Below are 57671 nucleotides of genomic sequence, written 5' to 3'. Positions count from 1 at the left end.
GACCGCTTGCACCAGTAGTGACCATCCTTTTTCGCCTAATTCGCTGAAATCTTCAAACGGGCCGTGACTCGCTTCCCATTTGTTATCAATAAAGCTGACTAGGCGACTGTCAACTTCCGGCTCCATGGCTAAGCCCGCCAGTTCATCCGGTGTGATAGGGTCGACAAAATCAGGAAATGCATTTTTCAATACAACGGGTTTTTTCTGCCAGTATTTTTCTAAAAATTCAGGCCAGTTAAGATTCAGTTTGTAAGCCATGTGACCACATCTATATGAGTAAATTAGCGGGTAATTATAGAAGTAATACACCGTCATATTCTTGTTTGGCGTCAAACGTCGGTCAATAACTTTTGTGGGAATATCCGTAACATATTGCCAGAATTCATTTCTCACAATAATCATAATATGAATTAGGTTAGTTAGCATGGGAACTAACAGATATCAGAGTAATTGAAGAACCCATAGAAGTTATTCCAAAACGGAAGATTTATGAAGTCAAATTGGGTTTAAAACCAAAAAAGAACCAACACGATTAACCAGCCAAAACACTAGATTTCTTCATTTCACACTTAGATTCGCATAATGCATATTATGTTAAATGGAATTTCAGGGCAAAAATAGGCCTTGCTCGTTCAGTCATTGTTAACACCCTATTGACTTAGATTGGTATTCAGCTTATTTATATGCGCTTAATAATAACCTGCCTATGCTTCGGATATGCCGTAATGAGTGAATATAAATCGAAAGACCCTTTACATGGAGTTACACTAGAAATGCAAGTTAATGCATTGGTTGATAGATACGGTTGGAGCCAACTTGGACGCATTATAAAAATAAACTGCTTTAACAAAGATCCAAGTATTAAATCTAGCTTAAAGTTTCTTCGTCGCACGCCATGGGCAAGAACTGAAGTTGAGTTACTCTATTTGGATATGATAGAAAACAATTCGATTGATAATACGGGAGCATATCCTAATGACCCATGGTGTAATTCACGACGTTAAAAGCCAAGATAATATTAACGCCTCACTAATGACCACAATCATGCATAACAAATATCTACTTAAGCCTTAAATCTACCTTAATGATGTTTAAGGTTTAGGCATTACGGCCGCCCCGCTGGTTAATACCCTTTCACAAAATCGGGTTGAAATTTCATGGTTAAAAACTTACGTAACCCAATTTTGGCGATCGGTTACATAAGCAATTAACCTTTTCATGAATAATGAAAAATACTGACATCTATACCAATGAGCCTCACTCCAAACGGGATATGCGTGACCTCGCCTCATCAAGATGATTACGCAACGCAGTAAGACATTGGCCAAAATTATTTGATAACCGATCACAATTATTTACCAAGGTGAAAAACTCTTCCGCTAGTGCTAACGCCTCTCGCCAAATATCCCCACTGATCCCATCAAGTAGAGTTGCCACTCGAAGTGAGTTTACGATTTCACCGCCCGATTTAGGAGCAAACCCCATAGGCAAAATATCGTAGGCTGGCGCAAGCTGATATGGACGACCATGGCTACTAATAAATGATAAATTACCATGGTGCATATCCGTATTTCCTATCAACATGCCAAATGCCCAAAGTCGCGCAGTACTAATGGCGGCATCGGCATCTACATACCCTTGTTTGACAAGGTCATTCACCAATACAGGCCAAGGTTTCATCGCTTTGCCAACAAACTCAGCTTCTAGAGCTTGTAAAGAGAAAAGGCCTATGCGACCCAGTGAACCTACTCGGTCAAATCGAGGAACTTCAAGAAAGCGCTGTCCACCAAAATCAAAAACTTCTGTTTCTACACCAAGCACTTTTAACGCAAGATGTTCAGCTTGCAATAAATCGCGCCACCGTTCGCTGATTACGTTATCGTCCAGCGCCGTAAATTTTACGAGTACATGACCACGATCGGTATAAGTACAAAATTTTGGTTGCTCTCCACCGGCTGATGAGCCTGGAGCTTCTCCAGAACTGACAGCCAATGCTAGTGAGGGATAGGTTATAGCTCGATCAACAGGTGTCGGTGAAGGCATATTCAAAAATTGCTTTTTTGCCTGCTCCCCAATTAATAAGTTTCCTACTGCATCATGACCATGGGTAATTAAAGCCCTTATTATATCGCTATCTGACCAGTGTTCTGGGTTAGCCGGTAGACCAAGTTCTGCTGAATAAGTTGATGCATACGCCCGACCAAGATACCCCTGTGGACGCATATCAAACAACCACCATGGCAGGCCATCACTATAAAGGCAGACATTATCTTCCTGCTCCATGACAAATCCCCCGGGGTAAACTGGGATCAGTTTCCCTAGTGGCCTTAAGGTTCCCTCTTCACTGATGCGATAAATAGGTGCCGTGTCAAACCCGCGAAAAGTATCACGCAAAGCATATTGAATAGATGGACCCGAACCAATTCGAACAATGTCTTCACCAAGTGATGTTAACGCTCGAGAAATGGTTGGCTGACTAATGTTCATTATATCAGCGAGTTGCCTTGCCGTTGCTGGCTCTCGACGTAATAATTGACGAATCATTTCAAGTCTATTTGTCATGATTTAATCACTCGGTGAATAGGTTTATGAATAGGTAAATGAATAACTGTATGAATAGATAATCTATCAGCCACCGCTACTTTTGTCACGTGGAAGTTAAACAACCACCGCTGGATACTGAAAGCCGTTGTATTAACTCATAGCATTCATGGATTACCAGTTACTTTTAGTGAAGTTGCCAAAGCGCTAGAAAAAGGAAATTTATTGAATAGAAAAATACAAGGTAGTTGGCAATTTTGCCCAAGAAGGCCGGGAGTCGGCTTCTGCTTTAACTTGGGGATACTATATCGCCAAAAAATGCAAAGAGAGCAAACAGCGAATAATCCGATTATATTGTGTTCCCCACTAGACCCAACCAATTTTACTGGTACTGCACTTAGCATCTTGAGCTTTACAAAAAATACTGCCTTGCCCTTGCCCTAATTCACAACGCCGAGAGGTTTTGTTTCGTGCTATTTGCTCGGACATTGCAGCTTCTGCATAAAAATTAGAAAAAGGAGATAAAGCGCAAACATGCACAACAACAGAATCATTACGGGATGGTTTCCCATGATAATGGGATTTTGCGACAGCAAAACGACTAAATAACAAGAATAATAACGTAATCTTTTTCATCTTAGAGATCTTTTAATGATTTGAATTGCATAAAATTACAATCACTTAACGCAAATCACTAGCGGAACACTCTGATTAAAAATTAACGATACCCTCTTTTGTGATTTTGTGAAGACCAACTGTATGTTGTATCACTGGGTACTAATTTATCTTTTTTCTTTTCTGCTCGTCGTTTTTTAGCTTGTTTTTCGACTTCTTGAGATATTTCTGTAATAATTTGTTTTCTTACCTTGCTCTGCTCAGAATTGGTTAATTCACGGCCTAGTTTCTTCCTTTCTTGCGCGAGTCTCGTGCGCACTTGGATTTTTTGAGTTTCGGTCATTTCTTGAATCGTTAGCACCTTCATAGTATTACCCCTTACTCATATTAAAAATACCTAACGACAATATATCATTATTACGCAGTAAAATACTAACCCTCGTTTTAAACCTAACATTAATGCCAAGCAATAGGATTAAGAGTATAGTAAACCCATTGCAACTTTAAAGAATCTCTCTGTTATTATGGAATTAACCACTTCTTCGCAAAATATTCGTCAAATCTTAACCACTGGCACACCACTTATCGATGTCAGAGCGCCTATCGAATTTCAACAAGGGTCAATGCCGAATACCATAAACCTGCCTTTGATGAATGATGATGAACGCGCAGCTGTTGGTACATGCTATAAACAACAAGGTTCGGCTAAAGCTGTTGAATTAGGCCACCAGCTTGTCAGTGGTGACCTTAAAATGGCTCGGATCACTGCATGGATAGCAGCTTGTAAACAAAATATGAATGGCTATATTTGCTGTGCACGCGGTGGTATGCGGTCACATATCGTGCAATCTTGGTTAAAAGAGGCCGGTATTGAATACCCTCTCATCAATGGTGGTTACAAAGCATTACGACAAACAGCAATTGATGCCGTTAATGAATTGGTTCAACGTCCTATTATTTTAGTGGGAGGCTGTACGGGTAATGGTAAAACCACTCTCGTACATCATTTAGCGAACGGAATTGATTTAGAAGGTCTCGCACATCATCGTGGCTCTTCGTTTGGTCGTACATTACAGCAACAGCACACTCAAGCCACTTTTGAAAATTATTTAGCAGTTACGCTATTGAAAAAAGCCCAACAATGTCAGCGTTGGGTACTGGAAGATGAAGGACGTGCCATTGGTGCAAATAGCCTGCCACTTGAACTACGCGCACAAATGGAAAAAGCGCCAATCGCTATTATTGATGACCCTTTTGAACTGCGTCTTGAGCGTTTAAAATATGAATATTTTGACCGTATGACGCAAGATTTTATAGCGACTTTTGGTTTCGAGCGTGGCTGGCAGGAATATAGCGACTATTTACATCATGGCCTGTTTGCCATCCGTAAACGGTTAGGATCACAGCGGACAATCGAATTGACGCATTTACTTGAGCGTGCTTTAGCAGACCAAAAAACAACCGGAGATACCCAGACACATTTTTCGTGGTTAATCCCATTGTTGAATGAGTATTATGACCCAATGTATCGCTATCAATTAAGTAAAAAACAACACCGCATCATTTTTCGCGGTAATTATCAAGAAGTTGAACATTGGTTAACGCATCAATGAATTCATTTTATTCCACTATAAATAGCCTCATCGCAAAGTCTGAGGCTATTTTATATAGCAATGACTTCTTCATCAGTAAATCTAGAACGGTGATTTCTTCATAGCCAATTCGCTGAACCCTTGGTAAATCAACCTTGTTGCCAACGCCCCTAGAATTAACCCAACACCTTTACCGACCACTTTATGAACTCGTGAATAGGTTCTACGAACTGAGGTTAAAGAGAATGTTTGGCATAAAATAATCCGCCAAATTAATGATGCAATAACTATTCCCAGCCAAATGACTAATTTAGCCCATAATGGTGTTGATGGCGAAATGGTCGTTGAAAAAATACTCATAAAAAATAAAACGGTTTGGGGGTTTGATAAATCAGAAATTAGCCCCCGCCTAAAATAGATACCAGATGGGAAATGTTCCGTAGTATTTTCGGTGGACAGATTAAGTTGCGTTTTGTTATTAAATACACTTAGCGCGTAATAAAGCAAATATAAGCCACCAAGAATTTTAATCAGTGAAAATAATGAGCCAAATTCAGCCATTAATGTGACAAGACCGAATAAACCGAGCCCCGAATAAATGGCATTGCCTAGCACCACACCATAACCACAAGTTAATCCTGCTTTTTTACCTGAGCTCAATGTGGTTTGCACCACAATAAACAAATTTGCTCCAGGATTAAAAAAGGTCAGTATAAATAAGAATAGCGTGATGATAATACTGTGTAATGGGTCCATTATTTTTCTTCAAAAATTTAAGGTTAACCATTATAGACACGGTATAGATTGTAATTCTGTTTTACTATGCACATTTTCTGAGCTTAAATCAAAAAATGTGCTGGCTTATGATGACGCTAGTGATTTCTTACGTTGCAACAGCCATTTATCTAACTCATTAGCAAATTGTTGCCTGTCTTTCTGGTTTAGACTTGCAGGCCCTCCCGTTTGGATGCCACTGGCTCTCATGGTATCCATAAAGTCACGAATATTAAGACGTTCACGAATAGTCGCTTCGCTATAGCGTTCACCACGAGGATTCAATGCATTGGCGCCCTTTTCCATAACTTCTGCGGCTAATGGGATATCTGCAGTGATCACTAAATCATCTTTTTGAGCTCGTAATACAATTTCATTATCCGCTACATCAAATCCTGCGGGCACCTGCAAGGTTTTTAAAAAAGGAGATGGAGGTACTGTTAAGCGTTGGTTCGCAACAAATGTTATTTGCACTTTTTCCCTATCTGCTGCTCGGTATAAAACTTCTTTAATTACTTTTGGACAGGCATCCGCATCAACCCAAATTATCATTATTACTTCCCAAATGGTGATTATCTATGATGAGATATCATATCAGACAACAAAATTACACGTTAGATACTTCGTATGGAAAAACTCCCAAGCTCACTCAGACGGCCTCAAAATAGTGGGCTTGAGAAAATAGGTTTACAGTTTCATTACCATTTCATGCCACGTCATTCCACCATGGTCAGATTCTGATGGTTTAATATATTGGTAGCCAAAATGCTTATACAGGTCAATATGGCGTTCTTTGCACATAAGATGAATCGTTTTTTTATTCATCTCCTTCATGTCATTGATAAACCTTTTCATCAGTAAAGATGAATAGCCTTTACCTTGATATTTGGGATGTACTACTACTGACATAATAACGACATTTGGTGCTTGTGGGTCATGCCCAATGAGTTCTTTAAACTCTTCATCCGACATCACAACATCCCATGCACAACCCGAATTAATAAAACCAACGACTTCCCCGGCTAATTCCATACATAAAAAACCGTCTGGATATTGCTGAACTCGTGTTGCTATTTTTTCTTTTGTTGCCGCTTCATCCCCTTCATAGGATTCGATTTCAATCGCATAACAGGCGTCAACATCATCAAGTGTGGCAGTGCGAAAGACTGGAGAATGCATGAAATTACCTCATTAAATTATTTTTTATGATTTTATCACTACATGGTTTATTTTCTCGTTGTTTTTAATGGTATTCCTCACATTCAACTGCCATTTTTTGTTGTGTTTTATCCCGTAAGTAGCTCAGCCATGTTGAAATGAAAACTAAAACTCCACCAGAGATTGCAACGGCATAACCTGCATAAGGACCATAGGTATCCACCATTTTGCCCGTTAGCATCGCACCAATCGCAACGCCAATATTTAACCCTGCGAGTAACCATGTCATTCCTTCTGTTAATTTATTCCGTGGAACAATTCTCTCAACTAATGTCATTGCAATAATCATCGTCGGTGCAAAGAACAATCCTGAAATAAACACCACCACAGACAAAGAATAAACACCTACCACCCACCACATTGGCACAATAGAAAGAAACGTCATTAAGCCACTGAGGAATAATAAACGTGATAACGGTGTGTTAAAGGTTAATCCGCCAAATACAAGCCCCATCGCACATGAACCGATCGCATAGGCCGATAACACTAAACTGGCCATCGCTGGTTGCTGTTGTAATTGAGCCAACGTGACACTTAAAATATCCACACTGCCAACAATCACACCTAAAGCAATCATTAATACAATCAACAACTGCAAGCCAATCATTGAAATAATTGATTTATTAACCAATACAAGAGAGTCATGCGCCACAACTTTGGGTTCTGTGCTTCGCTGTGAAATAAATAAAGCCATTCCCACGGCTAATAAAATTGCCGCAACCAGTAAACCTGCTTGAGGAAATAAAGCGACAGTGATCCCGACAGATAACGGAGGGCCAACAATAAAAGTGGCATCATCAAATACGGTTTCTAATGAATAGGCTGTTTGTAGTATGGGTTGATCTTTATACAGCGCAGTCCACCTAGCCCTTACCATGGCAGACATACTGGGCATCGCCCCCGTTAATAAAGCTCCGATAAATAAGCCGATATCGGGTAATGATAACCACGTAGTTAAGATAATAATAAACACACCAAGCACACTGATTACGGTCACCACTGGCAAGACGCGAAATTGACCATATTTATCCACTAAGCGAGAAACTTGTGGAGATAGTAACGCATAAGTTAAGACAAAAGTTGCAGAAACAAGCCCTGCTAAGGTATAGCTTCCTTTTAGTTGCGCTAACAAGGTAATGATCCCGATCCCCATCATCGGTAACGATAAACGTGCCAGTAACCCTGCTATCACAAAACGTTGGTTTTCTTTTGCCTGAAATAACTGCTGATAGCGACCTATCATATGAGCTCCAAAATGAAATTTAATTATACATACCTTGCGTATGTATAATCATGATATAATCATACACATTGAATGTAAATAATTATACGCTATGTATGTAAGAGGCTTTTAATGGCAAGAAGAACGCAAGCTCAAATGGCAGAAACACGTGCAAATTTATTAACTACAGCACGAGAGCACTTTAGCCGGCTTGGTTATGCAGAAACCTCAATGGATGAAATAGCAGCAAGCGTTAATCTCACACGCGGAGCCCTTTACCACCACTTTGGTGATAAACAAGGTTTATTTACTGCCGTTGTTGAACAAATTGACTCACAAATGAATGCCCGTTTACAAGCAATTACTCTCCATACTGAAGACCTATGGAATAGTTTTTGTCAGCGTTGTCACGCCTACTTAGAAATGGCATTAGAACCGGAGTATCAACAAATTATTTTGCGTGACGCAAAAGCCGTTTTAGGCGATTTTTTGGCTAAATCAAACTTACAGTGTACTGAACAAATTGAACTCCTGCTTCATCAGCTAGTCCAAAATGACGTTATTAAAAGTATTGATACCCATGCATTGGCTTTTTTAATTAATGGTGGGCTCGCTGAGGCAGCTTATTGGATCTCGCAAGGTGATAGTCAACAGCGACTAAAGAAAAGTGTCGATGCCATAGATATGTTGTTATCAGGGCTATTACTCACGAAAGATTAGCTCTGTGTTACCTTTCGCTGGCACGGATATTGTATCAGTACCAACAATATAATTGCTCAGTAAAATCCTCAATATACCGCCACCATGATAAATAAAACCCAATAAATATAGGCGAAAAATAGGAAATATTTATTGGGTTAATGAATTATCTAAAGTAGAGCTTGGAAAGTCTGTTTTAATTTATCGACATCTTGCTGAGTTGTTGACCACGAGGTACAAAAACGAATACAGGTGGTCTCTGGTGTCGGTTTACATATTTGACTTAATTGATAATGCCCTAATAATTTATTCGCCAGTGCATCTGGGAAAATAACAAAAACTTGGTTTGATTCAACGGGCGCAAGAAACTGAAATCCCTTTTCGGCAAAAAATGAAGCTAATTGTGAAGCCATCTCATTAAGATGACGCCCCAATTTAAAATACAAATCATTATTAAACAGCGGCTCAAACTGGGCAGCAAGCAGCCAACCTTTGGCTTGTAACCCACCTTTTTGTTTAATACTAAAACGAAAATCAGATTGCAGTGCTGGGTTTACAATCACCAATATCTCCCCGGTTAATGCACCAATTTTCGTTCCACCGATATAAAAAATATCAGTTAACTGCGCAACATCTTCAATCGTTAAATCACTATATTTCGACATTAAACCTGAAGATAAGCGAGCGCCATCCATAAATAACAGTAAGTTATGAGCATCACAAACCTCGCGTAATGCAACTAACTCTTCTTTACGGTAAACGGTGCCAATTTCAGTTGAATTACTAATATAAACAAGCTTAGGTTGGACAGTATGTTCATCATTATGCTCAGACAGTACTTTGATGATATGTTCTGGCGCTAATTTGCCTGATAGTGAATCAACAGTAATAACTTTATGGCCGGTTGCTTCAATCGCCCCTGTTTCATGAACTGCGATATGCCCGCTGTCTACAGTGATAACCGCTTGGTGTGGTCGTAAAACATGGGAAATCGTGGTTAAATTAGTGATTGTACCGCCATTAAAAAAATGAATTTCCGCATTAGGCTGGCCAATTCTTAATCTAATTTTATCTGCTACACGACGACAAATCTCATCAGTGCCATAACCTTTGAAACGTTTCCCTGATAAATCATTTAGGACTTGCATAACTGCCGGATGAGCTATTTCGTTATAATCATTTAAAAAGCTATACATTCACTTACCTATCAATAACTAGTTATATTAATTTATAGCCATTATTTATAGGGGGTTCCAATTCATTATTCAATGATATTTTTGCTATATAAATACCAAAGTTAACGGTTAATATTATTTAAGTTGCTGAAATTAAATATTAAGTCATTCATAGTCTATTTCATTGATAAATTGGCATACTGTAAAAGGTGAATTCAGGGTTGAGAATGCCTAAACGTCAAGTTATATCGATACGGGCCTAACAGCGGGTGCACACCTGATTTAACTCGACGCACCCCATGGTAATTTAATCGTGACTGGCCTCCCCATACCAAAACATCGCCATGCTCTATATAAATAGCAACTTTGGGCGCATCTCGAGTTACTCCACCAAAATCAAATGTTGTGGGTAACCCTAAAGAAAAAGAGACAATCGGCTGAGTAAAATCAGTTTCGTCTTTGTCTTGGTGCAATGCCATCGCAGCACCAACGGCATAGCGGTTAATCAAGCAAGCATCAGGGATAAAATGATCAAAGCCAGCAGTGCTCGCTGCAGAAGTGGCCAATTGAACAAAGGAAATTGGTATGGGTTGCCAAGGCTCATTAGTGACAGGGTCACGCTGACTATAGCGATATCCCTTTTCATCAGTTACCCAACCCCAGTCACCGCAGTTAGTCATTGCGGCAGACATTGAGTAGCCATTTGGTGTCGTCATATGTCTTAAGGGGTTAGCTGCAATAATGTTGTTTAATGACTGCAATAATGCATCAGTTTGCCCCAGTAGAAACCCTTTGAGTAAAAAAGCCTCTGGTGCAATTTGTACGGTATTATCTTCATCAGGAAATAACATATTAGCCACTGTTTAATAGTCTGAGTGAATGCTCTAATGAATGTTAACACAGGAAAAAAAGTTGCTCATCACATTCAATGAGCAACCTACAGGGTTAACTTTAACGTTGATAAGCTAGAGTGACTTTTCTTGTTTCCGCTCGCTGACTCGCCCACACACTGAGTAAAATGACAACCATGCCGATAAATTGCAAGGTACTAAGCTGTTGATTGAGATAAAACCATCCCAAAACCACCGCACTCACGGGGCTTAAAAAACCCAGTGACGCCACTGAACTTGGACCTAATATTGCCAGTCCGCGGAACCATAAGGCGTAAGTTAATGCACCGCCAATAAGCGTGAGATACCCTAAACCAATTAAATTTAGTGAACTTAACGTTGGTAAAGCCGGCTCAAATATAATGGCAAACGGTAATAATACTAATCCTCCCGCGGTTAATTGCCATGAAGTAAAGGTTAAAGCACTGACTGGTGGCTGCCACCGGCGACTCAAAACCGTCCCCGCAGCCATTGAAAATGCCCCTGCTAACCCAGCAATAATACCTAAAGGGTCTAAGGCGGCATTCGGTGTTAAGAGCAATATAGCTACCCCGAATACCCCTGCTATTGATGCCATAATGGATACCGCAGATAAACGGTTATTTAACAGCCAGCGGCTTAAAAATAGCACAATTAATGGCTGTACAGCGCCAACCGTTGCGGCGACACCACCAGGTAAGCGATACGCAGCAATAAACAATAGCCACCAAAATAAAGAAAAGTTTAAAACACCTAATACCACTACCCGCAACCACCAAATGCCTTCGGGGAGTTTTCGTAACACAAGTATCAATAGTAATCCTGCAGGTAACGCGCGTAATACCGCCAATGTTAATGGTATCCCTGCGGGTAACATCTCTGTTGTCACTAGATATGTGCTTCCCCACACTATTGGTGCTAATGCTGTCAACCCTAAAACCGTTATACGATTCATATTTCTATTCTCTTAATTTATCTTGACGTCAAGATATGTGTATTTTACCTTGACGTCAAGATAAATAACCGCCATTATTTGCCTATGGATAGAATAGATAAAATCACTCAACAGTGGGAAAGAGAGCGCCCTGACCTCGATATTAGCCCAATGGGGTTAATTGGCCGGCTAGGTAATGTCGCGTTCCACTTAACTCGGGAAATGGAAAAGGTCTTCGCTCAGTTTGGCCTTAACCGTTCAAGCTTTGATGTACTTGCGACTTTGCGGCGTGCGGGTGCTCCCTATACACTGAGCCCGGGAGAAATGTTATCAACGTTGATGGTCACATCGGGGACGATGACCAACCGAATAGACCAATTGGAAAAAGCGGGGTTAGTCAGCCGCCATACTAATCCTGATGACGGCCGCGGCTTTTTGGTTTCATTAACTCCCGAAGGGTTAACGTTAATCAACCAACTTATTGAAGCACACACACAAAACCAGGCTCGCCTCGTCGCTAACTTGTCTCAACAAGAGCAACATGCGTTGAACCAGTTATTACGGACATTCTTAGCGTCATTTGAATCTAATGAATAATAATACGTTGTGTTGAACATAACATGGGGGAATACCTCCCCTCATGTTATTGGCTAAATTGAAAAGGTAATGGCATTTGTAACCGTTCAAAATGGTCACATAAATAAACTAATTGTAAAAGTAATTGGGGTTGTATAGCGCCGGAAGCCACCAAAGGTTTGAACTGATTAGCCAACCAAAGCGCCCCCAAATCTTCAAGTGTTCTAACGACATACGCTATTTCATCTTGTTGAGTCTGAGATAAACGCTGCCTTCCTGTACATGCTTGAGTTTCTAATACCGAAAGTAGCGGCCGAACAAGCTGACTAGCCAACGTTAATTCAGGTACAAAAACTTGGTTTTTTTGCTGTTTTTTCACCATATATTCGATAATTTTATTAAAAAAACCAGAACGTTGTTTCTTACGCGGTGTACTTTCAAAATCTAAATAGAACAGCTCAATACCATGTTCTTTTTTTAACCATAATGTTTTGGGGATTAATTGAAGCACTTCTTGTGAATGGCTCACCTGCACCGTCACAGCACAAATTGGCCATTGCTGCTTTGTAATAAAACGCAATTCCTCAATTTTATGGTCATCACTTCCTTGCCAATTTAGCCGTAAAAACGCCCTGTTTTTTTGTGAATCAATCACCGTCCACAATACACATTGTTCGGTTTCATCCCAATAGAGCGGCTCATAATCAGTAATATGCAATAAAATGGGCGAAAACCTATTCTCTTGTATAAATGTCGGTAATTCGTTAGCCGCTGATTGCCAGTCGGTATAACCGAATTCAGCTTTGATATTAAGGTAATCATCAGTTGTTAATCCTTTTTCTTTGCAGCTAACTGCATAGCTTTCACCGCTAGCTGATAATTTCCCTTCCTCTGATAACCTTGGTAAATGCAATTTAAAGGGGCTTTTCATCAAACTTACTGCGGTATGTTTCCATAACGCCAAGGTTTGCCAAACATTTTGTCGGTTAAACGTCGGGTCAAGGCTATTTCCACGCCCCTGTGTGCATTGAATAATTTTTTTATTTTGTTGATCCCAAAAACTCAATGTAGCACCGATCGCACCGCTATCTGTTTTCCACCAATTCGCATCGATAGGCAGCAAATCAAACTCTATGGGTTGGTCGGTATACTGCCGTCTTTGTAACCCTTTGAGTGCCATAAGCTGATGTTCATTGGCTGTTGATAATTGATACACATAAGCAGATATTTCAGCAATTAACCGTAAAACTTGCCCTTCATCCATCGTAAAATGTTTATCGGCTAAGCGTTTAACTTGCTGGCTAAGGCGTTTCATATAATTGGCTAAGCGAGGCAACCCTTCCGCACGTGCTGACATATTTAGTAATTGCAACTGGCTAGCACTGCTTTGGCTAATATGTGATAGTCCTTGTCGTAACATATCCTGAATGAATTGCTCAACTGAACCCATCACCATTTTATCGTCTTGGGTCAGCTCTTGTTGATGAGTTTGACCTACGGTTATCTCCTCTGGCCATTGCCATGGTTGGCCATGCTGATGCATTAATTTTGCAATAATAGCGAGATGAACTGCATTTTTTTGTTTTTCAGGTATTGATGAAATCATGCCCTGCAAACCACTACCTCGCATATAAATAATTGGCTCATCATATTCTGGTAGGATAATTTTTAACTGGCTAGAATGTGCTTCATAAACCAGCTCTTTATCTTGCCATACCTGCATAAATCTCAACGCTAAACGAATATCAGGTTTCGGTGTTTGTTTAATTAAGCTTTCTGGTAATAATGCTAATAATTCACTTAGCACCGTTTCACTAGCTACCGGCTCTGCTGAAGTCATTTCTGCGGCTGTATTCGATTGAATCCATAAAACTGCTGCCAAAATGTGTTTACAGCATCCCGTTGCTGGGCAATCGCAAGTGGCTTTTTGGATCCCTTGCGCATCTAAAGAGACACATTGCCCATCACTCGTGAATGTCCCAAGGTTTAAGTCCGTTGGATTAACCTTTTGGTTTTCAACATCTTTGCGTGCACGCCTGAGTAACCCCACATTCGCTAATACGACTAATGCGTCGTCGTCATACTGTAGGTAACTGTTTTTCCAACTCATTGCATGACCTCTGCTAACCATTGCGCAAAATGCTCCGGTGTTAATGCTGCAACATGCATCCCTCTATCTGCGAGTTTTTGGGCAATTTCAGGGTCATAAACAGGGAGTGCCTCGTCATCCAACGCAGCTAAACCTAATAATTTCACTTGTTGGCTATGTAAACGCTGTGTGCAATTGAGTAAATGATTCAGCGCGCCACCCTCTTCAAAATCACTAATTAAGCTAATCACGGTACGTTTTGGGTTACGTATTAAGCTTTCGCAATATTGCATGGCTTTAGCGATATCTGTTCCGCCGCCCAGTTGCACTGTCATTAACACTTCAACGGGATCATGCGCAAGATGGCTTAAATCTACCACTTGAGTATCAAAAATCACTAAAGAGACACGCACTGTCGGCAATGCCGCTAATATACTCGCACACACCGCGGCATACATAATAGAGCTCGCCATCGAGCCGCTTTGGTCCACACACAAGATCACATCCCATGGTAAATGCTGTTGCTGACGAGAATTAAAATGGGGTGTTTTGATAACTAACCGTTGATTTTGCTTATCGTAATTCTTCAAATTGGCAGCGATAGTCCCTCGCCAATCAAAATTACGGCTGTTTGGGATCAGTGAACGTTGAAAACGGTTACGCCGCCCTGTTAATGCGTGACGAAATTGGTTACGCATTTGACTTAAAATATCATCAACTACTTTACGTATAATATTTTTAACGGCATCACGGGTTTCTTCATTCATTTTCCCGCGTAAGCTTAACAAGGCTTTAGCGAGGGATTTTGTCGGTTCCATGGCATTGAGCGCCTGTGGATCCTTTAGTAAGCTACTGGTCTCATAACGTTCTAACGCTTGGGATTGCATCCGCTCAAAAGTACTATTAGGAAATAATTTACGTGCTTGATTTAACCAGTTAACCGCCGTTAATTGAGAAGCATCTAAGGAGCCGTGGCGTCCAGCTTCTTGTTTTAAGCCTCGACGTTGGTATTCTCGGCGATATAAAAAATCCAAAGAACGTTCTATTTTCAACTCTTCAGCACTAAAGGTGGCTTGGCCCAGCGCGTTATCGGCATATTGCCCGAGGACTAAGCGCCAGCGCTTAGCCAATTGAAGTTGTTCAGGGGTTAATGTCGTATTTTTCTGACTCATTATTTGTCATCCTGAGCACGAGCAAACCAATCCTGTAACCCTAGTTCAATCAGCTGGCTCTGTAATTGTTGTTCGAGTTGAATCACTTCCATCATCTGTTGTTCATTAAATTCTGTCTGGTGCAATGTGAGTTCTTTTGCCTCAATCGCCAAGTCTTGTGCCACATATTGTGCCATTTGTGCATTTTGTTTAGGCGTTAACTGGCTAAACGCAAACCGTAAATCAGGTAACACCTGAATAAAACGCCCTTCATCCCATTCACTAAGCAACTGATTTAACATATCAATTAATAATGGTATGCGTAAGACTAACTCTGGTGCTGTTCGCATCACACCGATAAAATAGCCAATTGCCATTTCAGGATCACTGCCTGTGCTGAACGCGCGCCTAATTTCATCTGTCAGGACGGTTTCATCAATTTTCGCCCCAAGGTAACGCAAAGCATCCACTGCGCCTTTTAAAAGCGGTGTCTGATTTAACTGACCTTCACAACGGCCTAATGCCTGATAAAAATCATTGGTGTAGTCATGGCTGTTATTAATTTCAGGCATAAAAGTGATTAATTCACGGCAAGAAAGTAATGCTGAAAAATGAGGCTCTTGCTGCTGTTCATCCCCTTGTGTAATTTGAGCAAAACAATAAAATGATTGTTGTAATAAGGCATCTAAACGCGCTTCGATAGCAAAATTATCTTCAATATCAAAGAATTGACGCCCCCTCCAAAGATTAACCAGTTTATGACCACAAGCAATCAATGATTCAAACTTTGTATCCTGCTGAATATAACCATCCAACAAAGAAAATAATGCGGGCATCCGTTGATGTAACCCAATTAACGCGGCTTGCATAAGGAGTGCAACCGCACTTTGGCTTGAGCGACTAACCCCTTGTTGTTCTAGGTTTTTTTCCATTTCAAACAAACGGGCTAGCGCGATAGCTTTTAATTGCGTTCCTTTTTCCGATAATGCAATCAATTCCCCCTCAACATTAGGCGTCCATGCGTATTGCCATTCTTCAAATAATAAATCCATTTGGTTACCCGACAAAAAGTTTGGCCCAGAGAGCAGCTTAGCAAAATGGATATCAAGAAATGCTAGTAAATGCAGAAATCGGCTGCGCGCACGATGTTGTTGGTTACGATAAACATCTAAGCGGCTCACCTTACTTAAGGTATCATCAAGTTTGAAACGAAAGCTTTTTGCTAATTCATAAGTTTCAGTGACTAACGGAGGTGTTGCTGTCCCTTTGGGAATTTTTCCGAGTAAAAAGCCGGAAAAACAGGTTGTTATTTCCTGCCAAAGTTCAACTTGGCTTTCATCTAAGCTACCTTTGATAAAAACGCTTTGTAACCCATCCAACAGGTCATAACGCCCTGGGCCTGCATGCCCACGAAAGACGGCAAGGCGAATGCTTTGCTCTGCAGCCAGTTTAACCGATAAAAACCCGGGAGCCGCTTCAAATTGCCTTTCACGTAAGATATTCGCAACTTTAGAAAGATAGGCAACACCTAAACGGTTTCGATAAGCCTGCGTAGGCTGGTTATCGCCTGTCAACTGTGCTTGGCGTTGCTGCAATAATGACAACCATGATTGTTGGTAAAATGCAGGAGAAGGCATGCCGGATGCATAGCCATTTAATGCATCAAGTTTGTCATAGCTATAGCGAATAAACCAAGCCTTGTCTTGTTCACCCAATTTTTGTTGTTGAATAAACGCTTTTTGTTGTGCTACAGAAAGCTTAAATTGTTGATTGCGAGTCTCTTCTAACCCTTCAAGAAGCGCAAGGGTATGGAATCCTCCCGTCACCACCACAATTTTAGCTTGTGGGTGCTGGGCTTTAATGGTCTGGATATGCGCTTGCATATAGCGCTCACGCTGTATAGAGCCTTCTGCTTCAAGGACTTGGGGCTCATAATCAAGCCGTGCCAATGCACACCAAATAAAGCTATCCATGAAAAATGTCTGCCAATCCGCGAGTTGTTCAATCGCCCGTAATTCAAAAATTTGCTCCCATAATTCATCATGGTCACGGCAACCACTTTTTTTCGCAAGCTGGCTAATAAATAGGCTATGGGCTAAGTAGCGTTCTTTCTGCAAACTTTGAGATTGCAACTCATTGGCTTCGTCTTCATTAACTTGCGCTGTCCATGGTAAGTCAATGAAACGCAACTGGGCTTGGTGTTGTTGGCCGATTTGTAAAGCCTGCCATTCAGGGGAATATTCACAGAAAGGAAAATAAGCAGATCGAGTGACAACGTCACTTTTATCTCCTACTTGTGCGGGTTTTACTTCTGTTTGTGCCATAATAGCGACAGGTGGCTGGGTATCATGATGTAATAAGCTCGCCAGTAGCCCATTAAAACTATCGGGTCCCTCGATTAAAACATAGTCAGGTTCGATTTGTTCAATCAACGACAACGTGCTGTATGCACATGCGGGGCTATGATGCCGAATAGGTGCAAAGTAGATACCGGCTGATTCAAGTTGTTGCCTGTTGTGTAATGCATTTTCAATGCGTTTTGGTAAAGGTATAGATAGCAAGCTCACCGCTGATTTCCCTAAGGGTTATTCGTCTTAAATGGCCTAGTACTAATTCAATCATCATGACGAGGGGTTAGTAGAACCATAGTGGCTCTACCTTGTTATGAAACTTTATTGCCAATATGCCCTCGAAGCATCAAAAAAAGCTTTCCACTCTTGGCTATGTTTCGCCCTTTCTCTCGCGACATTGTCAATGTAATAACGCATCCGTTTGATATCATCTGCGTTATCTTTTAAAACCACACCAATAAGCTGGCGTGCAACTGCTCCTGCATTGAGTGTGCCATCACCTAAGTAATGGGCTTCAAGCGCACATGCATAAGCAATATTAACGGCTTCAGCTGTCGACATCACCGCGTCTGGCGTTTTAATGCTGCCCCCATCTTTGGTATTTCCTGAACGCAATTCTTGGAACGTGGTGACCAACAGCTCGATCACGTTGCTTGGGATGGTTACTTGGCCATTGAGGTCAGCTAACTCTGCGGTTAGTTGCTTATTGATCAGCTCAATTTCAAATGCGGGATCTTGGATAGGCCGTACCGTTTCAAAATTAAATCGACGTTTTAACGCTGATGACATTTCATGAACGCCACGATCACGCAAGTTTGCTGTACCAATTAAATTAAACCCTTGTTTCGCGCTGATCCGTGCATTGTCTTTCATTTCAGGGATCATCATTTGCTTTTCTGACATCAAGCTAACCAGCACATCTTGAATTTCAGGAGGACAGCGCGTGATCTCTTCAAAACGAACAATTTTTCCCTCTTGCATACCTTGGTATAACGGCGAGCTAACCAATGCTTTCTCTGTTGGGCCTTCAGCTAATAGCAATGCATAATTCCATGAATATTTAATATGATCTTCAGTTGTGCCCGCGGTTCCTTGAATGGTTAAACCTGAATCACCACTAATTGCAGCGGCTAATAACTCCGATAACATGGATTTTGCCGTCCCAGGCTCCCCGACTAACATTAACCCTTGTTTACCTAATAACGTCACAATTGCACGGTCAACTAAAGCATCATCACCAAAAAATTTTGCAGAAATATTGAGTGATTCATCACCTAAGATAAATTGCCTAACAGCACGAGGTGAGCGCAACCACCCTTGTGGTTTCGGGTTCTGTTTATCTGCTTCGGTTAAACGCGCCAATTCATCGGCAAAACGAATTTCTGCGCTTTCACGCAGAATATTCCCTTCTATTGTTTTACTTTTAGTCATTCTAAAATCCTACGTTAAACCCACTTACCAAGGTGTTTTCTTTTCCCACTCAGGATCAAAACCTGCACACGCATCCGCAACTTTTAAATAATCCGCATAGCTTTCAGCTAATAAAATAGGTGGGATATCTTTTAACTCGATATAGCTGCGGTTCCATGAGCTTTGTTGTGATTTTTCGAAGCTTAATGAAAACAAGACCGCTGGAATATTTTCCTCTGGCACATAGCTGCCACTAAATTCGATATAGACATAAAAACCTAAACTGGCGAAGTGTTTTGCATAATGGGTAAAACTCCCACCGTCTTCTGCTTGCCCACGTTGGTAACCCATTTTTGTCAAGACGCCACGCAAGGTATAGGTGTCGGTTAACCACCCTTTACGATCTTCAATTTCAGTTAATTTCAGATCCAGAGCAGGGATTTTATGTTCCATTTGTGAAAATAAAAATTTCACTTTGTAATCTTTAAAGTGCGTTATCCACGCTTTTCGCTCATCTTCACTGACCAATGCAGCATGGGCTAATTTGATGTAAGAGTCAGCAGATAACGTCACTTCGTCATCATCTAAATTTAATAAACTGCCATCATCCGATGGACGAAACACATTCAGGATATTGTTCTCTTTCGTTTCTATCCAAACTAATTTTTCGATAAGGCCACGCATCACCGGGTGCGCTTGGATATATTCCTGCCAATCTGCGGTTGTCCAAAGGCGCTCTGCGCACATCGCTTCATATAAACGAGCCGTTTGCAGTTCAATGACTTGCTTGAGTTCTTTTTTACTCGCAGTGAATAGCTTTTTAGATTCTTTAGCCAATTCTTCGTTATCGGTTTTACGTGCAGCGGGTAATGCTTTGATTTCTTTGCCTTCTGGATTAAATAAGACTAATTTTTGCTGTGCGTCCAGCTTCGCAGTAAACGTACGGTCACCATATTCAAGTGCCAAAATACCTGTTTCATCCATTCCGGCAGTCGGTATTGTTCTATCTGCAAGTTCATCCGCGCTCCAACCATTACGTTCAGCAATTTGAGCAACAAGTCCGCGCGCTTTTTCTTGAACTGACGCGGTACGATAACGGCGAGAAAGTGACAATAATAATTGAATAATCAGAGGGTCATTGCTTGTCGCCACCGCATCAATCATGGCTTCAATTTGTGCGCGACGTTGGTAATGATCACGCATATAGTTGCGCAATGTGGTTACGGCAAGGTGCCCTTCAATACCACAAATCAGCGCTAACATTCCTTTATCACTAATAGCGGAGCCTAAATAGCGGCGCAGAACTTCATTTTTTATCTCATTAAACGTCTGCTCTAAAGTATAGTTTTCATACTGACTATAATATTCAGGCCAGCGTTTCACCCAATCTTGATAATTAGCTAAGCGTTTTGGGGCATCACGTTCTGCTTCTGTCATTGCCATTTCTAATGACGGCCCAGCAATATCTTGCCCGATAAAACTATTTAAAATAAAACTACCTAATTTCTTTTGGCTATCTATCGAAAGTAAACCAATATAACGTTGAAGTAATCCATTACCCGCTGGCATTTTTAATTTAACGGCCAGAACCACCCACCAGCGAATAATATCGGCTTCTACGGGTTTATTATTTTGCCAAGTTAATGCCGGCAAAGAATCGAGATTAAACCATGCCATACTGGCAGGCGCTTTCGCTTTTAGTCCTTTTTGCGCTTCAGCTAATAACACTTTAGGCGCAAGATAACCTGAAATATCCTCGCCAAATTGTTCCAGCGTAGTTAATAAGGCAGCCCGTACAACTTCCCGTTTTTCTTTCTTTAATAAGGCATAGAGTGGTTTTAATGACTCTGGATTTTTCAAACGTGCCAACCATTCAATTGCGGTGACACGAATTTCTTGTTTGCCTGAATCTAACCCTTCTGCCGCGTTGAGGTGAATATTCGGTAATGTCTCTAGTAATTTTTGTGCACTCAGGCGGTGGGTTTTATTTTCCCCAAGAGCCAACTCCATAATACGTGGAATAAAACGTGCTGGAATGGTCGGTAACATTGCAAGGACATCAATTCCACTCGCCGCATCATATTCTTGATAATAACGCTGCGTTTCTTGTTGAGGAATTAAACCTAATGCTTCTGCAATAAAATCTGGGTATTGAATGAAAAACGGCCAAACTTGTACTGGCTGGTTAAAAATTGCTAACCCATTAGCATATGAGCGTAAACAAAGGTCTGCAATCAACCGTGTTGCGTTTTTAAAATGACATTGTGTTAACGTTTTTTCTAGCTGACGCAATTCAACTTGCCCAAGAATTCGCGGTGGAACTTCCCGTGTAAGATGGTAATGGGATAAATGTTCCTCATTTGTTCGGTTATGGCTGATCAGACGTAATGCATGGAATAAGGTATATTCGGGCAAGTTAGTAATACGTTCTTTAAATTTCACCACGCTATATTCATGGTCAGTAATAATTTCCTTACCTGAATTCAGCTTATCAATCACCTTACAGCAGGCTTGCGCATTGAGTTTTTGGAATTCTTTATAATGTCGCAGTGCCCAATTGTAGCTGTGCTTCTGTTTTTTGTTTTCTTCAATTTCACTTTCTGCATTTTCCTTGGCTTTTTGCAGCATTTCATTGAAATTATTAACTAAGATATCTTTTGCACTTTCAGGCAGCGGTGTATCTTCTAATTCAATAAACTCAGGTAACTCAGTCTCTTCAACTTGGCTGGCGGTATCCATGACTGAAAATCTCGAAATTGCACTTTCAATACTTTTCAGTACGGTTTTATTGGTTTCCGTTGTCAATGCCGCTGCTAATATCTCTCTGTGTTCGCCTATACGGGCAAACAAATCTGCTGCTTGGGTACGCTGTTTTGGCGTACCTCCAGTTAAAATTTGAGTTAAGTGTTGCGTAACCGATTGTACAGGTAAAATTGCCATTGTGGGTTCCGCGGCTGCACGCACTGTTTTTAACGAACTAGTAGCAAAAGAAACTAATACATCAGCAAAAAGCGTATAAAGCTCAACGTCTTTCTTCAGTGTGTTGATTAACTGAATTTGCCCTGCAGCAGATAAATTATTCACTAACGTCTGCTTAATAAATGCTTGTTCTGCGATTAAATACGCTTTGAATCCTGGAATGGCAAATAACCGATTTAAGTTATCATAATGGTAATCAGATAAATGATGACGATCGAAAATGATATATAAAATAGTGTTAGCCGGTTTATCTGTCTCTTGTTCGATGATTTCAGTTAGTAGGTCAAAATGCCAATGTTTACGGTGTTCTAACTTAGTATCCCGCGAATTATCATAGGTTTTTGCAAAGGCATCGCCCATTAAATAACTTACCCACGATGGTAATTCAGGTGTTAATACTTTGATGTTAATATCTTGGCACGCCGCCGCTAATACTTTTGCAAAACGGGCAATTTGCGATGAAGTAATCCCATCGCCCACTTTCGAATATAGTTTATGTCTTGCATTTGCCCCTTGGCGAATTAATTTATTATATTGGCTCGAATTAAAGCTATTTCCTCCCCACCACCAATCTACGGTACCGGGTTTATCGAGCAAAATAACCGCTTTTTCGTTATCCAATTGGCTTAATTGAACCAATACTTCTGGCGATTTTCCATCTAATACATACTCTAAAACGGTTTTAGGTAGTTCTTCATCTAAGACAGACAAAGGTAAAAGCGCTTCTTGTAAATATTGTTCTGCAACGGGTGATTCTTTTTTCCCAAAAATTGAAAGAAGATTAAATGTGAACTTTGCCATCTGATTTCCCTAAAAGTATTTATATAACAACTTCTTATCATTTTAATCATATCGTCACAATTTGATTATTCTTAATCATTTTTAATTAAGATATATCATTTAACCCGTCTTGCGATTTTAAATTCTGCCTATAGGGATATAGCTATAGGTTTACTCTTTATAATTAAACTTTACCCAATAAATTATTTAATTAACTGCCTTATACCTATATTTTTCTTTTTATTATGTTGACGATAATTCTGATAACAGTTTATTGCTATTTACATCAAATTTATTCGCGAAGAAAACGTTGACTAAACACTAAATCTAATATTAGACTAAAAATCTAGTCAACGTATTTTGTGCATGGTGAGGCAGATATGAGTCAACTTATTGAATGTGTGAATGCACCGATACTCATTGCTCCAAAAGGGCATTATTCACACTGTGTTACTGCTAATGGATTGGTTTTTATCTCAGGGCAATTACCCGTTGATAAGTTAGGCAATGCGATGACTGACGTAGCATTCCAAGAGCAAGCCACGCTTGTGCTTGCTAATTTACAAGCATGCTTAGATGCTGTTAATTGTAGCAAAGCGCATTTGGTTCAAGTTCGAGTTTATATAACAGATATGGAAAATTGGCCGTTATTCAACCAGATTTATGCTAGTTGGATAGGCGATCACCGCCCAGCTCGTGCTGTCGCAGGCGTTGCTGAACTTCATTTTGGTGCAGCATTAGAAATTGAAGCGATTGCGATGTCTGCTTAATTACTTATTATTCATTGGGGTTATATCATGTCAGGATTAATATTACCGACTTATCAAGATGTAGACGCAGCAGCACAACGTATTGCGGGTTTTGCACATAAAACCCCTGTTCTCACCTCAACCACCGCAAATAAAGAATTTGGGGGAGAACTGTTTTTTAAATGTGAAAACTTTCAGCGTATGGGGGCGTTTAAATTTCGAGGAGCCTTTAATGCGTTGAGTTTGTTAAGCCCCGAGCAGAAAAAAGCGGGCGTTATTGCATTTTCTTCCGGTAACCATGCACAAGGTATCGCTTTAGCAGCGCAACTTTTGCATATTCCTGCCACTATTCTTATGCCCAATGACGCACCTGCGGTGAAAGTGGCTGCTACACAAGGTTACGGTGCCACCGTTATCCGTTTTGATCGCTATAAAGAAGACAGAGAAGTGCTTTGCCAACAACTCGCTACTCAACAAGAGTTAACGATTATTCCTCCTTATGACCACCCTGATATCATCGCTGGCCAAGGTACCGCAGCCAAAGAACTGATTGAAGAAGTGGGTGAATTGGATGCCCTATTTGTTTGCTTAGGTGGCGGAGGCCTACTTTCAGGGTGTGCCATTGCTACCAGAAAATTATCACCTAACTGCCAAATTTATGGGGTTGAGCCTTTAGCCGGCAATGATGCGCAACAATCATTTCATCGAGGGGAAATTGTGCACATTGATACGCCAAAAACCATCGCAGACGGTGCGCAAACCCAACATCTAGGTAACTACACCTTTGCTGTTATCAAAAACAAGGTTGATGATATTTTCACTGTAACCGACGAGCAACTTATTGATCGCATGAAATTTTATGCTGAACGCATGAAAATTATCGTTGAACCGACAGGTTGCTTGTCCTATGCTGCTGCCCTTGCCCACAAAGAACAATTCCAAGGTAAGCGCGTGGGGGTCATTGTCAGCGGTGGTAATGTTGATATTCAGCACTTTGCACAATTAGTTTTATAAGTAATTAGTTTCATAATGAACACCGCCCTTCATCTATTAGCAATACTAAAAATAGGTTAAAATTAGGGATTAGCAATTGATGGATGAAGGGAAACAGCATGTCAGATCAAAAAGATAATTCAATACTGGCTCAAGTTGAAATTATTGCGAAAGGTCTTAGTGAAACATTTGCCCCTTTTTGTGAAGTGGTGGTACACGACCTTAAAAATCCGGAACACTCCATCCTTTCTATTCATAATAACTTATCTGGTCGCGAAGTTGGTGAACCTACTACCGAACTCGGCCATGCAAGAATTGAATCTGCAGATTTTCCGAACATTATTGCCAATTACGCCAACCAGTTTTCTGATGGACGCCCAGTAAAAAGCACTTCGATTGGTATTAAAGATGAGTCAGGACAATACATTGCCGCATTGTGCTTAAATCTGGATATGACATTATTTAGAAGTATGCAAAGTATGTTATCGCAATTTATTGACGTGGGTAATAGCCCAATAAAAGAGCATATTGAGCCTAATGGTGCAGAAGCCATTCGCATGCGTATTGACCAATATGCAGCCACCTTAGCTGCGACACCACGCACATTGAAAGTAGACGAAAGAAAAAACTTAATTGAAGTGCTACGCAATGAAGGCCTGCTAGATATCAAAAAATCTATGGAAACAGTGGCTCAGCACTTAGGGATATCAAGAGCCTCAGTTTATTTGTATGCGAAAAAAGACAGTTAACGATTGGCTTTTTTTAATATCTGTTTAATGCTGATGGGGAAAAAATCATTTACATCCACGCCGACATTAATAGCACGGGGCCCTAACACCGCTAAGCGCTTAAACTGCTCTGGGTCTTTCCCTGAATTATGAACATGACCATATAAATGAATCGCATCACGAAAGAAGCCTTGCCATTCTAATATTGGGTAATGGAATAACACTAATTTTTGTTTTTGATATTCCAACTCATAATAGCTTTTAACCCATTCAAACAACGATTGGTCAAATTCAGGGTCGTCCAAAAATTTATCATGATTGCCGCGGATCAAATATTTTTTCCCTGCTAAGCGACGTAATATTTTATTCGCATCCGCGCCATTCCCCTTGTATAAAAAATCACCGAGTATGTAGATCTCATCATGCTCAGTAACATACGCATTCCAGTTATGAATCAACGTATCATTCATGTGACTGATACTCTTGAACGGTCGGTCACATAGGTTAATAATATTTGAATGGCAAAAATGGGTATCTGAAATAAAGTAAATCATATAAAACCTAAAAATATATTAATAATAATTCTACTCAAGCAAACCATTTGCTTACTATTTATCATATCTCAATGATTTTTAATTGCTTTACGGAATTAGCTGAAAACAGACTTATTTAGCGTAATAATCACTCCCAAATTGCCCTTCCTTCCCAACACTCATCAATTAGCGCTAAAAACTCACGAACTTTAGGGGGTAAATAACGTTTTGTCGGGTATAGCGCACAAATAGGTGACTCAGGCAGGGAAAACTCGGTTAGCACTGGCACTAATCGGCCTTTTTTGATTTCCTCACTCACTAAAAATGCACCTAACTGGCACACTCCCTGTCCTTCTATAGCTGCGGCGAGAATAGCCTCGGTGTCATTTAATACTAAACGCCCTTGAGCTGGATAATTTTGCAAATGCCCATTAATTTTATACTTCCACGACACATTATATCCTCGGTGCCTAAACACCAGCATACTGTGATACTGTAAAGCTTGCGGGTTTACTGGTTCACCGCGCTGCTGGAGATATTCAGGGGATGCGCACGTGATTAACCGATGTGGGGCTAAGACTTTACGGACTAAACGGTTATCATCCATTCCGCCAATACGGATCGCAATATCAAAACCATCGCGCACAATATCACAATAGTCATCATTAAAATCTACATCCACCTCAACCTGTTCCCATTGTGCTAGATAACGTTGAACGAGAGGTAAAATGAAACGTTTTCCAAATACCACAGGTACCGTTATCCTTAATAATCCTTTTGGTTGTTGCTGGCCTTGGCTTAATATATTTTCAACTCTTTCAATCTCTTGTAATATGTTAATGGCAGATTCATACACCAATTGACCTTCATCACTTAAATGAATACTTCGTGTCGTTCGATGTAACAAGCGAGTTTGTAGACGATGTTCTAGTCGCCCAATACATTTCCCAATCGCTGAACGCGATAGTGCTAGCCGTTCGGCCGATTTCGTGAAACTCAGTGTTTCAACAACATCCACAAAGACTTTTAAATCAAGTAGGTTATCCATCACTAGAGAAGCTGAATTAGACACGATTTATCCCCAATATTTCTACATTTGATATATTTATCTCCTATCATGTCCCCTATATGCTATTTCAACAAGTTTATTTTTAGTTAGGTAGAATATGTTTTCACAATGCATTAAACATTCAAATAGCATCAGCACACTTCGTTCATGGGGGGCAATACTGACCTTAACCCTTGCCACTTTTATTGTTGTGACCACTGAAATGTTACCCGTCGGCCTATTAACCCCTATTGCCAATCAGTTTTCTATTTCTATCGGTTTGAGCGGGTTGCTTATGACTTTACCTGCTGTCGTGGCTGCAATTTGCTCACCATTGGTCATTTTATTTACCGAACAAATTGATCGTAAAAAATTGCTGATTTTGGGTGCGCTACTGCTCGTTGTATGTAACTTGCTTGCGGCAATCACGTCTCATTTTACATTGCTATTAATTAGCCGCTTATTTATTGGTTTGTGTATTGGCATTATATGGGCGATCGCAGGTGGAATAGCACCGCGTTTAGTGGCATCAGCACATGTTAATTTAGCAACATCAATGATTTTTGGTGGAGTGGCTGCTGCCTCGGTAGTGGGGATTCCATTAGGCGTTTTTATGGGTGAATGGTGGGATTGGCGCAGCGCATTTTTCTTAATGAGTGCCTTATCATGTATTTTATTATTGTTAATGGTAGTTCTTTTACCCTCTTTACCGACGGTCACACCACCTTCAGCTAACGCTTTTATTGCACAATTAAAACGCCCAACAATATTGCTTGGGTTAGCCATTACCTTACTCTTGGTATCAGGGCATTTTATGGTGTTTACCTATATTAGACCGCTATTAGTCACTAATATTCATGCAACAGGTGAACAACTTAGCATTATGCTATTCTTTTATGGTATTGCGGGCATTTTTGGTAATTTTATCTTTGGCTTAACTGCGGGGAAAAAGCTTAATTTATCCTTGTTTATTATTATAACAATCATTATTGCTTGCTTATTTTTGCTTGCTATTTTACCCCTGACAACATTAATTGGCGGCCTAACTATTATAGCTTGGGGAATGGCTTATGGTGGTGTCTCCGTCACATTGATGACATGGATGATTACGCACAGTCTTCAACATATTGAAATTACGGGCTCACTGTATATTGCTTTTTTTAATGCAGGCATTGCTTTGGGTTCTGCTTTAGGCAGCATGGTTGTCTTCTTATATGGGTTATCTGCTAACCTCATCATCGCAGTTCTATTACTCACAACGGCGCTACTGGCACTCGCTATTTATCACCTTAAAACACATTAATCTGACATTCTTCATCAATAAAATGATTACCATGATAAACTTCGATTATATCATAGGTAATCATTGCCATTTTTTATGGCTCGTAATTGCAACGAAACTACGGCATATAAATAGCACTATTAATGAAGATACCGGAAGAAAAATGACCAAAACCAATTCAGTTCCACTTTTTTATGATTCATTTGGTACACCAGATAACCCGACTATAGTCCTCATTCCTGGCTTAGGTGGCCATAACATTAGTTGGACGTCAGACTTTTGTCAGGAAATTGCAGATGCTGGTTTTTACCTGTTACGTATAGATAACCGAGATGCGGGTTTATCTCATCATATCAATGAGTTCCCACCTATTGATTTAGGGGTATTGATTGAAAAAATGCAACAAGGTGAGCCTTTCGCTGTTCCTTATACCTTATTCGATATGGCTGAAGATATTATCCATCTCTTAAATACGTTATCTATTGATAAAGCCCACTTTATTGGTCGTTCCATGGGCGGAATGATTGCCCAAATAGCGGCAGCGAAATTTCCTGAACGTACATTATCTCTTTGTGCAATCATGTCATCGACTGGGAACCCGACTTTGCCACAAAGTGCTCCCGATGTTATGCAAATGCTGATGAGCCCAAGTGCTAACCCAAAAGAAGATTTAGAAGGATATTTGTCAGGACAGCTTGCGTTTTATCGCCGGATCAGCTCAACGTTTGGCCCATTTGATGAAAATTATTATCGTGAATATATACTGCAATCACTCGCACGCAATCATTCACCAGAAGGCACTAAACGCCAAATTGTGGCTGTTGCCGTCACCGGAGATTTGCGTTCTTATATACAGCACATTAATGTACCCACATTAGTTATTCATGGTTCAATCGACCCGCTCTTCCCATTAGCCGCAGGGCAAGATATTGCTAACAATATTCCGAATGCAAAATTGGAAGTTATTGAAGGTATGGGCCATGAAACGCCACCAATGATTAATCCACAAATCGCTAAACTGATAATTAATCATTTAAATTAATAAATTCGCGTACTAAGGCTCTGAAAATGAGCCTTAGTTACTATTATAACCACCCTTGTTTCTTATGCTGCGCACAAATTGGGCAAATATGGGTATTTTCTTCCCAAGAAGAAAAAGGTAAATGGCAGGTATTACACTGCGCATCATAATAATGGAAAATTTTTGGTACGCTATTTTTGGCTGTATATGCTTGTACATGGATAGATTTAGGAAAACAAACGACTTGGCAACTCATACAACCAGTACAACGTTTTTCATCTATCAAAAATTGGTTATTTTCAATTTCTATCGCATGCTCATCACACATCTTGGCACAAGCACCACAAAGAATGCATTTTTCTGTGTCTAATTCGACCTTAAACCAGCTATCTTCAGGGTAAAATTGTTTTCTTGCATTTAATCCTGTTTTCACCTGGCCCTTATCTAACGGCTTTGAATCCAATTTTTGACGAAATAGCATCATCCGACGACCGCTATCGACTTGTTCAGGCTGAACAATACGTAATTGCCAAATAGGTTCTTGTAATATTTTGAGTTTTAAATTTAATGCCGCAATCGTTGGCAACCATTTATCAACCCAGGGTTCAGCAATTTGCATACCACGAATGCCATATTGCCGGTGCCAAACAATCAGTTCGTCCGCATTCGCAATGGGTTCGTCATGTTTTACTATCAGAAACTCCCCTTGATAGCTGCGTTCGTGAGGCTTGATATTTTCAATAGCATCGACAGGGCAAGCAAATAAACAATTACCACATTGAAAACACAATTCATTATTAATTTCTGCATCCATATGGCTAAATGACACAGCGCCAACAGGGCAGCTGATGGCACAATTATCACAGATGCTATTTTTCAGGCGTTTTCTTACGCACTGACCGTTAATTATGGGTTCAGGAGGCAGCTCTAAACTAATAAAACGTCTCATTGCTCTACACTCTCCCGTTACAACAAAAATAACTTATTTAAAAATTGTTATATTTAATAGTTAAATTCTAGCATTAATTTTCACACTATTTTAGTACAACACTCTGTAGATAAAGATGATTTGGGCTAAATAATTACTTAAAAACCACAAAAATCTCTGTATTTTGGAGCCTTGTGGTTTACGTCTCCTTTCTAACTTGCTTTTTTCATATAATTATCAACAAGGTTGGTGGGCTCCCAATTCTTCTGTAAATATTCAATATCCTGAATACCAATACAGTTTTCTTCGTCTTGTAGGCGTAGTGTCGCTAACGTCTCCACTAAATGATTTAATTTTTGTTGGGTGGAATGCTCATTTTGCCCCTCTAAAGACTGCACATGAACTACAGTGGGAGCTATCGTATTCGGATACTGAAATATTTTCACACTACGTCCCTGATCTGAAGTATAAGTATATCGAGTTGCATTACTTCGGTGGTCAGGTTCCTCTCGAATAACGTCCTTATTAAAATTAATTAGGTAAATCGTGTTTTCACCGCCAAGGCTATACAACGAATTCCAGCCTACAATTTCGCCATTGATAATAAAACTATTTTTTCCGCTAGCATCTGTTAACAACCCATTTGAACCATTAGAAATGAAGACATCATTCCCTTCACCACCATATAAATTGGTATCACTTATTGATGCATAAAGAACATTATTTCCGTAAATACCATCTGGAATTGAAATGGCTCCAGTTACCGCTTGCGCTTTAAATACCCGCCCGACCCCACTTCTATCCCAAACTTTTTGTTCTGGTCCTTTTGTTCGAATAAACAAGCGCCTAAATGGCGTATTTTCACTAATATGTATATTTTTTGTCTTTGTATCAATAATTGATGAAAAGCTTAACTCGTTAGAAAAATTTTTAAACTCATCCATAGGGTGCCAAATCTGTTCTGGCGTTAATTCTTTTTTATATTGACGCTGTTCAGCAAGGTAGCGAACTAAATGTGCCATTCCATCATTATGAATATGGGCGGGCATATGGGAGGGTAACCGCTGATGATGACAGACTTGATTATTGCTATTTTCATTATTTTTGGGCATTTTTACTTTGACTGTACGCAAATTAGATTGCGATGTATAAATATGATAAGTCTCTTCCCATTCGTCTATGACCTCATACTGTGTTTTAAAATTAAATAAATGAATATTATTAAATCCCACTTGATCTAATATTTCTGTATTACCGCCCCCTTTACTTCCATCAATTAAATAGTGGTCATCTCCTCCTTGTCCATCAAGTTTGTCATTACCCAAGTCAGATAGAATTAAATCACTATTTTCACCACCATATACATAATCATCACCGTTACCTCCATACAAAACATTCCCTCCTCCATTTGAAATAATAATATCATTACCTTCCCCTGAATTTATGATATTCCCTATCATGCTGTTGTCATCAATTAGGTCATCACCATTGTTTGTATCTAAAATAGGATAACGAAAATTATATCCTTTAGGGATTTTTATGTAATCATTATTTACTGTTGGTAATTCCAAACATTCAATTGGTTCAATATTATAAGAATCCTGCCCCATTTTTATCCTAAATAAATTTCCATGACCGTCTTTAATATGAATTTCTTTACTTATTTGGTATGATAAATTAACGAAGCTAATTTCAATTTTTTCATTACTGAATTTATCATATAAAAATATTGATTTCCCCAATGCCTTGATATCAAACCCATTCTCATAAGGTAATAAAATGGTCATATCAAACTCATTTTCCATTTCTGGTTTAATATTTGAAAAGTCAAAAATGATTTTACCTTGAAAAATCTGATCTGGGTTAACTTGATAAACATCTCTTCCTTTGGTAACTATAATATAACTGTTTCTACTGACCATTAAAAGGTGGCCATCGTTATTCTCTCCTTTATACTCTAACTTACTCGCTAACCCATGAAATTTAAAATCCCCCCATAAAGGTTGATCATATATTTCATTATCAACTGAAATTGTTTTTTCACTCTCATCAATACTCATTGTAGAGCTAGCGCCACCCTGATAAGTAATATTGAAAATATTTTCACTTATAATGTGTGAAGCACTTAAATCCAAATTATTTAGCTTAGTATTTAATACAAATCCGTCCCTTGTATATAATTGATACCTGTGAAATATTCCCCTACCATTACTATCGATTCTATACGTGTTTTTTAAAGTAACATTCAGTGTTAAAATTTTCGTTTCTGGCTCTTCCAATTTCATTTCAATAGTTAATATGAGATCATTACCCGAAATACTGGCCCCCTTTATTTCGCTTAACATATACCCTAAATTCACTCGACTTTGACCTTGTATTTTTTCAATAATTACAGCTGATAATTCTAATAAATCATCATTTAATTCATCTTGATTATTGCGCCAGTCAACACGACGTAGAAAATAGTTATCATCGCCTTCTCCACCATTGACTATCCCTGATTCAAATATTAAATGGTCATCCCCCTCCATACCTTGAATAAATGCAATCATTGCCCCTGCATCTAATGTGTTGGATTCTTTATTACCTAATAATTCTGTTGTCATAGAGCTATCTCCAATTAGCATCACATCATTAACATTGTGCAAATGAATCTTCTTAACTTTATGATTAATGAAGGCCACCTCTGACGTTCCCTTGTTCAAATCGATATCTATTTTACTGTTGGATGGAAAGTCTTTAATGATTATACTATTATTCCCTCCATTACCATCAAAATAAATTTCGTTAATTTCTTCAATGTTATTATCAAATAATAATGATAAATTTGTAATATCATCTTTTTCGCCGCCTACTAGAAATTTACTCCCTGCATTGATGTTAAATAAATTTTTTGAATTTTTTTTCCCAACGATAACATCTATTCCATTCCCTGGGTTAAAACTAATGTTTTTTTGTTTGGCTTCATTTTCATATCGGTAACCAATATTTTGCATACCTTCATAAATAACCCTAGCATTTTCACTTAATAATTCCCTTGCAATATCAATAGGCTGGTTTAAAAACTCTTCTCCTAGTCTATTCACTCTAATATCATTATTTATATCAGGATGGATCGTATTGGTATAATTATTTCTAGCCTGAAATAGCCGTAGCTCTGATGCTGATAAGGAACTTAGTTGTGTAGCAACTGACTGTTTTTTCTTTATGTTATAAGAAGTAGTTAGCTCGTTTTTATGTAAAAATTGTTTTAGTAATAAACTATCATATTCAGGATTAAGCACAAGAATATCATTGGCAACCTCCTCGCCAATATTCTTATACGCGATAGGAGGCGTTTTATTCACCAGTCTAAAACGATAATTAAAATTCAGTTCATTGACTCTCTGTGTTTGAAAGCTTTTTATCCAACGATTATCTTGAGAATCATAATGATAATTTTCCCGAATAAAATTAATTTGTTCGATGGTATAGTAAGGCCCTATTTCATCACTATCAATATGACTAAGAGGTCCACGGCTATCCACATCCACAAACTCTACACTACTAATTATTTTTGAGTTATTTCTATAATAAATATAATGTTTGATATGTTCAACAAGGATCGGTTTACCAACCAATTGCAAGTGTTCATCGAAACCCTGATATAAAAATGACGACTTGAACATATCTAAATCTTGTTGCCAATTTATATTTTTGAAGTGTGCTAAATGCTGTTTATAACTAAATCGATTTAATATGTTGTCTGAAGGAGGGAAACCAAGTGCAGCACGAATACCTTCTCTGGCTTTTTCATCCCAGCATAGAGATTCACCGAGCTCATCTTCAATTTGTTCTACTGCGCGAATACCTGTATATACCATCCCTCCAATTAATAAGGAACCCGCAACAATTAAACCAACGACAGGTATTACCGATGAGCCAATGATTATACCAATTATAGTTACACCACCCACAATAATGTTAGCAATTGACAAAGAACCATTCACAATTAAGTCTTGGCGCTCTTTATCATTTGTAACCCTGTCTAGTTGTTCAAATGCTTCACAAGCTTGATAAATATCTAATCCCATTCCAATTAAATTAAATATAATTGTAATACGAGCTGTAATTTTTGATGATACATTAAATGACCCGTATTGCTTGTAAGCCAGCTTAAGTAAAATGGGCTGCAAGACCATATCCCCATAATTAAAAAATGCATTTGCACAGGCCAAATCAAGGTTTTTCTGCATCTCCCTTTTTTCTTGCTCTGATAGAGCAGGATTATCTAATTCATCAATCAACTGGTAAACAGAGTTGATCGTTAAAAATATCCCTGTCGAACCGATTCCTTGTCCGGAATAATTAGCTATTTTGGCATAGGCTGGTAATTTCATGCCGATGCGCCGTAAATCCCCCACTGCTTTATCTACACCTGCTTGATTATCAAGTTGTGATCCCTGAATAATTTGCAATTGTTCATGTAGTACTGCCCGTGGTTGGATCTCTGAGTTAACATCAATGCGTCGTGTTATTTGGTCATTTTGCAAACTCTTATTAAGCATTTTAATGAGATTAGTATCTTTTAGATCCTCAGTTAAAAAGGTTAGTTGGAAGGCTAATTTATCAGGGTTAAATTTAACATCCCCCTCCCAGTTAAGTACCTGAATATGCTTAAAATCTAGTGGCTCACCATTTATTGTTGCCCCAATATCTCTAAGTTTATTTAATGATGTTACCTGCTCGCCAAAAGTAACTTCCGTATCATCAATCACTGATATTGCTGATGACTTAAAAAAAATATCTAGCTCACTCATTATGCTTTGCCGCATCCTGAGGTATGCTTCACTCTCTGTATTTATGATTTGCACTTCACCAAACAAGGCTTCGCCTACTTTGTGCTTAAATCCCGCAATATTTCCTCTGGTTGATACTGAGCCATCCTCTTGCGTTATTTCTTGGTTAATATAATCATTAAAAACATTAGATAAGTGTTTCTTTGCCTGATTAAATTCTGAATGGCCAATAACAAGTTCGACACCTGTCGTATCAGATAAAGTCAAAAAATACTTATCATTACGTGAATAGCTTGTAATTGTATATATTTCCTTATCACTTTGAAAAGTGATAATCTGATTATTTTCCATATTATCAAATAATAATATGTGAGATTGCTCGTTAATTTCATTAGAAACAGCTCCTAATAAATCAAGATTCGATTGATATATTTCATCAAATCTATTGAGCACTTCTTGCTCTTTATTGGTAATATTACTTAATTCTTTTTTCCGTGTTAGCTTGGTTAAAACCTCAAACTTTTCATTAAGTTGCAAAATTTGTTCGTCAGTTAAATTGCTATACTGTAAAAAACGTAAAAAGCAGATATTCTCAAATGAATGTATTTCAACTGGCAATTTATTTATTGTAACATTGAACCCCATTTTATATGATAACTGAGATAATGCTGCATAATTCGATTTTCGTTTTTCATGTAAATCTAAAGTTAATCTAAATTCTTTTTTTAATGACTTTTCGTTTCCAAATGGAGTTTTAATATCTATATAGAGGATTAAAAAATCATCAATATATTGATTATATTTTCTTAATTTCATTGGATCTTGGACTAGTTTTAAAACTTCTGCATGATTAAAGCCTTGCCCACTAGGGAATAGCTCACTCAAACGTTTTATAGACTGCTTACCTAAGTAGTTTATTTTTTCAGGTTGGAGGCTCAAAAACTCCAAAATATTTTTTACTTCAATAGCTTGCTGTTTAATGCTAGTGGTGTCATCATCAATAAATATTGAATTCCACATATGAGAGAAATCATTTTCATTCTCAGCGTCATAAATTTTATTAATTTTTTTACTGATAATGGGGTCATATGCTGCAATATTTATTTTGTTCTTATCGACACTTCCATCTTGGAATGTAAAATACCCTTTTAAATAAAGATGTTTATTAATATCAATATGCTCTGCTAGTAAATTACCTATACTAATATCTTCAAGTAATGCTTTTATTTTATGTCTTGGTTCAAAATTATTTTCAAAAAAAACTTTAGTATATATCCCATTTGTTTTTAGCTTACTCGTTAACTCCTCGCCAAAAATCACCTTTTCTTCTTTTGTCAAAAGTGCCTTTTTATCGGTTAAATATAGAATAATATTTTCTGGCATTTTAAAACCATATCTTGTTTTTAACACATTTAATGAGTTTGCATAGTTTTGAATAAAACCAGGTTCAGAATGAATATTGTCTATTAATATCCACTGTTGTTTAGTTACTTTTAGTAAATGCTCTATGTCGCCATACTCTGAGAAAAATTCCATTGTATTCGGGTTTAATTGAAACAATAATGTGCTATTAGGGAGCTCATTAACGAGATCTTCAGCATATTTTTTGCCTACAACGCCTCTTCCTGAGCGAATAATAATTTTGACAGTATCGTTGATTTTTTGCGGATTAGCATTCACATTGATTTTATTAATCATTAACCATAATGGTGTTTCTAATATTCCAACATTTTCATATTCACGAATTAGTTCACTTCTAAAATCACTATTAAATTGAGTATCTTTCGCATTTAACTTCTGTTTAAAAATAGCGTATGCATCATGATTAAAAGCCACTTTTTTAATCAAATCAATATCGATTTTATACTCATTATTTGGATCCCTAAAAATATCCATAGCAGTAGAATGCTCATCTTTGATTAATTGCCAAACTTCTAACTCACCACTTCTTAGCTCATCGATAAAATATAAACTGGCATGCTTTCCATTAATATAGCTCTGTTGGTTAATTTGGTTAATATTAATTTCCAACCGCCAATTTTTAGTAGACTGTTTTTCCCCTGCTAAATTATATGGCCAAGTTATTTTTTTACTGTCACTCGTGATACCGATAGGTCGATTATAACCTACTACTGGAAGGTATATTCCATACTTAGCTAATTCGACACTTGCCCTAAAAACAAAGTTTTCATTTACCCCCCCGCGTCCTAATTGGCAGCCTGCCAAAACAATCTTATTAGGTGGATATGCCTTCAGTACATCATTTTTAAGATACTTCAAACCTGTAATAAGTTGGTAAGCTTGGTACCCTTCAAGGTGGCTTTGCTGGTTACGTCCAGTATATTGACCATGGCCAATAACCGCCCAACGTATTTTCCCGTTAACTTGAGTTTGTAAATCACCATGTAGTACTTTCCACTGTTCATTTTTAATATCAAACTGTATAACAAGTGAATTACTAGGAAATTTTGCTAATAATCTCCCCGTTGATTTAGCTGCTGAGTCATCACCTCCTATTTGGATTAAAACATGATAATTATATGTCGAGTCACTTGTAGGCCGACTCATTAAATGATGAAAAATTGTAAGCCTTGTGAATTCATCTATAGGATTAAACCAGTTAGATATATTTTTAAGTTCGGAGGACTGCTCCCCTACTAATGGCCTGCCATCTATGTGTTCTGTTAAAAATATAAAATCATCATCTTTATTAATTATTTCATCATTAGTTTTCTTATCATTTATATTTATCATCTAAATTTTCATTCCTTGTCAAATTAAAACCCATCTTCAACTTAACAAGATTGCCACATCAGTAAAATATATAAAAAAACAATTAAGATTAACTACAACTAACAACACTCAAGATAATTTCTCTATTAAAATATAAGCCATCAAATCGATATGATACACAATCATTTTAATGATTATATTATGTTTACTTGTAATTATATTATATGCATGTAATTATTTGGATTCATTTCTACTTTCTGCGAAGGCCATATATGAACAATTTCGAATTTTATAACCCCACTCGTATCATGTTTGGTGAAGGTAAAATCAGTGAACTTGACCGAGTTATCCCTAAAAATGCTAAGGTTCTTATTTTATTTGGCGGTGAAAGTGCAAGAAAAACAGGAACCTTAAATGAAGTTGAGCAAGCTTTAGGATCTCGAACATTCGATCATTTTGGTGGAATTGAGGCTAATCCTCGTTATGAAACCTTGATAAAAGCGGTCGATAAAATTGAAAAGGAAGGCTTTGACTACTTGCTGGCTGTTGGTGGCGGTTCGGTCATTGATGGCGTTAAATTTGTTGCGGCAGCGGTAAATTATCCAGGTGATAAGTGGGAAGTGGTCACCAATAGAGGCACTACCATAAATACTGCGCTACCGTTTGGAACTGTATTAACATTACCTGCTACAGGTTCTGAAATGAACAAAGGTTCGGTGATTACTCGTGAAGAACTACACTCTAAACTTGCATTTATGAGTGACCACGTATTTCCTCAGTTCTCTATTCTTGACCCAGTCAAAACCTATACCTTACCGGCTCGTCAAATCAGTAATGGTGTCGTTGACGCTTTTGTTCATGTGATTGAACAATATTTGACTTATCCAGTAAATGCCTATGTACAAGATGCATTTGCAGAAGGTTTATTGAAGACATTAATCGAAATTGGACCTAAAGCGCTAGAGACTCCGAAAGATTATGATATTCGGGCTAATTTAATGTGGACAGCCACATTGGCTTTAAACGGTTTAATCGGTGTTGGTGTTCCACAAGACTGGTCTACCCATATGTTAGGTCACGAAATTACTGTGTTGTATGGTTTGGATCATGCACAAACACTCGCGATTGTTCTACCGTCCATGCTGACAGAAAAATTAGCCCAAAAACAGGCCAAATTAGTGCAATATGCCGAACGAGTTTGGGGAATTACGTCAGGCACAGAACAAGAGAAAGCACTCAAATCCATTGAGTTAACTCGAGAGTTCTTTGAAAAAATGCGAGTGGGTACTCGTTTCAGTGACTACCAGCTGAATCAAGATGTTATTGAGCCCTTAGTCAATAGCTTGGCTGCACATGGTATGGTGAAATTAGGTGAGCACCAAGATATTAATTTAGATATTAGCCGCCGAGTATATACTGCCGCTTTATAATGTTTACTTCTTTCGAAAAGGTGCAAAATTGCACCTTTGAGGTTATTGACAAAGCGGGATAAAAGCGTGGTTTTTCCCGCTTTGTGTTATCAGCCGAAAATCAATAATTTGATTTTCCTCGTTTATTTTCAAAACCTATTAGACTTGCCGCCAAGCATAATATGTTTGGCGGCAAGTCTGAAAGGTGCAAATTTGCACCTTTTTCTATTTTAACGTCAAGATTCCTTCACCTTATAACTCACTTTAAATTCTTGGTGATTACAACAGCATATAACATTTAATTATCAAGATTGTATTTCATATTACCAGATTTTTAATTGAGAATGGTACATTAGCATCAGCAAAATATTGTTTTCAATTTTGAGCATTAATCACCATATCTCACCGCAGTAAATTTAGGTATTTTATAGCTTACAGAACGTCTGAAACAAATCTATAACAACAATTAATAAGTTAGGTTGTGTGCCATGTTATCTAAATTTAATATATCAAACAGTGCATTACTTGCATCGTCACTGCTCTTAACTATTGGGCGTGGTGCGACATTGCCCTTCATGGCTATTTACCTGACCCGTGAATATAAAATGGCTATTGATATTGTTGGTGTTGCAATGTCAATGGCTATGGTAGTCGGTGTTTTATTTAGCATGGGTTTTGGCATGCTAGCTGACCGCGTAGACAAAAAACGCTGTATGTTATTTGCTGTTATCGCCTTTATTTGTGGGTTTATTGCAATACCTATCGTTAATAATGCAATTTTAGTTATTATTTTCTTTTCACTAATAAATTGCTCTTATTCCGTATTCTCTACGGTACTAAAAGCGTATTTCGCAGATACCCTCACCGTTGCATTAAAAGCAAAAATATTTTCCTTAAACTATACCTTTATTAATATAGGCTGGACCGTTGGACCACCAATTGGTACTTGGTTATTAATGTATAGTATTAACTTGCCATTCTATTTAGCCGCAATTTCTGCCGCTTTTCCGATATTTTTTATACAAAGGTTTGTACAGAGCATAAAGCCGACACCATTAGGAGAAGGCCAAATCCGTAAATGGAACCCTGTCGCTATGCTACGAGACCAAGTGCTAGCTTGGTTTATTTTATCAACGTTTTTAGGCTCATTAGTTTTCGGTACTTTTACGACTTGGATATCCCAGTACGCCATTACTGTAGCGGACAGTGATTTCGCTCAAGTGGTTATTGGTGTTATTTTGCCTGTGAATGCGATTGTCGTGGTGACGTTGCAATATACCGTCGGAAAACGCATCACCCCAGATAATTTAAGAAAATTAATGACATTAGGCAGTCTATTTTTTATTTTAGGGTTGGCAACCTTTATGTATGCCCATGAAAATTTATACCTTTGGGCTCTTGGTGCCTTTATTTTCACTCTGGGTGAATTAATTTATGCCCCTGGTGAATATATGCTGATTGATAGTATTGCACCAGACGGAATGAAGGCTAGTTACTTTTCGGCCCAATCTCTAGGGCTGCTTGGTGGTGCATTTAATCCGATGTTAACAGGGGTTGTATTAACAGAACTTCCACCCTATTTTATTTTTATTATTCTTATGTTTATTACATTTTTAGCTTGGCTATCCATGTTAAATGGAATGCGTCTAAGAAAGAAACAACTATTAGTTGCCCAATAGCACTCTTTTCTCCACTGAAAAACCATTTTCGGTGGAGAAAAATAAGCAATCTACTATCTTTTTATTCTCTGTCTTTTCTCTGTCTTGTCGGGAAAACTAAAAAAATAGCGGAGCTCAAGAATATAACAATCATGATCATAGAAATCACAAGGTGACCTTTCGAAAAAAATAAAGAAAATACGGGTAGTGCAGATAATAAAACCAAGTTGTTCACACTCTCGGATATCGACAAGACAAAACCTTTATTCTCTGCACTTTGCCTTGCTAACATTGAGGTACTTATGGGAGATGCTAATCCCAACATCCCCCCAAGAATAGTTAAGCATAAGCCATGACCAATTAACGAAAGCCACCCACTAAGAAATAACATAATCGCAGCCATGATTATTAAAATAATAACAATGAGTTTTGTATTATTTGACGTCTTAATCCTCTCTATTCTTGCAACCAAACCATTGCCACATAATAATCCGACCCCGAATAATCCCATTAGACTGCCAACTTCAACGCTTTCTAAGTGTGATCTTTGCCTTAATATTTCACCCGCAAGCAGAAACATACAGACTGACACCCCATTCCATAGACCTTTCGCTAATATAAGTCGAACAATACCTTTTTGTTTAATCGCTATGAAAGATAATTTTTTACTGGTTACTTTTTGTGAATGAGGTAGCGTAAATATCCCTATGATGAATACCACTAAGCACCCTACCGCGGTATAAATAAATGGCGCGTACCACGCAAAATACTGAACTAATGCCCCAGCGATGATAGGCCCGGTAATAATACCGACAGTCATTCCCATCATAATGTTTCCCATTGCTGCAGCTTGCTTACTTTCGCTCATCACATCAGCAATAAGGGCAAAGATAACCGGAACAAGTGCGGCAGATGCTAATCCACCCAATCCTCTTAAAACTAGTGCAATCAATAAATTAGGCGCAAAAATAATAAGCAAGCTATCAAGTGATAATAACAAAAGAGCCATGAGTACAATTTTTCGTTTATCAATTCGATCTGATAAGAAACCTATAATAGGCGCTGCCAAGGTATAGGCCAATGCATAAGCTGATATCAACCAAGCAATTTGGTCGGGCTGAACATGAAAAACATTTGCTAACGGCGATAAAATCGCCGATAACATGAATTCTGCGGTACCCACAAGGTATACCGCTACTGCGGATAAAAGCAGCAGGTAATGAGTAGATATCATAATATTCTCGTTTTGATATACATCGAATTTCCAATCATTGTTTATGATTGGTACTTTTAAAATTTGAATTTTAAAAAAGTAGTTGAGGTAAGTTTTTTGGTAGCGAGCCACTAGGGCGCAGTCAAGCTGACTACTGGAAATGTTGAGATATTAATTGGGATAGCATACTGAAAGTATGAGGCTGAAGAGATGCCTATTAAATCTTAAATATTAATTAAATTCAAGTAATACCGACTAAGTTAAATATATATTAACTATCATTTAATCATCTTAAATTCAGAAGAGTTAATTCTCACACTTATTTTATTATATCTTTATTTTGATACGTGAAATCTCCTATAAAAAGGGACTAATTCCTACAACTAATCGATGATTTGCCTCTTCCATATCAAAAAAAACTCACATTAACTATTTTATAATGCTCAAACAATAACAAGATGGGTGCTTCCATGTTTGGTTATTAAATTAATTGAAAAGAACAGTTTATTTAATAATTACATTAAAGCATGTTTAGGCTAACGGAAGGTGTATAAACATGAATATCACTGCTCGGCTGAAATTCGTTTCATTTCTTCAATTTTTTATCTGGGGCTCATGGCTGGTTACTTTTGCGTCTTACCTCTTCAATACCTTACATTTCAAAGGTGGTGAAATTGGCCTGATTTTTAGTACATTAGGCATCTCAGCTTTATGTTCACCGATTATTATCGGATTTATTGCAGATAAAATTAATAACCGAAAACTGGTGTATATTGCTTCACATATTATTTCTGCTGTATTTTTGATCGCAATGGCGCATAGTGACTCAATAACCTTGCTATTTATTATGACATTAGTTCACCTAATGTTTTATATGCCAACTATTTCCGTTTGTAATAGCATTGTTTTTGAGATGTTGAGCGCAAAAAAACTCGATTCGGATGTTTATTTTCCCAAAATACGCGTTTACGGCACCGTAGGTTTTATTGTTGCTATGTGGACAATTAGCTTATTAAAATTGGAAATGAGTTTTTATCAATTATATGTAGGTGCGATCGCATCCGTGGTCCTCAGTATCTTTTCTATTTTCTTTATTTCAACACAGGCCTGTAAAATTGAGAAAAAAGAACAGAAATCTAGCTTTAGTTGCCAAAATATTATTTTACTCTTTAAAAAGGGGCGAGTTGCAGTATTCTTGTTTTTTGCCATGCTATTAGGTTCTGTCTTACAAATTACCAATACCTTTGGCGTTCCCTTTTTACAAGATATGGCATTAATGCCTGAAGCTAGAGGCTCGGTTTTTTCTGAATACCCCACTATCTTTTTATCGATATCGCAATTTTCAGAAATTGTCTTTATTTTACTCTTGCCGCTGTTACTCAAAAAATTCAAAATTGAAACCATCTTATTTATGAGTATGATTGCATGGATTTTACGACTAGGCTTATTTGCTTATGGTGATTTCACTGCGATTGGTACACTGGCATTATTTTTATCCATGGTTGTATACGGCTGTGCATTTGATTTCTTTAATATCGCAGGAGCACTATTTTTGGAAAAAGAAATTGCGCCCGAATTTCGTTCAACAGCACAAGGCGTATTCACCACATTAGTCAATGGATTTGGTACGTTTTTAGGGGCGGTATTATGTGGTTGGGTTATCGAGCTTAATACCGTCAATGGTATAGTAGATTGGAAAACCTTCTGGATGATTTTTACAGGTTACACGGCCAGTTTTACACTTCTCTATGTGATTTACTTATTCTATTCTAAAAATAGTCAACCGAAACCCACCATTCAATGACTATTATTCCCCTTATTCATGACTCATATCTACTGAATAAGGGGTTTTATATTATTTTAAGCTTGTGACTTTTAATGCTTCCCCTAATATTTTAATTGCATTGCGTCGCCTTGCGATTAATGGAAGCGCATAGTTTATTCGCAAATGATTAAGGAAACATCCGCCGGTCGAGAAATGTTCCCCTGTTAAAACGGTGACTTTATTACGATGTAGAATATCGAGTAATTTACGACTATCAACCGGTAGATGTTCAACCCACAATGAAAATCCTCCTTGTGGCCGCGAAATACGAGTATTAGCAGGAAAATGGGTTTCAACTAACTCTTTATATTGGCATGTTACTTCTAAAAGTAAAACTTTAGTTCTAGATACTATATTGTGTTTACTAAACAGCACCTATTATATATTAATATAGGTGCTGTTTATTTTAAATATTCTAATTAAGGTAGTTCACTAGAAATAATTATATGAATACTATGGTTACCCGTGATCCCCTTAGCTATCATTAACTATTATCTGCCTTATACTGGGCTTCTTTTAACAATAGCGCTTGTTTTCGGTCAATGCCCCAACGATAGCCTGAAAGGTCACCATTACTCTTAACCACTCGGTGACAAGGAATAGCGACAGCTAACATATTTGCACCACAGGCATTAGCTACCGCTCTGACGGCACTAGGCTTGCCAATTTTTTCTGCTATATCACTGTAACTTACTGTTTCCCCTACTGGAATATTACGTAAAGCTTGCCAAACGCGTTGTTGAAATGCAGTGCCTTGAATGTCTAATGGTAAATTTAATCCAATTTCAGGTGCTTCAATAAAACCTACCACCTGAGCAACCAGTTGCTCAAAGCCGTCATCTCCTCCAATCAGCTCTGCTTTTGGGAATTTATCCTGTAAATTATTCAATAACTGCTCAGGGTCATCCCCTAACAAAATGGCGCAAACACCTATCGGACTTTGTGCAACCAATAGTGTCCCTAATGAGCAAACCGCAAGAGCAAAGTAAATTTTACTGCCCCCCCCTCCTGATTTCCATTCACTCGGCGTCATTCCTAGTCGTTGAGATGAGGCTTCATAAAAGCGACTATTTGATTGATAACCCGCATCATAAATAGCGTCAGTAATTCGTTTTTTTTCTTGAAGCCGTTGTTGCAAGGTTTTATGGCGAAATGCATCCGCATAGGCTTTTGGTGTTAACCCTATTTGCGCTTTAAACAAACGGTGGAAATGATAGCGACTCATACCAATGTAACTAGCTAATGCAGCCAAACTCACCGTTTGCTCTTGCTGTTCAATATAACGACAAGCTTTCTCAATTTGCTCTTGATAAAATTGGGTTAATTGTGATGTTTCTGTCCGAAAGCGTTTTCCTGCACGATAGCCTTGTTCAATCGCTTGTTGCTCATTATCAAAAAACTCAACATTATTTATATTTGGTAAACGGCCAGCAGCAGACGGATGGCAATAAATAGCAGAAGTTCTTACACCGTAAACAAAGTGACCATCCGCGGCTTTATTCCTTTCAACCACCGCTTGCCATCTCTGTTCTGGCGTATTCCACAAATTTTTAGTTGTCATCATGTCGCCCTTCTTTAGTTAATTGCATTAATTATGACAAACTACAATTGCAAAAAACTCCGAACATTGCTTTTTAATTCAAGTTTTATTTATTCCGTGCGAGGGATCCTTTTAATCCACTTAACGGTGATTTTACATTAATTATCAAATGAAGAATAAGTACAATAAAATTAGCTGCATGCAATTTCAGTTTCCATTTTAGAATCGGATTTTTTGCGAAAAACAACCAGAATAACCATAATTCCCAAAACAGCGACTAGTGCCCCCATAAAACTAATCATTGAATAGCTATACCCATAGGATAAAACTATCCCACCAATTGCTGCGCCAATGGCATTTCCTAAATTAAAGGCACCTATATTAACGGAGGACGCTAAGGCTTGCGCACCTTTTGCTGCATTCATGACTAACATTTGAATAGGAGGAACAATACCAAAGCTAAAAATACTCCATACCATTAGGCCGACACCCGCACCAAATGCATTTACCGCAATAAATGGGAATATAGCCATGCTTAATGCCAACATAATGAAAAATATTATTAAAGTGCTAAAAAGTGACTTATCTGCAAATAACCCACCAATATAATTACCAACAGTAAAGCCTATACCGATAATCACTAACATTATTGTGACCATTTGGTCTGAAGCCTGAATAAAATTCATTAACATTGGTGTAATATAGGTATACAACGTAAACATTGCGCTCGCACCTAACACAGTAGATAACATGCCTAACAGGACTTGAGGGCGCCGTAAAATACGCAATTCATTTTTTACATCCACTTTTGTCCCCATTAGGTTATTTGGTAAAGCCCAAATTAAACTTATAATCGTCAAAATGCCTAAAATTGAAATTAAATAAAATGCCTGCCTCCATCCTACGACTTGTGTTAATTTCGTCATCAAAGGTACGCCACCAATATTGGCTATTGTTAACCCCATGAACATAGCCGCTATTGCACTTGCTTGTTTTCCTGGAGGAACCACGCTTGCCGCAACAATTGCGCCTAATCCAAAAAATGCACCATGATTTAAACTGGTAATAAAACGAGAAAGTGACAGGGTCACCAAATCAGGTGACATTGCCGATAATACATTCCCAATAGTGAAGATCGACATCAAAAATACTAATGCTATTTTAGGGCGCCTTTTGACTAACAATAGCGTCATAATAGGTGCACCAACCATAACTCCAAGGGCATAAATAACCACTATCACACCCACAGAAGGAATGTCTTCTTTAAGATTGTCAGCAATATAAGGAAGCATTCCCATTGGTGAAAATTCTGTTGCTCCAATAGCAAAAGCCCCTATTGCTAATGCTAGTAATGCCGTGTTAATTCTCATTTAAAAACCTTATTGAAATAAATTATTAACATTTTTATTAATGAGCAGAATTTTTTCACATTGATACTCAATGAAAAAGGCGTTAAGGTGAAAATAACTTTTGCCGGATATGCAATAATGAAAATAACTTTTGAAGAGCTTCAGGCCTTTATTAGCGTTGTAGATTGTGGTTCTATCACCGCAGCAGCAGAGCAATTAAACATGACAATATCGACAGTAAGTCGTTTATTGCTCAGGCTTGAAGAAAAAATAAATACGACGTTAATCTACCGAACAACTCGTTCAATTAAACTTAGTGATGAAGGCGCTGCATTTTTGCAGAAATCGCGAAAAATAGTTGAACTAGCTCAAGAAGCTGAAGATATGCTCTCAATACGACAGACTGTTCCTTCAGGTAAATTACGGATAGATGCATCAACTCCCTTTTTGACTCATGTTATTGCCCCATTGATTCCACAATTTTATGCACTTTATCCGCAAATCGAACTTGAGATCCATAACTATGAAGGAATTACTAATCTGTTAGAAAAACGAATTGATGTAGCTTTTCGTATTGGAGTCCTCAAAGATTCTTCACTCAATGCCACCTTATTAGGTTTTAGTCGACAACGACTCGTTGCCAGCCCTGATTATCTTGAAAAATATGGCGTACCGGAAAGTATTGAAGAATTAAAACAACACTGTTTATTAGGCTTCACTCAACCTGATTCATTAAATATTTGGCCAATAAAAACTCATGATGGGGATTTATTTAAGATTTCACCTGATATTTCAGGCACTAGCGGCGAAGTTTTATTTCACCTTGCAGTTCAAGGTGCAGGCATTTTATGTTCAGCTGATTTCGTCACACTAGACGCTTTCGCTCGTGGTGAATTAGTACAAGTATTAGAAAAGAAAACCATTAAAACTCGCCAACCTATAAATGCCGTTTACTATCGTAACCAAGCTGTTTCACCACGCTTACGCTGTTTCATTGAATTTATAAAAAAATACTCAACAAAGATTGAACCACATTAATATTATTTATTTTTCCGTTCTTTTTGTTCAATGCGTTTTTTAAATCCCGTTAACGTCATCCCTGTATGCCGTTTAAAATAGCGACATAAATAAGATGTATCTTCAAAGTTTAATTCATCCGCAATTTGCTTAATGGATAAATTACCAATTTCTAATAATGCCTTTATTTCTAGAATCACTTGCCTATCAATCAATACCTTTGGTGAGTCTTTAAAAAAACTTTGACTAATTTTAGATAAGTAAAATGGTGTGATCGACAATTGCTCCGCATAAAATTTCACTTCTTTATGCTGTTTACAGTAGGTCGTAATTAAGCCCCAAAAACGCCAGCACAGTTGCTCTTGGCGGCTTTTATTTTCTGGTTTGATAGAAGTGTGTTGTGCATGATTACTAATTTCTAAAAATAAATTTTGCAAATGATTTTTTAATTGTAATAGCCCATGACCACTCCAGTTAGACACGATAGTTAGAAGAATATATCTCCAGCTTTCAAATAGTGCAGCTTTTTCTAATGGCGTTGAAATCACAGGGAAGTCATTAAAAAAAGCAAAAAGTTGATGTGGTAATGCATAAGCAATTTCTACTGCTAGCTTTTTATCAATCAACCAATACTCCAAACGAAATTTGCGTGATTTGGCTTGTAGCATTGCAAAGGAATCATCGTACAAAACGATTATGTCGTTTTTTCGTACTGGATACCGTTTGAAATTAATATTGAATGTTGCATATCCTTGCTTGCACACACAAACCGCCACATAAGATGTTTTAATCGGTTTAAATTGCATTTTATCCATATGGCTTTCACCAATCCGAATGACTTCAGGCAAATCAATTTGATAATTTTTTAAATGCATCATGATCGTTGTACTTTAATTTGCACCATATCGCACTACCATAACAAATAAGTTGTTATAAGTACCTAAAATGAACAAGTTATGCCCTTATTTTATTTCTATAAATACCTAAAATAACTTTCAAGTTAGGAGATAGCGTAATGAGGAGATGATAAAATGGTACTTACAACAAATAGGTTAATACTGCGTCCTTGGCAAGAAACAGATGCCGCGGATTTATATTTCTATGCAAAAGATGAAAGAATTGGCCCAATCGCAGGTTGGCCTACTCACAAAAGCGAAGAAGAAAGTCTTTCTATTATCAAAAATATTTTTATGCGTGATGAAATTTACGCTGTGACGTTAAAAAATGAGAACCAAGCTATTGGCTTGATTGGTTTATCATTCAGCCATGAAAGTAATTTTCCTATTGGTGAAAATGACGCAGAAGTTAGCTATTGGGTTGGTGTACCGTTCTGGGGAAAAGGCATTATTCCAGAATCAATTAACGCCATCATTCACCATGCTTTCACTGATTTAAAATTAGATAATTTGTGGTGCGGTTACTTTCAAGGTAACGAACAATCTAAAATTGCTCAAGAAAAATGTGGCTTCAAATACTATGCAACTCTTGAACCACAATTTATTGAATTAATTGGCGAAACTAAAACAGAAGATATTAGTAAAATAACAGCTAAAGAGTGGCAAGCTCGACAGTAATATTTGATTCTATCTATACATATGGCCAACATTTATCTGTTTGGCCTTTTTCTTATTAATTTATTGTCACAACGTATTTCAAACTACATAAAATTATTCTACCGTGTTCCTATTAATGCTATGATTTTTCAACAATTATAAAATTCATATTTTCTCTCGGATCACAGGTAAACACATGCAGGACTATGGTATTTGGACCGTTATCACTCCCATTGTGACTATAATATTGGCGATATTAACTCGCCAAGTCATGCTTTCATTAATGTTAGGAATACTCGTTGGTTTTACTGTCATTCATGACCACAACGTATTATTAGGTGTACAAGGTACCGTTGATGGTATTATTGATACATTTTCATCTGCAGGAAATACGCGAACAATTGTCTTTATGGTTATGATCGGTGGGATCATGAGACTTGTTGTGGTTACAGGTGGCGTTCGTGCTTTAGTTCAGTTACTTACCAATAAGACAAAATTAATTAAAAACCGTAAATCTACTCAGTTGCTCGCCATTATCATTACTTCTCTTATTTTTATTGAAAGTTCAATTAACCAATTAGTCGCTGGAGCTTCAACTAAAAATCTCGCACGACAATATGGTGTTGCCCCTGAAAAAATGTCCTATATTATCCAAACTGCGTGTGTTTCTGTTTGTTCCTCTGCCATCATCAATGGGTGGGGAGCGGTAATAATGGGGTTAATTGGGGTACAAATTTCCCAAGGGCTGATTCAAGGCGAGCCTTTTGATATTTTAATTACGTCGATTGGTTACAATTTAATGGCTTGGTTATCCATTATAACGATCCTATTCTATGTATTTACTAATATTTCATGGGGTCCCATGAAAAAAGCAGAAGATACATACCAACAAAATTTTATTGCTGGGAACATTTCTCAATTACAACGTCAGGATAACGAAGAAGAGATTATTGACCACCCTAATGCTCATTCTTCATTAAACTTCTTTATACCTATTTTATCTACAGTATTAATGGTCCCTATCGCACTATATATCACAGGTGATGGTGACTTTAGTAAAGGAAGCGGTTCGACATCCGTATATTGGGGAGTCATGTTTGGTACTATGATATCTTTCTGTTGGTTTATCGGTCGACGGTTACTAAATATTGATGCTTTCTTTAAAGAATTGTTTGTCGGTTATGCCAATATGCTAAAAATTAGCTCCATTATGATTTTAGCATTTTTAATGGGTAATGTTTCTGCTGAGTTAAATACAGGTGCTTATATTGCTGAAGTCACTCAAGGCGTTATGGCCCCAGGTTTTTCTATTGGTTTTATCTTTATAATTAGCGCCATTATGTCTTTAGCAACAGGCACCTCTTGGGGTACTTTCGCAATAATGATCCCTATCGGAGTTCAATTAGGTTTATCTGTAGGAATGCCTGTGGAATATATGATTGGTGCAGCAATTTCTGGCTCAATATTTGGCGATATGACCTCTCCAATTTCTGCGGATGCTATTGTTGCATCAATGGCGACAGACTGCGAACATATTGAGCATATTCGAACACAGATGCCTTATGCACTAGTGACTGCCAGTATTGTTCTTGCTATTTACCTTTACCTTGGTTTCTCTTATTAATTATTGGGAATTTAGATGTCTCTTCAACAACGACTAGCACAGTTTGCAAAAATAGATTTACTTAACGCATCGACTCCACTTAATCGATTGAATAATTTATCGCGTAAGTTTGGTCGTGAGATTTATATAAAGCGTGATGATATGACTCCCCTTGCCATGGGGGGAAATAAACTGCGTAAACTAGAATTTTTAATGGCTGATGCATTAGCCAAAAAAGCAAAAATTATTGTTACTGCGGGGGCAATTCAATCAAACCATGTCCGCCAAACAGCCGCAGTTGCCGCTATGCATGGGCTTGAATGCGTTGCATTGTTAGAAAATCCAATTCAAAGCGATAATCCTAACTTTCTTCATAATGGTAATAAATTATTAACTGATTTATTTGCCACTCGTTGTGTTATGTGTGACGAACTAACCGATCCGCAATCTCAACTGGAAGAATTAATAAAAACACTTTCTCTTAAAGATGCCTATATTGTCCCTGTTGGAGGGTCAAATGCATTAGGTGCCTTAGGCTATATTCAATGTGCTATTGAAATAGCTCAGCAGAAGCCAGAACATATAGAATTTGACAAAGTTATTGTTGCCTCCGGGAGTGCTGGAACGCATGCAGGGCTTGCCATTGGCTTGCAAGAACTATTACCACAAAGCCAAGTAATTGGTGTCACCGTTTCAAGAAAACAACAAGACCAAGCCCCTAAAGTTGAAAAATTGCAATCCGAACTGGCTCAATGGCTGGATCTAACTAAAACACCCAAAGTACAACTATGGGATAACTTCTTTACCCCCATGTACGGAATGCCAAACCAAAAAGGCCTCGCAGCAATCAATTTATTAGCGAGGCAAGAAGGTATTTTATTAGACCCAGTTTATACCGGTAAAGCCATGGCTGGATTAATTGACTACTTAGAAAACTCTGAAGAAAAAACCCCCATTCTATTTGTTCATACAGGTGGAGCCCAAGCGTTATTTGCTTACTCAGATATTAGCCAAACAATTAAATAATCATCATCAGATAAAAGGGCTAAATAGTCCTTTTATCTTCTCTCTAATACCAAAAATGCTCTATTTTTCCTCTTCTATGACATTTATCAATTGATTGCTATACACTGATAAAGCACAGGAGAAAACATTTATGAACCAAGTTCCCCATATACTAAGAAAAGCAACGAAACACGACGCGTTATTGCTACATAAAATAGGTACGGAAAGTTATTTGCATCATTTTGCTACATTATGGAATAGCCAAAATGAACTTAACTCATATTTAAATCAAGAATACAGCACAACTAAAATCACTGAAGACCTTAATCAACAGCATATTGATTGGTATGTTATTGAAAATAGGAGCCCAATCGGTTTAGTAAAACTAACCTATCACTCCTGTATACCTGAAACTAATTTAGTTGGTACTTTGTTAAATAAGCTTTACTTTTCTCCTGGCGCTACAGGTAAAGGTTATGGAAAAACCGTATTTAAATTTATTGAAGCGCTCGCAAAACAACAAGGTGACTCTTTGCTATGGCTAGATGTTCTCGCAAGTAACACTCGAGCAATGGCATTTTATCAGTCAAACGATATGCATATTCTAAAAGAAATGTTATTTACAAGCGAAACACAGAAATCTCTTGAATATATTATGAGCAAAACACTTTAACTGAATATATTGTAACTATAGGATATTCATGAAAAATACAATTCTTATTACTGGTGCGACAGGCCAGGTTGGTCATTACCTTATCCAATCATTACAGAACAAAGGCTATCATGATATTGTTTTAGCGGTTAGAGATCCTGCTAAGTTGAAAAACACACCTTATCGAACTGTTGTTATGGATTATGATAAGCCAGATACTATTGAAACCGCTTTACAGGGTATAGATTCCGTTTTCATGATGACGGGCTATACCATTGATATGCTTGTACAAAGTAAGGTCTTCGTTGATATTGCAAAAAAATCGGCCGTGAAATATATCGTGCACTTAGGTGCCTGTGGGGACGATAGCGCTCAAGTGGCCCATTGGGCATGGCACCAGCTTATTGAACGCTATATTGAATGGTCAGGAATACAATTTACTCACCTTCGCCCCGAATCTTATATGCAAAACTTACTGGGTTATCAAGGAGATGAAAACTTACAAAAAGGTGTCTTGCGCTCTTATTTTGGCAATGCAGTACTCAGTTGGGTAGACTGTGCCGATGTTGCTGAACTAGCGGCTTATTGCTTACTTAACCCGCAACAGCATGCAAGCCAAATTTATCGTCTTGGTTATGAAGACAAAAACTACACACAAATAGCTGAATTATTAACAGAACAATTGGGGATCCCTTTCAGCTATCAGGCAGAAAATCCCAATGAGTTTTGGCAACATGCCGTTAAAAATAATTTAGAACTCGCTTATATGAAAAGTATCTATGACCATTATGTCGCTTTTACCAATGGGGAATTAGACCGTTCAGGAATAATTTTTGATAATTTTCAAACTATAACGGGTAAAGCGCCAACATCACTAAAAGAATTTATTTTAAAACATCAAGAAAAATTCAAATAAACTTAAAATAGGCCTCTAATTTGGCCTATTTTTATATTATTTTTTATTCGCAATAAGTATTCTCCAAAAATTAATATTCCGCCGATAAAGGTCACTGTACTGAGTAGCTCATTAAGAAATAGAGTTCCCACAATAACCGCACTCAGCGGATTTAGTGCAATAAATACCCCTGCACCCGCAGCCACTAATGGTGAACCCCCTTAGCCCACCAGTTAAGCGTAGTATTGCTTTTGCTGTTATTAACGAGAACCAAGCATCACCGGCAACAAAGGCATTTTTACAAATTGTCAAAAAACTATATTCGTGATCAGTCAGTGCTATTCAGCAATTGGTAAGTGATTACGTATAAATATTGCTCGTTTGGGTAAATCTCTTTGATAAGCGCTTTCAACGTCTCTAGACTCATGGCTTCTTGCTTAGCGTGGTATTCAGAAATGTCATCATAAGAAATGGGCTCTACCGACAATATTTTAATATCAGTATAATATTCACCTGTTTCCAGCGCGTATACCTTCACAATAGTCCCAGGAACATAATCGCTCTCGCTTTTATCACGGATAGTGATAATTTTTTTACCGGAAACCACCAGTGGAAGTAAACGCTCAAAAAAGGTTATCGTGTCTGGGGCGTTATTCATAATAATTCTCTTATTTTTATGCAATGTCTTTTCTAGGAAGACCTATTTTCTTATAAACCCAATAAATTGCAATAAAATGGTTCTTTTCGTGCTTTCAATTATACGAATACTATAGCGATCATTGCGTTTTAGATACAATCAAGCCATAAAAATATTATCTACTACTATAAATTGAGTATACATAATGGATAACAATGAAAATTTGTTCTATCAACAAGAACACTATTTTTGGTCTGCAATATGTGCAAATGTAGTGAAAATCAGCAACCAAACTAGTGCTTACTTTTCTGAGCTACCATTGCCTATATTTAATTATATTTACCTCCACCAAGGTGCGCTCATTTCAGATTACGAGAAGGCTGAAATGCTGTTCAAACAACAAGCTAAGCCTTATGTCCTTGTTGTTCATGGCCAAATACGTTCTCTATTTGAGTCAGAAATAGTAACACGGGGGTTAATCTATGATGGTGAATCAACCGCAATGATTTTACCGCAAGACGTTTTATCTCAGTACAATTCACCACCGCAGCTTAATGCGGCTTTTCAGGTTGTGTTCAGCAATAATCAACTCAAGGATTGGGCTCAGCCGTTAATTACAGCATTCCCTGTCGATTCTGATACAGATGAAAGTGACTCAACTGTTACTGACGAGTATATTCGTTATCACCAAAGAGCACTTGATAAACAAACTAATATGGTGCATTTAGTCTTATTTGCAGATCAGCAACCAGTCTCAACCTTAACTATGACATTTAATAATGAAACAGCTCGACTTGATGATATTGGTACTGATATTCAATACCAAGGTAAAGGGCTCGCGACTTCACTTATTAAACATGCGCTATACCTTTGCCATCAACAAGGGGCTAAACAGTGTGTATTAGAGTCATCCAGTGAAGGGTTATCTATCTACAAAAGACTGGGTTTTGTACCTATATTTAATTACTACAGCTATATTTCGGAATGATTTTATTAAATGCATCTTAATAAATAAGGTGCATTTTACTTTACCTAAAAAAATAAGGCTCTAGTGTAATCGCTAATAGCAACACTCCACCACCAATATTAATGTATTTTCGTAATGTTGAGGCGCTCAGGGAGGAAGAAGAAATAATTAAAGCGGAGCAAGAAAACAGCAGCCATAAAGCCATCATGATAATATGGATAAGTGATAATACAAGAGAATTAGCAAGTGACGGGTCAGCTCCTGCATATTTTGAAACAACGACTAAATATAAAATAATCGCTTTTGGGTTAAGTAAATTAGCTAAATAAGCATCTTTGACCGTAATTTTTTTTATTTCTTGAGAGCTTTCTCTTTTACTGGCATTAATTCCTGGAATGATCAATGAAATAGCAAGATACAATAGATATAATGTACCTAAAATACCAATTAAATTCATTACCCACTGGTAAGAAACCAGTATTTTACTTAAATCAATTCCAACTAAAAAACCATGAGTTAAAATGCCTAATCCCGTTCCAATAATAGGTATAAACAGTCCTCTAATGCCTTGGTTTAACACACTATTTAAAGCAATCGCAAAGCTTGCTCCCGGTGACACGACAATGGGGAATAATATAACGATAAAGCCGAGTATATCCACTTTATTTTGTCACCGTTTGGTACCAATGTTGAATATCTGTCACAATTTGTTCAATATGTAACTGCCCATCTTTATCTTTAAAAAAATGGTCTAAATCTTGATATGCTCGGTAGCTGACATGGGGATTACGAATTTGTTTCATCATATTGTCTGTACCATGAGCATCCACGTTGGTATCCGCCATCGTTTGTATCACCAAATGTGGAGTTTTAACTGACTGGATAAGTTTTAAATTGTCAATGGTGAGCATCTCATACCACCATTTCGGGCCATGGCCGCTGACAAATTGGTCGTTATTTAATTGCTTTTGTTTTACCGCTTCTGCAAATTGTTTAAAACCTTCTTTTGAGTTAGCAATTTCTTCTTTAGGTGTATTATTTTCAATACTATACAGAACATCATTAATAAAATATTGTCCGCCGACATTCAATGCAACGGATGCGGTTATAAAATTTTCTTGTGCAACAATTAAATTAGTTACCAGTGCACCTTCACTTCCGCCTAATAGCACTATGTGTTGATAATCATTTTTTAATTGTTGTAATACTGCTACATAATTATTGGCGCGTTCTAATGGCGAGTCTTTCGACATATAGTCAACAGGACACTCTTCTTCCGAAGCTTCTTCATCATTAGCCCCCACTAGGTTGTTTAACCCTGTTTTTTCAACTAATAAAATATCATTATCAGGAAATACCACACCGAAATTTTTCAGCATGTTTGGATTATTAATGACGCTTTTACAATCAGAGCCTTGTAATAGAACTAATAAATCCTTTGATTTTTCGGCTTGTTTTTGGATTAAGTAATAGTTTATTTCTTTTCCTGCAAAGTGCATGGTTTGCATATTCACAGATAAATCCTGAGCAAATACACCCAATGAATAAAGTGAAAGTAACAAGGTAGTCATTTTTAATTTCATCGCGCACTCATCATGTCTATAAGGGCCTTTCGAAGATATTATATTGATTTTTTTATAACAAATAGCACCTAAAATGCCCTCATGATACAAGATAAAAGTTAGACATGTGGCCTATGCTTGTGCAATCTTTATTGCCATATTAGTAAACAAGTCAGTCGTTTGTTTATTCAATTCTGTTGTCATAACTAAGATTGAAATTTGTTCACAATTGGCAATCTTATACCTCGCAACTCCAGGTAATTTGTCTGCGGTTACCCCCATAATGACTTGATTACTGCGTTCAAAAAGGATTTTCTTAAATTTAGATTCTTCATAATCAAATATCGAAACCCCCATTTGTGGATCTAAAGCACAGCCACCAATAAAGCATTGGTCAAAATGGATTTGATTGATTTGATTCACTGCAGAAATATCAATACTCGCGCCAACTTGACGGTTTAATTTTCCACCAATTAAAATCACTTCACATAGTGGCTTCTTCATTAGTTCTAATGCTATTGCTGGAGAATGAGTCACAACCGTCAACGATAGCTCTGAAGGTAAATAACGAGCGATTTCTAAGTTAGTTGAACCTGAGTCAATAAAAATACAGGTATTTTGTTTGACTAGTTTATTGCAAGCCTTCGCTATTTTGATTTTTTCATCTTGGTTTTGTGTCGTTCTCTGCTCGAATGTGCCCTTTTCCTCAAGCATACTGACCGCACCGCCATGGACTCGACGACAAACGCCTTCTTGTGCTAATTCATTTAAATCCCTGCGAATAGTATGCTCTGATACTTGCATTTCACGGGCTAACGTCGTGCAAACCACACGCCCTTCATCTTGTAGTAACTGGCGAATTTTATTTTGCCTTTGTTCTGGAAAAGCGACATAATCGAGCATACACTTCCTCATTAACTTTTTTAGCAATCATAATCGAGCAAGAAAAGATGTCAAACACTATCTTGTTCAAGCACTCGAGGACAACTAAATGACACACTCTCAGTTACCAGATAGC

At 38.0% G+C, this 57671-nt stretch carries 49 protein-coding genes (2 of these 49 only partly in view); 20 read left to right on the top strand and 29 right to left on the bottom strand.

Annotated elements, in window-relative coordinates:
• A protein-coding gene (locus PR683_RS04340) for a ribosomal protein uL16 3-hydroxylase (protein WP_004910943.1) crosses the window boundary here: on the bottom strand, nt 1-258 show its 5' end (the start). 864 nt of this gene lie to the left of the window's left edge; only the first 258 of its 1122 coding nucleotides appear in the window; its start codon is at nt 256-258; its stop codon lies off the left edge, out of view.
• 467 nt (nt 259-725) lie between these two features.
• Between PR683_RS04340 and PR683_RS04335 the strand changes: the two genes are divergently transcribed.
• Complete coding sequence (locus PR683_RS04335; protein ID WP_004910941.1) at nt 726-1004, top strand: VF530 family DNA-binding protein; 279 nt, start codon at nt 726-728, stop codon at nt 1002-1004.
• Nucleotides 1005-1257: 253 nt separating this feature from the next.
• On the opposite strand, the gene yjjJ is transcribed toward PR683_RS04335, so the two are convergent.
• The 3 genes from yjjJ to PR683_RS04320 form a co-directional block, all read right to left on the bottom strand.
• Entirely contained in the window at nt 1258-2562 is a 1305-nt protein-coding gene (yjjJ, locus tag PR683_RS04330; protein WP_109912246.1) for a type II toxin-antitoxin system HipA family toxin YjjJ, read from the bottom strand.
• A 345-nt stretch (nt 2563-2907) separates the two neighbouring features.
• Nucleotides 2908-3177: a hypothetical protein gene (locus PR683_RS04325; RefSeq protein ID WP_272581691.1), complete on the bottom strand. Its 270-nt coding sequence runs from the start codon at nt 3175-3177 to the stop codon at nt 2908-2910.
• An 82-nt stretch (nt 3178-3259) separates the two neighbouring features.
• The gene (locus PR683_RS04320) at nt 3260-3523 is read right to left on the bottom strand and encodes a DUF3811 domain-containing protein (RefSeq protein ID WP_272581690.1); all 264 of its coding nucleotides are present in this window, start codon (nt 3521-3523) and stop codon (nt 3260-3262) included.
• A gap of 157 nt (nt 3524-3680) precedes the next feature.
• Here PR683_RS04320 and mnmH point away from each other — a divergent pair, with 157 nt between their 5' ends.
• On the top strand, nt 3681-4769 hold the full coding sequence (gene mnmH, locus PR683_RS04315; protein WP_109912244.1) for a tRNA 2-selenouridine(34) synthase MnmH: 1089 nt from the start codon (nt 3681-3683) through the stop codon (nt 4767-4769).
• An 81-nt stretch (nt 4770-4850) separates the two neighbouring features.
• Here the strand turns inward: mnmH and PR683_RS04310 are convergent, their stop codons facing one another.
• The 4 genes from PR683_RS04310 to PR683_RS04295 all read right to left on the bottom strand — a co-directional run bounded on the left by PR683_RS04310 (nt 4851) and on the right by PR683_RS04295 (nt 7983).
• The gene (locus tag PR683_RS04310) at nt 4851-5504 is read right to left on the bottom strand and encodes a LysE family transporter (protein WP_072206017.1); all 654 of its coding nucleotides are present in this window, start codon (nt 5502-5504) and stop codon (nt 4851-4853) included.
• A gap of 105 nt (nt 5505-5609) precedes the next feature.
• Nucleotides 5610-6074 carry a YaiI/YqxD family protein gene (locus tag PR683_RS04305; RefSeq protein ID WP_004910930.1) on the bottom strand — a complete coding sequence of 155 codons (465 nt, stop codon included), beginning with the start codon at nt 6072-6074 and terminating at the stop codon, nt 5610-5612.
• Between the two features lie 135 nt (nt 6075-6209).
• The gene (locus tag PR683_RS04300) at nt 6210-6701 is read right to left on the bottom strand and encodes a GNAT family N-acetyltransferase (RefSeq protein WP_058685178.1); all 492 of its coding nucleotides are present in this window, start codon (nt 6699-6701) and stop codon (nt 6210-6212) included.
• A 64-nt stretch (nt 6702-6765) separates the two neighbouring features.
• Entirely contained in the window at nt 6766-7983 is a 1218-nt protein-coding gene (locus tag PR683_RS04295; RefSeq protein ID WP_109912241.1) for an MFS transporter, read from the bottom strand.
• Nucleotides 7984-8094: 111 nt separating this feature from the next.
• Between PR683_RS04295 and PR683_RS04290 the strand changes: the two genes are divergently transcribed.
• Entirely contained in the window at nt 8095-8682 is a 588-nt protein-coding gene (locus PR683_RS04290) for a TetR/AcrR family transcriptional regulator (RefSeq protein WP_272581689.1), read from the top strand.
• Between the two features lie 149 nt (nt 8683-8831).
• Here PR683_RS04290 and PR683_RS04285 read toward each other — a convergent pair whose 3' ends face one another.
• The 3 genes from PR683_RS04285 to PR683_RS04275 form a co-directional block, all read right to left on the bottom strand.
• On the bottom strand, nt 8832-9857 hold the full coding sequence (locus PR683_RS04285; RefSeq protein WP_109912239.1) for a threonine aldolase family protein: 1026 nt from the start codon (nt 9855-9857) through the stop codon (nt 8832-8834).
• A 194-nt stretch (nt 9858-10051) separates the two neighbouring features.
• Nucleotides 10052-10687 carry a DNA oxidative demethylase AlkB gene (gene alkB, locus PR683_RS04280; RefSeq protein WP_109912238.1) on the bottom strand — a complete coding sequence of 212 codons (636 nt, stop codon included), beginning with the start codon at nt 10685-10687 and terminating at the stop codon, nt 10052-10054.
• A 100-nt stretch (nt 10688-10787) separates the two neighbouring features.
• Nucleotides 10788-11660 (bottom strand): EamA family transporter, encoded by an 873-nt coding sequence (locus PR683_RS04275; protein ID WP_004910918.1) that lies wholly within the window; start codon nt 11658-11660, stop codon nt 10788-10790.
• A gap of 84 nt (nt 11661-11744) precedes the next feature.
• Here PR683_RS04275 and PR683_RS04270 point away from each other — a divergent pair, with 84 nt between their 5' ends.
• On the top strand, nt 11745-12236 hold the full coding sequence (locus PR683_RS04270; protein WP_109912237.1) for a MarR family winged helix-turn-helix transcriptional regulator: 492 nt from the start codon (nt 11745-11747) through the stop codon (nt 12234-12236).
• 46 nt (nt 12237-12282) lie between these two features.
• Here PR683_RS04270 and PR683_RS04265 read toward each other — a convergent pair whose 3' ends face one another.
• From PR683_RS04265 to PR683_RS04245, 5 genes are all read right to left on the bottom strand, one after another.
• Nucleotides 12283-14325 (bottom strand): SWIM zinc finger family protein, encoded by a 2043-nt coding sequence (locus tag PR683_RS04265; RefSeq protein ID WP_117161923.1) that lies wholly within the window; start codon nt 14323-14325, stop codon nt 12283-12285.
• On the bottom strand, nt 14322-15476 hold the full coding sequence (locus PR683_RS04260) for a VWA domain-containing protein (protein WP_272581688.1): 1155 nt from the start codon (nt 15474-15476) through the stop codon (nt 14322-14324). The genes PR683_RS04265 and PR683_RS04260 overlap by 4 nt, the downstream gene beginning before the upstream one ends.
• On the bottom strand, nt 15476-18022 hold the full coding sequence (locus PR683_RS04255) for a DUF5682 family protein (protein WP_272581687.1): 2547 nt from the start codon (nt 18020-18022) through the stop codon (nt 15476-15478). Before PR683_RS04255 ends, PR683_RS04260 begins: the two co-directional genes overlap by 1 nt.
• 105 nt (nt 18023-18127) lie before the next feature.
• Nucleotides 18128-19237, bottom strand: coding sequence for an ATP-binding protein (locus PR683_RS04250; RefSeq protein ID WP_115167236.1), 1110 nt, complete (start codon nt 19235-19237; stop codon nt 18128-18130).
• A gap of 24 nt (nt 19238-19261) precedes the next feature.
• On the bottom strand, nt 19262-22996 hold the full coding sequence (locus tag PR683_RS04245; protein ID WP_272581686.1) for a DUF4132 domain-containing protein: 3735 nt from the start codon (nt 22994-22996) through the stop codon (nt 19262-19264).
• 359 nt (nt 22997-23355) lie between these two features.
• Here PR683_RS04245 and PR683_RS04240 point away from each other — a divergent pair, with 359 nt between their 5' ends.
• The 3 genes from PR683_RS04240 to PR683_RS04230 all read left to right on the top strand — a co-directional run bounded on the left by PR683_RS04240 (nt 23356) and on the right by PR683_RS04230 (nt 25466).
• Nucleotides 23356-23745: a RidA family protein gene (locus PR683_RS04240; protein ID WP_109912231.1), complete on the top strand. Its 390-nt coding sequence runs from the start codon at nt 23356-23358 to the stop codon at nt 23743-23745.
• Between the two features lie 27 nt (nt 23746-23772).
• Nucleotides 23773-24738, top strand: a complete 966-nt coding sequence (locus PR683_RS04235) for a threo-3-hydroxy-L-aspartate ammonia-lyase (protein ID WP_004910908.1) — start codon at nt 23773-23775, stop codon at nt 24736-24738.
• A gap of 98 nt (nt 24739-24836) precedes the next feature.
• On the top strand, nt 24837-25466 hold the full coding sequence (locus PR683_RS04230; RefSeq protein ID WP_196723408.1) for a helix-turn-helix transcriptional regulator: 630 nt from the start codon (nt 24837-24839) through the stop codon (nt 25464-25466).
• Here PR683_RS04230 and PR683_RS04225 read toward each other — a convergent pair.
• Together PR683_RS04225 and PR683_RS04220 are read right to left on the bottom strand one after the other, a co-directional pair.
• Nucleotides 25463-25999 carry a metallophosphoesterase family protein gene (locus tag PR683_RS04225; protein WP_109912229.1) on the bottom strand — a complete coding sequence of 179 codons (537 nt, stop codon included), beginning with the start codon at nt 25997-25999 and terminating at the stop codon, nt 25463-25465. The genes PR683_RS04230 and PR683_RS04225 overlap by 4 nt on opposite strands.
• A gap of 127 nt (nt 26000-26126) precedes the next feature.
• The gene (locus PR683_RS04220) at nt 26127-27050 is read right to left on the bottom strand and encodes a LysR family transcriptional regulator (protein ID WP_238564649.1); all 924 of its coding nucleotides are present in this window, start codon (nt 27048-27050) and stop codon (nt 26127-26129) included.
• Nucleotides 27051-27144: 94 nt separating this feature from the next.
• Between PR683_RS04220 and PR683_RS04215 the strand changes: the two genes are divergently transcribed.
• Both PR683_RS04215 and PR683_RS04210 read left to right on the top strand, forming a co-directional pair.
• Nucleotides 27145-28329 carry an MFS transporter gene (locus tag PR683_RS04215; protein ID WP_109912227.1) on the top strand — a complete coding sequence of 395 codons (1185 nt, stop codon included), beginning with the start codon at nt 27145-27147 and terminating at the stop codon, nt 28327-28329.
• 142 nt (nt 28330-28471) lie between these two features.
• Nucleotides 28472-29350: an alpha/beta fold hydrolase gene (locus PR683_RS04210; protein ID WP_109912226.1), complete on the top strand. Its 879-nt coding sequence runs from the start codon at nt 28472-28474 to the stop codon at nt 29348-29350.
• Nucleotides 29351-29393: 43 nt separating this feature from the next.
• On the opposite strand, the gene PR683_RS04205 is transcribed toward PR683_RS04210, so the two are convergent.
• Both PR683_RS04205 and PR683_RS04200 read right to left on the bottom strand, forming a co-directional pair.
• Complete coding sequence (locus PR683_RS04205) at nt 29394-30278, bottom strand: DUF362 domain-containing protein (RefSeq protein WP_109912225.1); 885 nt, start codon at nt 30276-30278, stop codon at nt 29394-29396.
• Between the two features lie 191 nt (nt 30279-30469).
• The gene (locus tag PR683_RS04200) at nt 30470-37789 is read right to left on the bottom strand and encodes a C80 family cysteine peptidase (protein ID WP_272581685.1); all 7320 of its coding nucleotides are present in this window, start codon (nt 37787-37789) and stop codon (nt 30470-30472) included.
• Between the two features lie 251 nt (nt 37790-38040).
• Between PR683_RS04200 and PR683_RS04195 the strand changes: the two genes are divergently transcribed.
• Nucleotides 38041-39198, top strand: a complete 1158-nt coding sequence (locus PR683_RS04195) for an iron-containing alcohol dehydrogenase (protein WP_109912223.1) — start codon at nt 38041-38043, stop codon at nt 39196-39198.
• Between the two features lie 467 nt (nt 39199-39665).
• Nucleotides 39666-40856 (top strand): efflux MFS transporter YdeE, encoded by a 1191-nt coding sequence (gene ydeE / locus PR683_RS04190; RefSeq protein WP_004910890.1) that lies wholly within the window; start codon nt 39666-39668, stop codon nt 40854-40856.
• Between the two features lie 61 nt (nt 40857-40917).
• Here ydeE and PR683_RS04185 read toward each other — a convergent pair whose 3' ends face one another.
• Nucleotides 40918-42069: an MFS transporter gene (locus PR683_RS04185; protein WP_272581684.1), complete on the bottom strand. Its 1152-nt coding sequence runs from the start codon at nt 42067-42069 to the stop codon at nt 40918-40920.
• A gap of 535 nt (nt 42070-42604) precedes the next feature.
• Here PR683_RS04185 and PR683_RS04180 point away from each other — a divergent pair.
• Nucleotides 42605-43852, top strand: a complete 1248-nt coding sequence (locus tag PR683_RS04180) for an MFS transporter (protein WP_109912221.1) — start codon at nt 42605-42607, stop codon at nt 43850-43852.
• A 51-nt stretch (nt 43853-43903) separates the two neighbouring features.
• Here PR683_RS04180 and PR683_RS04175 read toward each other — a convergent pair whose 3' ends face one another.
• The 3 genes from PR683_RS04175 to PR683_RS04165 all read right to left on the bottom strand — a co-directional run bounded on the left by PR683_RS04175 (nt 43904) and on the right by PR683_RS04165 (nt 46783).
• Entirely contained in the window at nt 43904-44113 is a 210-nt protein-coding gene (locus PR683_RS04175; RefSeq protein ID WP_004910885.1) for a hypothetical protein, read from the bottom strand.
• 244 nt (nt 44114-44357) lie between these two features.
• Complete coding sequence (gene ada, locus PR683_RS04170; protein WP_109912220.1) at nt 44358-45434, bottom strand: bifunctional DNA-binding transcriptional regulator/O6-methylguanine-DNA methyltransferase Ada; 1077 nt, start codon at nt 45432-45434, stop codon at nt 44358-44360.
• A 170-nt stretch (nt 45435-45604) separates the two neighbouring features.
• Nucleotides 45605-46783 carry an MFS transporter gene (locus PR683_RS04165; protein ID WP_109912219.1) on the bottom strand — a complete coding sequence of 393 codons (1179 nt, stop codon included), beginning with the start codon at nt 46781-46783 and terminating at the stop codon, nt 45605-45607.
• Between the two features lie 117 nt (nt 46784-46900).
• On the opposite strand from PR683_RS04165, the gene PR683_RS04160 reads away from it, so the two are divergent.
• Nucleotides 46901-47800 carry a LysR family transcriptional regulator gene (locus PR683_RS04160; RefSeq protein WP_109912218.1) on the top strand — a complete coding sequence of 300 codons (900 nt, stop codon included), beginning with the start codon at nt 46901-46903 and terminating at the stop codon, nt 47798-47800.
• A 2-nt stretch (nt 47801-47802) separates the two neighbouring features.
• Here PR683_RS04160 and PR683_RS04155 read toward each other — a convergent pair whose 3' ends face one another.
• Complete coding sequence (locus tag PR683_RS04155; protein WP_109912217.1) at nt 47803-48657, bottom strand: helix-turn-helix domain-containing protein; 855 nt, start codon at nt 48655-48657, stop codon at nt 47803-47805.
• A 153-nt stretch (nt 48658-48810) separates the two neighbouring features.
• Between PR683_RS04155 and PR683_RS04150 the strand changes: the two genes are divergently transcribed.
• The 5 genes from PR683_RS04150 (at nt 48811) to PR683_RS04130 (ending at nt 53508) form a co-directional block, all read left to right on the top strand.
• A complete protein-coding gene (locus PR683_RS04150) occupies nt 48811-49353 on the top strand; it encodes a GNAT family N-acetyltransferase (RefSeq protein ID WP_004910874.1) in 543 nt (180 codons plus the stop codon).
• Nucleotides 49354-49528: 175 nt separating this feature from the next.
• Nucleotides 49529-50956 carry a Na+/H+ antiporter NhaC family protein gene (locus PR683_RS04145; protein WP_164528835.1) on the top strand — a complete coding sequence of 476 codons (1428 nt, stop codon included), beginning with the start codon at nt 49529-49531 and terminating at the stop codon, nt 50954-50956.
• Between the two features lie 15 nt (nt 50957-50971).
• Nucleotides 50972-51961, top strand: a complete 990-nt coding sequence (locus PR683_RS04140; RefSeq protein WP_004910863.1) for a D-cysteine desulfhydrase — start codon at nt 50972-50974, stop codon at nt 51959-51961.
• A gap of 130 nt (nt 51962-52091) precedes the next feature.
• On the top strand, nt 52092-52613 hold the full coding sequence (locus PR683_RS04135) for a GNAT family N-acetyltransferase (RefSeq protein WP_109912216.1): 522 nt from the start codon (nt 52092-52094) through the stop codon (nt 52611-52613).
• A 28-nt stretch (nt 52614-52641) separates the two neighbouring features.
• Entirely contained in the window at nt 52642-53508 is an 867-nt protein-coding gene (locus PR683_RS04130) for an SDR family oxidoreductase (RefSeq protein WP_109912215.1), read from the top strand.
• A gap of 307 nt (nt 53509-53815) precedes the next feature.
• On the opposite strand, the gene yqfB is transcribed toward PR683_RS04130, so the two are convergent.
• Nucleotides 53816-54145 carry a N(4)-acetylcytidine aminohydrolase gene (gene yqfB / locus PR683_RS04125; protein ID WP_004910859.1) on the bottom strand — a complete coding sequence of 110 codons (330 nt, stop codon included), beginning with the start codon at nt 54143-54145 and terminating at the stop codon, nt 53816-53818.
• A gap of 184 nt (nt 54146-54329) precedes the next feature.
• On the opposite strand from yqfB, the gene PR683_RS04120 reads away from it, so the two are divergent.
• Nucleotides 54330-55112 (top strand): GNAT family N-acetyltransferase, encoded by a 783-nt coding sequence (locus PR683_RS04120; protein WP_109912213.1) that lies wholly within the window; start codon nt 54330-54332, stop codon nt 55110-55112.
• A 40-nt stretch (nt 55113-55152) separates the two neighbouring features.
• On the opposite strand, the gene PR683_RS04115 is transcribed toward PR683_RS04120, so the two are convergent.
• From PR683_RS04115 to PR683_RS04105, 3 genes are all read right to left on the bottom strand, one after another.
• A complete protein-coding gene (locus PR683_RS04115; RefSeq protein WP_209101501.1) occupies nt 55153-55752 on the bottom strand; it encodes a LysE family translocator in 600 nt (199 codons plus the stop codon).
• A 1-nt stretch (nt 55753) separates the two neighbouring features.
• Nucleotides 55754-56674 carry an alpha/beta hydrolase family protein gene (locus PR683_RS04110; protein WP_196718391.1) on the bottom strand — a complete coding sequence of 307 codons (921 nt, stop codon included), beginning with the start codon at nt 56672-56674 and terminating at the stop codon, nt 55754-55756.
• A 111-nt stretch (nt 56675-56785) separates the two neighbouring features.
• Complete coding sequence (locus PR683_RS04105; protein WP_164528839.1) at nt 56786-57556, bottom strand: DeoR/GlpR family DNA-binding transcription regulator; 771 nt, start codon at nt 57554-57556, stop codon at nt 56786-56788.
• Between the two features lie 88 nt (nt 57557-57644).
• On the opposite strand from PR683_RS04105, the gene PR683_RS04100 reads away from it, so the two are divergent.
• Nucleotides 57645-57671: the start of an inositol monophosphatase family protein gene (locus PR683_RS04100; protein ID WP_272581683.1), read on the top strand. Its footprint extends 774 nt past the window's final position; 27 of the gene's 801 nt are visible here — the first part of the coding sequence; the start codon lies at nt 57645-57647; the stop codon falls past the right edge of the window.

It is taken from the genome of Providencia sp. PROV269 (assembly GCF_028477785.1).
GTDB lineage: Bacteria > Pseudomonadota > Gammaproteobacteria > Enterobacterales > Enterobacteriaceae > Providencia > Providencia rettgeri.
The sequence above is the reverse complement of the archived record's forward strand: the minus strand, read 5'-3'. Positions and strand labels throughout refer to the sequence as shown.

Bases quoted from the DNA above. Each gene is read 5' to 3' on its own strand.
- PR683_RS04200 (WP_272581685.1), bottom strand. From the start codon at position 37,789: ATGATAAATATAAATGATAAGAAAACTAATGATGAAATAATTAATAAA.
- mnmH (WP_109912244.1), top strand. From the start codon at position 3,681: ATGGAATTAACCACTTCTTCGCAAAATATTCGTCAAATCTTAACCACT.
- PR683_RS04230 (WP_196723408.1), top strand. From the start codon at position 24,837: ATGTCAGATCAAAAAGATAATTCAATACTGGCTCAAGTTGAAATTATT.
- PR683_RS04120 (WP_109912213.1), top strand. From the start codon at position 54,330: ATGGATAACAATGAAAATTTGTTCTATCAACAAGAACACTATTTTTGG.
- PR683_RS04195 (WP_109912223.1), top strand. From the start codon at position 38,041: ATGAACAATTTCGAATTTTATAACCCCACTCGTATCATGTTTGGTGAA.
- PR683_RS04285 (WP_109912239.1), bottom strand. From the start codon at position 9,857: ATGTATAGCTTTTTAAATGATTATAACGAAATAGCTCATCCGGCAGTT.
- PR683_RS04110 (WP_196718391.1), bottom strand. From the start codon at position 56,674: ATGAAATTAAAAATGACTACCTTGTTACTTTCACTTTATTCATTGGGT.
- alkB (WP_109912238.1), bottom strand. From the start codon at position 10,687: ATGTTATTTCCTGATGAAGATAATACCGTACAAATTGCACCAGAGGCT.
- PR683_RS04130 (WP_109912215.1), top strand. From the start codon at position 52,642: ATGAAAAATACAATTCTTATTACTGGTGCGACAGGCCAGGTTGGTCAT.
- yqfB (WP_004910859.1), bottom strand. From the start codon at position 54,145: ATGAATAACGCCCCAGACACGATAACCTTTTTTGAGCGTTTACTTCCA.
- PR683_RS04275 (WP_004910918.1), bottom strand. From the start codon at position 11,660: ATGAATCGTATAACGGTTTTAGGGTTGACAGCATTAGCACCAATAGTG.
- PR683_RS04270 (WP_109912237.1), top strand. From the start codon at position 11,745: ATGGATAGAATAGATAAAATCACTCAACAGTGGGAAAGAGAGCGCCCT.
- PR683_RS04215 (WP_109912227.1), top strand. From the start codon at position 27,145: ATGTTTTCACAATGCATTAAACATTCAAATAGCATCAGCACACTTCGT.
- PR683_RS04245 (WP_272581686.1), bottom strand. From the start codon at position 22,996: ATGGCAAAGTTCACATTTAATCTTCTTTCAATTTTTGGGAAAAAAGAA.
- PR683_RS04265 (WP_117161923.1), bottom strand. From the start codon at position 14,325: ATGAGTTGGAAAAACAGTTACCTACAGTATGACGACGACGCATTAGTC.
- PR683_RS04335 (WP_004910941.1), top strand. From the start codon at position 726: ATGAGTGAATATAAATCGAAAGACCCTTTACATGGAGTTACACTAGAA.
- PR683_RS04250 (WP_115167236.1), bottom strand. From the start codon at position 19,237: ATGACTAAAAGTAAAACAATAGAAGGGAATATTCTGCGTGAAAGCGCA.
- PR683_RS04235 (WP_004910908.1), top strand. From the start codon at position 23,773: ATGTCAGGATTAATATTACCGACTTATCAAGATGTAGACGCAGCAGCA.
- PR683_RS04320 (WP_272581690.1), bottom strand. From the start codon at position 3,523: ATGAAGGTGCTAACGATTCAAGAAATGACCGAAACTCAAAAAATCCAA.
- PR683_RS04105 (WP_164528839.1), bottom strand. From the start codon at position 57,556: ATGCTCGATTATGTCGCTTTTCCAGAACAAAGGCAAAATAAAATTCGC.
- PR683_RS04305 (WP_004910930.1), bottom strand. From the start codon at position 6,074: ATGATAATTTGGGTTGATGCGGATGCCTGTCCAAAAGTAATTAAAGAA.
- PR683_RS04210 (WP_109912226.1), top strand. From the start codon at position 28,472: ATGACCAAAACCAATTCAGTTCCACTTTTTTATGATTCATTTGGTACA.
- PR683_RS04150 (WP_004910874.1), top strand. From the start codon at position 48,811: ATGGTACTTACAACAAATAGGTTAATACTGCGTCCTTGGCAAGAAACA.
- PR683_RS04165 (WP_109912219.1), bottom strand. From the start codon at position 46,783: ATGAGAATTAACACGGCATTACTAGCATTAGCAATAGGGGCTTTTGCT.
- PR683_RS04145 (WP_164528835.1), top strand. From the start codon at position 49,529: ATGCAGGACTATGGTATTTGGACCGTTATCACTCCCATTGTGACTATA.
- PR683_RS04185 (WP_272581684.1), bottom strand. From the start codon at position 42,069: ATGATATCTACTCATTACCTGCTGCTTTTATCCGCAGTAGCGGTATAC.
- yjjJ (WP_109912246.1), bottom strand. From the start codon at position 2,562: ATGACAAATAGACTTGAAATGATTCGTCAATTATTACGTCGAGAGCCA.
- ydeE (WP_004910890.1), top strand. From the start codon at position 39,666: ATGTTATCTAAATTTAATATATCAAACAGTGCATTACTTGCATCGTCA.
- PR683_RS04240 (WP_109912231.1), top strand. From the start codon at position 23,356: ATGAGTCAACTTATTGAATGTGTGAATGCACCGATACTCATTGCTCCA.
- PR683_RS04160 (WP_109912218.1), top strand. From the start codon at position 46,901: ATGAAAATAACTTTTGAAGAGCTTCAGGCCTTTATTAGCGTTGTAGAT.
- PR683_RS04260 (WP_272581688.1), bottom strand. From the start codon at position 15,476: ATGAGTCAGAAAAATACGACATTAACCCCTGAACAACTTCAATTGGCT.
- PR683_RS04310 (WP_072206017.1), bottom strand. From the start codon at position 5,504: ATGGACCCATTACACAGTATTATCATCACGCTATTCTTATTTATACTG.
- PR683_RS04180 (WP_109912221.1), top strand. From the start codon at position 42,605: ATGAATATCACTGCTCGGCTGAAATTCGTTTCATTTCTTCAATTTTTT.
- PR683_RS04140 (WP_004910863.1), top strand. From the start codon at position 50,972: ATGTCTCTTCAACAACGACTAGCACAGTTTGCAAAAATAGATTTACTT.
- PR683_RS04155 (WP_109912217.1), bottom strand. From the start codon at position 48,657: ATGATGCATTTAAAAAATTATCAAATTGATTTGCCTGAAGTCATTCGG.
- PR683_RS04205 (WP_109912225.1), bottom strand. From the start codon at position 30,278: ATGAGACGTTTTATTAGTTTAGAGCTGCCTCCTGAACCCATAATTAAC.
- PR683_RS04300 (WP_058685178.1), bottom strand. From the start codon at position 6,701: ATGCATTCTCCAGTCTTTCGCACTGCCACACTTGATGATGTTGACGCC.
- PR683_RS04290 (WP_272581689.1), top strand. From the start codon at position 8,095: ATGGCAAGAAGAACGCAAGCTCAAATGGCAGAAACACGTGCAAATTTA.
- PR683_RS04295 (WP_109912241.1), bottom strand. From the start codon at position 7,983: ATGATAGGTCGCTATCAGCAGTTATTTCAGGCAAAAGAAAACCAACGT.
- PR683_RS04325 (WP_272581691.1), bottom strand. From the start codon at position 3,177: ATGAAAAAGATTACGTTATTATTCTTGTTATTTAGTCGTTTTGCTGTC.
- PR683_RS04135 (WP_109912216.1), top strand. From the start codon at position 52,092: ATGAACCAAGTTCCCCATATACTAAGAAAAGCAACGAAACACGACGCG.
- ada (WP_109912220.1), bottom strand. From the start codon at position 45,434: ATGACAACTAAAAATTTGTGGAATACGCCAGAACAGAGATGGCAAGCG.
- PR683_RS04225 (WP_109912229.1), bottom strand. From the start codon at position 25,999: ATGATTTACTTTATTTCAGATACCCATTTTTGCCATTCAAATATTATT.